Below are 57,135 nucleotides of genomic sequence, written 5' to 3'. Positions count from 1 at the left end.
TTGTCCTTTTCTTGTGATAAGAAGCGTCGGTCTCTTGCTCGCCGAGGCAACGAGATCGTGGGTAAGCGGCAGCGAGAGCGAGCCGTCCATGACGACCCGCAGCGGCGTCCGCTGCTCCAATCCCGGCAGACGGCAATCGAGCCGCGGGTTGTCCGACCGAGCGGTGCCGCCCCCCACCATCACGGCGTCGTGGGTGGCGCGCAGTCTGTGCCCGGCGGCCCGGGCCAGCTCGCCGGTGATCCAGCGGCTCTCCCCGCTGTCGGTCGCGATGCGGCCATCCAACGTCGTGGCCAGCTTGAGCGAAACCAGAGGCCGTCCGTCCCGCCGGTGCAGCAGGTACCCCTCGTTCAGGCGGGCCGCCTCCTCGGTCATGAGCCCGGTCACCACTTCGATCCCGGCGTCGCGCAGCTTGGCGGCCCCGCCGCCCTTGACGCGGGGGTCGGGGTCCTCAAGCGCGATGAAGCAGCGCGCGACCTGCGCACGGATCAGCGCCTCGGCGCAGGGCGGGGTTTCGCCTTGGTGGGAACAGGGCTCCAGCGTGACGTAGACGTTGGCGCCGCGCGCCTCCTCGCCCGCTTCCTCCAGGGCGACGGCCTCCGCGTGCGGACGGCCGCCGGGCTGGGTCCAGCCGCGGCCGAGGATGCGCCCGCCCTTTGCGATGACGCAGCCGACCGCCGGGTTCGGGGCCACCTGCCCCAGCCCCCGCCGGGCCAGCGCCAGCGCGGCGCGCATGAAGGCAAGGTCGTCCGGCCCCCCCGTCATGCGGCAGTACCGGTCATGGCTCTACTCCGGATCGACGGTGAGCTTACCGACGAACTCCTCGAAGTCGCGGGCCTCGTGGAAGTTTCTGTAGACCGAGGCGAAGCGGACGTAAGCGACCTGGTCCAACTGGGACAGCGCATCCATGACGAGCTGCCCGATGGTCTTGGTCTCGATCTCGGTCTCGCCGGAGGTCTCAAGACGCCGCTGGATGGAATTGGCGACACGCTCCACCCGGTCCAGTTCGACCGGGCGCTTCTGGAGCGCGATGCGCATGGACCGCAGCAGCTTTTCCCGGTCGAAGGGCTCGCGCTTGCCGGAGCCCTTGACCACGGTCAATTCGCGCAACTGCACCCGTTCGAAGGTTGTGAAGCGGGCGCCGCAGTCGGCGCACTGGCGGCGGCGGCGGATGGTCGAGTGGTCTTCGGTGGGACGCGAATCCTTCACCTGCGTGTCGTCGTTGCCGCAGAAAGGACACCGCATGTCAAAAACCCTCCCCCTCTAGACTACCGGTCGTGGATCGGCTCCGCCGCCGATTCGTTCTACCTTCTTACCTCAGATCGCAAGATCTTGGTAGATGGGGAAACGATCACACAAGGCCTTGACCTCCTTGCGGACTTCCTGCTCGACGGCCGAGTTGTCTTCCCGGTTGGCCGCGAGGCCGTCCAGAACCCGCGTGATCAGCTCCCCGACCAGGCGGAACTCCGCCTTGCCGAAGCCGCGCGTCGTGGCCGCCGGAGTGCCCAGGCGGATGCCCGAGGTCACCATCGGCTTTTCCGGATCGAAGGGCACGCCGTTCTTGTTGCAGGTGATGCAGGCGCGATCGAGGCTCTTCTCCGAGATGTCGCCGGTCAGCCCCTTGGGCCGCAGGTCGACCAGCATCAGGTGCGTGTCGGTGCCGCCGGTGACGATGTCGAAGCCGCCGTCCAGCATGGCGCTCGCCAGTTCCTTGGCGTTGTCCACCACCTGTTGGGAGTAGGCCTTGAACTCCGGCTTCAGGCATTCGCCAAGGCCCGCCGCCTTACCGGCGATGACGTGCATCAGCGGGCCGCCCTGCAGCCCGGGGAAGGCCGCCGAGTTGATCTTCTTGCCCAGGTCTTCGTCCATGGACAGGACCATGCCGCCGCGCCCGCAGCGCAGGGTCTTGTGGGTGGTGGTGGTGACCACGTGGGCGTGGGGCAGCGGGCTCGGGTGCAGCCCTGCTGCGACCAGACCCGCGAAGTGGGCCATATCGACGTGCAGGTAAGCGCCGACCGAATCGGCGATCTCCCGGAAGCGCTGGAAGTCCAGGATGCGCGGATAGGCCGAGCCGCCCGCGATGATCATCTTGGGCTGGTGCTGCTTGGCGAGCGCGGCCAGCTCGTCATAGTCGATCAGGCCGGTTTCCTTGCTGACGCCGTACTGGACGGCGTTGAACCACTTGCCGGAGAGGTTCGGCGGCGCGCCGTGAGTCAGGTGCCCGCCCGCGGAGAGAGACAGGCCCATGATGGTGTCGCCGGGCTTCAGCAACGCCAGGGTCACGCACTGGTTCGCCTGCGCGCCGGAGTGCGGCTGCACGTTGACGAAGTTGCAGTTGAAGAGCTTCTTGGCGCGGTCGATGGCCAGCTGCTCGGCGATATCGACGTACTCGCAGCCGCCGTAGTAGCGCCGCCCGGGATAGCCCTCGGCATACTTGTTGGTCAGGACCGAGCCCTGGGCCTCCAGCACCGCGCGGGAGACGATGTTCTCCGAGGCGATCAGCTCGATGTTGTCCTGCTGGCGGCCGAGTTCGTGGCGAATGGCGTCGGCCAACTCCGGGTCGGTCTCCGTCAGATGGGCGGAGAAGAATCCCTGATGGTGCGTTGCGTCGGGCATGGTCCTGAGATCCTCAAAAGAAAACGAACGGGGTCATTCGGGGGTGGGGCGGCTTTCCGGCCTGCCCCTTGGGTCTAACGTCGTCAAGCGCCCAGCTTGTCCACCCGGCGCTGATGGCGGCCGCCCTCGAAGGGGGTCTCCAGGAAGGCGTCCAGGCATTGAACGGCGGTTTCCGGGCCGATCAGGCGCGCGCCCAGGGCGATCACGTTGGCGTCGTTGTGCTGGCGCGACAGCCGGGCGCTGGTCACGTCGGAACAGAGCGCGGCGCGCACCGCCGGGTTGCGGTTGGCGGCGATGGAAATGCCGATGCCGGTGCCGCAGACCAGAACGCCGCGCGGCGCCTTGCCGGCGGCGACGGCCTCTGCCAGGGCGATCCCGAAGTCGGGATAGTCCACCGATTCGGTCCCCTCCGTACCCAGGTCTTCGACCTGAAAGCCCTTGGCGCGAAGATGCGCGGCCAGATGCTGCTTCATCTCGTAGCCGGCGTGGTCGGATGCGATGAGTATTGTCTCGGCGCTCATGGCGGTCGGGAGCCTCTTCTCGGGTGACGGGTCGGCTGTCTGGTTTCGGGTCAAACTATCATGCGGCCCGGCGCAGGCAAAGGAGCCACAGCGCAAGGCCGAAAGCCGCTTTGCAAGCGGCGAATATGCGCCTAACAGCGCCCCCAGCGAAGCTCAAGAGGCGCTTTGTCGCAAGCCCTCGACTGCGCCGCCGCCATGACTATGATGTGGGACAAGCAAGCAATCGATGGAAAGACCCGCCGGGAGAACGTGACATGAGCCCAGCCGAGCCTGCATTGAAGGCCGACAACGCCGCAAAACCCACATCCGGTAAGCCGCAGTTCCAGTGGGACGACCCACTGAACCTGGAGGGCCGCCTCAGCGAAGAGGAGCGGATGATCCGCGATGCGGCCCACGCCTACTGCCAGGAAAAGCTGCTGCCGCGCGTGCTGAGCGCCAACCGCGAGGAGCGCTTCGACCGGGAGATCATGACCGAGATGGGCGAGCTCGGCTTCCTCGGCCCGACGCTGCCGGAGGAATACGGCTGCGCGGGCGTGAACCATGTGGCCTACGGGCTCATCGCGCGGGAGGTGGAACGGGTCGACAGCGGTTACCGCTCCGCCATGTCGGTGCAGTCCAGCCTGGTCATGCATCCGATCCACGCCTATGGCTCGGAAGAACAGCGCCAGAAGTACCTGCCGCGCCTTGCGAGCGGCGAGCTCGTCGGCTGCTTCGGTCTGACGGAACCGGACGCAGGCTCGGACCCCGGCGGCATGAAGACGCGCGCCAAGAAGGTCGATGGCGGCTACAGCCTGTCGGGCGCCAAGATGTGGATCACCAATTCCCCCATCGCCGACGTCTGCGTCGTCTGGGCCAAGACCGAGCCGGACGACACGATCCGCGGCTTCATCCTGGAGCGCGGGATGGAGGGGCTCTCGACCCCGAAGATCGAGGGCAAGTTCTCCCTGCGGGCCTCGGTCACCGGCGAGATCGTGATGGACGGCGTGTTCGTTCCGGAAGAGAAGCTGCTGCCCAACGTCTCCGGCCTGAAGGGTCCCTTCGGCTGCCTCAACAAGGCGCGTTTCGGTATCGCCTGGGGCGCCTTGGGCGCGGCGGAGTTCTGCTGGCACGCGGCGCGCAGCTACACCCTCGACCGCAAGCAGTTCGGGCGGCCCCTGGCGCAGACCCAGCTGGTACAGAAGAAACTCTCCGACATGATGACTGAAATCACGCTCGGCCTGCACACCACGCTTCAGGTGGGCCGCCTGCTCGACGAGGGACAGGCGACGCCGGAGATGATCTCCCTGGTCAAGCGCAACTCCTGCGGCAAGGCGCTCGACATCGCCCGCACGGCGCGTGACATGCACGGCGGCAACGGCGTTTCCGATGAGTATCACGTGATCCGCCACGTCATGAACCTGGAGGCCGTCAACACCTACGAGGGCACCCACGACGTACACGCCCTGATCCTCGGACGGGCGCAGACGGGCCTCAACGCCTTTTTCTAGAGGCGGATCACAGCTCGTAGGGAAAGCTGTCGGGTGTCGGCCCGACCTTCTGCGCCAATAGGGAGACACAGAGGTAGCTGCGGCCAAGGGCCTGTTGCGGGTCTTCCCCCGCGACGATCAGACAGGGCCTTGTGTAAAGGCATTGCAGCACGGTTACTCCCATGCTCTCGGGGAAGAGCGCGCGAAAGCCGTTGGCCGAGAACCGCCAGTAGTCGTGCGGCGCGCCGTGCAATGCGAAGCTCTGATGGGAACTGACGTAGATCAGGCCCCCTTGCTTGGTGACCTTCGCCATCTCATGGGCCGCCAGCCAGGGGTACTTGATGTGCTCGAAGGTTGAGAGCGCCAGCGTCGCATCGAAGCTCTCCGGCTCAACAGCTTTGCTGAGGCTATGGGCGTCAGCCACGATGTCCACGCCCTCGCCCGCCTCCTGATCGACTCCCACGTAGCGCACGGCCTTCGGGAAGACGGCATCCCGGCGCAACAAGGGTTGCCCTTCCTGACAGCGTGTACCCAACTCGAGAATCGACAGCCCGTCGCGGTTGGTCAGGCGGCGAACGAGGGCCAGCCAGGCATGATCCAGATCTTCCGTCCGCGGATTCGGCTTTGGAGCGAGAACAGGCGCGAGCCAAGCGGCAGCGCGACGGCGCAGGTCGCTTATCTTGTAGGGGCCGCTCACTGGATCGGATGGGGGTCGAGAAGCTCGCCGATGATGGCGCGCAGTTCCGGCTCGTCGTAGAGGCGGCAGTTGACCTCTCGCATCGGCTGGTTTTCAGGCTTCAGGGACTCGCTAACAAGCAGGTCCAGTTTGCTTGGATTGAGGCCGCTGTCGGAAAGATCAATCTCCAGCCCCACCTCCCGCAGGAAGCGGTCGTAGCCGGCGGCCAGCGCCGCCACATCGCTCAGGCCCAGGGCGCGCGCCACCGCGAGGTGGCGCTCGGGCGCGGCCTCGGCGTTGCTTTTGAGCGCGGCGCGCAGCGCCAGCCCGACGGCGCGTCCGTGATGCACGCCGCCGAGGGCGCCCAGGGCATGGCCGATGCCGTGCGCGATGGCGCAGCCGGTCTCGTCGATCGCGACGCCCGCCAGATAGGCGGCGCGTTGCAGGGCGGCGCGGGCCGTCAGGTCGCCCGGGTCCTCCAATACCTTGGGGAGTTCTTCTCTGACCAGGGCGATGGCCGCCAAGGCGGGACCGTCGCTCTTGGCGTTGGCTTTCCGGTTGGTGGCCGATTCGATGGCATGGACCATGGCGTCCACCGCCGTGGCGACCGTGAGACCGCGCGGCAGCCCGACGGTGAGCTGCGGGTCGAGCAGCACAAGCTTCGCGCGCAAGCCCTCTCCCCAGGTCCAGACCTTGGACCCGTCGCTCAAGGTGTAGACCGCCGTGCGGGTCGCCTCGGAGCCGGTGCCGGAGGTGGTGGGAATGCAGGCGAGCGGCAGGGCCTCCCTGGGTTCCTTGGCCATGAGGGAATAGGCGGCCGCGTTCGCGCCTTCCGCCAGTCCAGCGGCGGCGACCTTCGCCACGTCCAGCGCCGAGCCGCCGCCCAGCCCGACCACGCCGGCCACCTGCGCGGCGCGCCCGGCCTCCATGGCGGCGTCGATCTGGGCTTCCTTGGGATCGCTGGTGAAGTCGCAGAAGGTGACGGGCAGCAGGCCCGCGGCGCTCAGCGCCGCCTGCGCCTGCCCAACGAAGCCCAGCGGCTTCAGCCCCGGGTCGGCGACCAGCAGCACCGAAGAGCCGGGTGGAACGAAGGCCGTAAGGGCCACCCCCAACTGGGCCAGGCAGCCCGCGCCTTCCACAACCTTGCTCGCGGTCGCCGCTACGATCTCGTCGCTCATGCTCGGCCATCCCCCTGAAATCTTGGCCCGGCCGTTATCGGCCCCCTTGGCTGATGAGCTAAGCGTAGCTCCGAGAGGCGGGTCAATCGAAACCCGCAAAAAACCGGACGCACCGCGTCTTGTCTTTGATGTGGAACATCGACTTGAAGGCCGCTTTTGCTCGATGATCCAAGAGCGCGCTTTTTCGCAGGTCACAGAGCTGGAGACGTCTGATGCTCAATTTCCTGGCCTTGTTGCTGGTCTGCCAGTTGGCTGGCGAGGTTCTCCAAAAGCTGAGCGGTCTGCCCCTTCCCGGCCCGGTCATCGGCATGGTCCTGCTTTTCGTGGGCCTGGTTCTGCACGGGGACATACCGGAGGACCTTGGAAAGATCACCAAGGGCCTGCTGGACCATCTGGCCCTCCTGTTCGTTCCCGCCGGCGTCGGGGTCGTGGTGCACCTTTCCCTGATCAAGGACGAGTGGCTGCCCATCACCCTGGCCCTCGTCGTCTCCACCGTGGTGACGATCGCCGTGACGTCCCTGCTGCTGTCCTGGCTGCTGCGGCTCACGGGCAAGGGTCCGCGTGGCCAGGAAAGCAAGGAGTGACGGCAATGGAAGAGCCGCTTTTCTTCGAGCTTTGGGTCTATCTCTCCGAAGAGCCGCTTCTGGGCCTGACCGTCACGCTCCTGGCCTACCTCGCCGGTGACTGGGCCCACCGCAGGTCGGGGCTGAGCCCGATCGTGAACCCGGTGCTCATCGCCGTGCTGCTGCTGGTCGGTTTGCTCTGGGTGACCGGCACCGAATACGCCAAGTACTTCGACGGCGCCCAGTTCGTGCACTTTCTCCTCGGTCCCGCGACCGTGGCGCTCGCGGTGCCGCTCTACCGCAACGTCAAGCGTCTGAAGGAGGCCGCCCTGCCCCTGGGTGTGGCGCTGATCCTGGGGTCCTTGACCGCCAGCCTGACGGCGGTGGGGGCCGCTTGGCTTCTGGGCGCCACGCGCGAAACCCTGCTCTCCATCGCGCCCAAGTCGGTCACCACGCCGGTCGCCATGGGCGTGGCGGAGCAGATCGGGGGCCTGCCGTCCCTGACCGCCGTCCTGGTGATCCTGACCGGCATCATCGGCGCGACGCTCGGGACCTGGACCCTCAATCTCCTGCGCATCAAGGACTGGCGCGCACGCGGCTTTGCCGTGGGAATCGCCTCCCACGGCATCGGCACGGCGCGTGCATTTCAATTGAACGAGGTGGCGGGCGCGTTCGCCAGCTTGGCCCTGGGCCTCAACGGCCTGGCGACCGCGATCCTGGTGCCCTTGATCTTCAGGCTGCTGTAGAGACCTGCTTGGGCAGGGCCATCACGCCCTGGGTGCCGTCGGAGGCCCAGAAGCGCTGCAAGCGGAAGAGGCCTTCGTGCGCCTGCTCGATGGCGTCCACTGCCCGCGGGTCGCGGCTCAGAAGATCGGCCTGCTGCTGGAACAGGGCGGCGAGGCGTTCGGAAATCTCCAGGCCCTTCTCCGTCGCGCGGACATAGATGGAGCGGCGGTCATGCGGGCAGCGGCGCTGCTCCAGATAGCCGTTCTCCACCAGCTTGCGCACGTTGTAGGAAACGTTGGAGCCCTGGTAGTAGCCGCGCTGCATGAGTTCACCGACGCTCAGTTCGGAATCGCCCAGGTTGAAGAGGATCAAGGCCTGAACGTTGTTGAGGTCGCGGACATTGCCACGCTCAAGCTCGGCCTTGACGACCTCGAGCGCAAGACGGTGCAGGCGCTCGATCAACGAGATTGTCTCTACATAGGTTTTGTTCACGTCCCGTCCTCTTTCATCAGGTCCAGGTTCTGATTAGCGCTGCATCAGCGCGACTTGCGATAAATTTTAGGCACCCCCTCTTAACGGCGGCTTAACAGCGCGGATTTTTCCCGCGGACCGGGGCGGATCCCGCTGGATCCCCCTGCAAATCCCTGATTCTGCTATGCTTGCCGGGAGGCTACGACTGCGGGAGAAAGCCATGAAGATCGACGGCGGATGCCACTGTGGCGCCATAAGCTACGAAGCGGAAATCGATCCGGAGAAGGTCGGGATCTGCAACTGCCAGGACTGTCAGCAGCTCTCGGCTTCGGCGTTCAGGACCATCGTCCTGGTGGAGAGCGAGAACTTCCATATCCTGAGCGGAAGGCCGAAGGTCTACGTGAAGACCGCCGACAGTGGGAACGAACGAGAGCAGACCTTCTGCGAGACCTGCGGCTCGGCGCTCTACTCCACCTCCGTCGGAGAGGATCCGAAGATCTACAGCATCCGGGTCGGCACGGCGCGCCAGCGCGCCGAGATGACGCCCAGGTTCCAGATCTGGACGCGCTCCGCCCTGCCCTGGCTCAAGGACATCGCGGGCATCCCGGCAAAGGAAAAGCAGTAGCTACTTCTCGCCCTGGATCAACTTGATGATGGCGGAATAGTCGAGACCGGCATTGCCCGCGTTGCAGAAGATCGTGTAGAGCGCCGCGGCCTCGGCCCCCAAGGGCGTTGCCGCCCCGGCCTGCGCGGCGGCCTGCTGGGAAAGCCGCAGGTCCTTCAACATCATGCCGGCCGCAAAGCCCGGCTTGTAATCGCGGTTGGCCGCCGCCGTCTCCACGATTCCAGGCAGCGGAAGATGGTTCAACATCGCCCAGCAAGACCCTGATGATTTTGAAGAAATAGCAAACAGTTTCTCCGGGTCGAGACCCAGGGACTGACCAAGATTGAAGGCCTCGGAGATGCCCAGCATGGTGATGCCGAGGATCATGTTGTTGCAGACCTTGGCGACCTGGCCGTTGCCGGCCCCGCCCGCGTGCACCACCGCCTTGCCCATGATGTCGAGCAGCGGTTCGGCGCGCTTGAAGGCCTCCTCGCTGCCGCCGACCATGAAGGTCAGGGCGCCCGCTTCCGCGCCCGCAACCCCGCCGGAGACCGGCGCATCGACCATGGCGTGGCCCGCCGCCTCCGCCGCTTCGTGCGCCGCCCTGGCCGAGGCGACGTCGATGGTCGAGGAATCGATCAGGAGGCACCCCGGTTCAGCGGCCTCGATAACGCCGCCTTCGCCCATGTAGACCTCACGCACATGCTGGCCGGCCGGCAGCATCGTGATGACCGCCTCGGCGCCTGCGACCGCCTCCGCGGCGGAAGCGGCCGCCGATACGCCCTTCTCGCCCGCGGCCTCCAAGTTGTCCGCCATGACGTCGAAGCCCGCGACCTGATGGCCCGCCTTGACGAGGTTCGCGGCCATGGGCCCGCCCATGTTGCCGAGTCCGATGAAAGCAATGCGCATGGCGATCTCCTCCGCTCGTCTTTTGGATTTGTTTCAGGTCTCAGCCTAGAAGGTGAGGTCGCCCTCTCCAAGCGGTTCGAAGCAGGCCGCGACCTTCGCAGGGTCGACCTGCTCGATGCTGGCGGGATTCCACTTGGGCGCGTGGTCCTTCTCCACCAGCACGGCCCGGATGCCCTCATAGAAATCGCCGCCCGCCATCAGGGCCTGACTGACCCGGAACTCCATGGTCATGCAATCGTCGAAACTGAGTTCGGCGCCGCGGTGAATAAGCTCGAAGGCCAGCACCACGGAGAAGGGCGAGCGCTTGCGCAGCGTCTCCAGAGTGGCCGCCGCCCAGGGCGTGCCTTCTTTCTCCAGGCCCTCAAGGATCTCCCCAACCGAGGGCGCGGCGAAGATCCGGTCGATGGCCGCGCTGTTCTCCGCCAGCGGCGGGCGGCCCGGCTCGACCTCCAGGGCGTTCAGAACCTCGGTCACCTTGGAGTCCGCATGGCCGGAAAGGTCGGCCGAGGCGAGAGCCTCCAGCACCTCGGCCTTGTCGCGTTCGCCGACATGGTGATTGGCCACCCCCACCAGACAGCAGTCGGCCGCCTTCAGGCGGTCACCGGTCATTGCCAGATAGAGCCCCGTCTTGCCCGGAAAGCGCGGCAGGAAATAGGACCCGCCCACATCGGGGAAGAAGCCGATGGCCGTCTCCGGCATGGCGAACAGGGTGCGCGATCCAGCGACCCGGTGGCTGCAATGGATGGAAACGCCGACGCCGCCGCCCATGGTGATGCCGTCGATCAAGGCGACGATCGGCTTGGAAAAGTGGTGCAGGTCGTGGTTGAGGCTGTACTCTTCCCAGAAGAAGTCCCTGGTGAGAGAATCGCCGTCCTTGCCCGCCTGCCAGACGGCGCGTACGTCCCCGCCCGCGCAATAGGACTTCTCGCCCGCGCCCTGGATGGCCACGGCGGCGACGGAGTCGTCTTCGGCCCACGCGTGCAGGACCTTGTCCATCTCTTCGATCATCGTGAGGGTCAGGGCATTGAGCGCCTTGGGGCGGTTCAGCGTGATCACGCCGAGCGCACCGCGACGCTCCAGAAGGATTTCGGGTTCTTGGCCGTCGGTGTCAGTCATGGAGGGGCTTCGCCTTTTTGTCTTCGGGAGAGCGGTTCAGTCTTCGCTCAAGAGCTTCCGCGCGATGATCAGGCGCATGATCTCGTTCGTGCCTTCCAGGATCTGGTGGACCCGGACATCGCGCAGATAGCGCTCGATTGGATATTCCTTGATGTAGCCGTAGCCGCCATGAAGCTGCAAGGCCTCGTTGCAGACCTTGAAGCCGATGTCGGTGGCGAAGCGCTTGGCCATGGCGCAAAGCTTGGTGGCCTCCGGCGCGCCCGCGTCCAGGGCCGAGGCCGCGCGGTAAAGCAACAGCCGGGCGGCTTCCAGCTCGGTGGCCATGTCGGCGAGCTTGAACTGCAAGGCCTGGAACTCCGCCAGGGCCTTGCCGAACTGCTTGCGCTCCTTGACGTAGGCGAGCGCGGCGTCGAGACAGGCGCCCGCTGCGCCCAGGGAACAGGCGCCGATGTTCACGCGACCGCCGTCCAGCCCCATCATGGCGATCTTGAAGCCGTCCCCCTCGGACCCGAGTCGGTGACTTTGGGGAACCAAAGCGTCTTCGAAGATGACCTGGCGGGTCGGCTGACTGTTCCAGCCGAGCTTCTTCTCTTTCTTCCCGAAGCTGAGGCCCTCGGTGCCCTTCTCCACCACCAGGGTCGAGATGCCCTTCGGTCCCTCCCCGCCCGTGCGGCACATGACCAGGTAGATGTCGCTCGACCCGCCGCCGGAGATGAAGGCCTTCTGGCCGTTGAGCCGGTAACTCTCTCCGTCCGCTTCGGCGCGGGTGCGCAGTGAAGCGGCGTCGGAGCCCGACCCCGGTTCGGTCAGGCAATAACTGGCGAAGTGCTCCATGGACGTCAGCTTGGGAAGAAAGCGCTCGCGCTGCTCGTCGTTCCCGAAACGGTCGATCATCCAGGCGGCCATGTTGTGGATCGAGATGTAGGCGGCGGTTGATGGACAGGCTCTTGCTAGCTGCTCGAAAATGATGGCGGCGTCCAGACGCTTTAGACCCGACCCGCCCACGTCATCCCGGACGTAGATTCCGGCGAATCCCAACTCTGCGGCGCGACGAAGTGTTGCAACCGGAAAGATTTCCTCTTCATCCCAACGCGCGGCCTCTGCTAGCATCTCATTGTATGCGAAGTCGCGGGCCATCTCCTGAAAAGCGCGCTGTTCTTCGTTGAAGGTGAAGTCCATGGAAAGGTGCCCTCCTGCCGCGTTCCACCGCCCTACAAGGTGATCGATTGATAAACTGCGCAGATGTGCTGTCAATCGCTCGCGGCTAAAGCAGTGCCTGACCTGAAAAAAATTGTAACCGCAAAGGGTTAGTGATACAATTATGTGTTGCATCACAGGGGTTGAAAACGCGAAAAAGTTTCTCTTTTGCGCGTTGCAACGGGGAGGTAACTGAATGGCCGATAAATTCGATGCCGCAATCGGCAAGCGGCTGCGGCAGCTTCGCACGGAGCGCGGCCTAACGCAGACGCAGCTTGGTGATATGCTGGAGGTCAGCTTTCAGCAAATACAGAAGTATGAGAAAGGGACCAACCGGATCGGCAGTGGCCGTCTCTGGGTCATCAGCCGGCTTTTGAATGCCCCGATCACCTATTTCTTCGAAGAGTTGGAAGAGGTAAGCAACACTGCCGAGCCGGAACCGGTCGGCGATGGCCGCCTGTCCCGCGATTCCGTTCAACTTGCACGGGCTCTGAACGAACTGGCCGACAGCGATGTAAAGAGCCAAGTGGCGAAGCTGATCAAAGCGATCGCCAAGTCCGAACACGGCTGACAGCAAGTTTTTCCCGTCTCTCTAGAGGCAATCGGCGCTTGACAGGCCCGGTCGCCTGACCCTTTACTTTTTGTCGCGCCGATTTGAACCACAGCTTGCGGGCGCGTTATAAGTACGGCTAAAGCGAGGGCTCTCGCTCCTATACTTCAGGAGCCGCAGGAAAACCGCCCCAACGCTTTGGTCGTGGCGGTTTTTTTATGGCCCGAAGTGAGAAGGAGCCGACCCATGACCGACCCGACCCATGACTGCGACAGCCAGTCCTTCCCTCCCCGGTGTTCCGCCGGAGCGCAGCAGAGCGCACGGCGAGCCTCTCGGTATGAAGTCCAGCGTTCTGTGACCAGCCTCACAGAACACCCGAGGCTCTTCCGACTATAAGGCCGCCTTCAGTCGCCCGCTGGCCCAGCGATGGCGGACGGCGGATAGGCACCTCAAAAGGGAAAGTCGGAAAATGGTTCAAGAAGTCTCATCCGTGGAAGCACCCAAGGCCGCACAGGCAGGATTGTCCGTCGGACTCGCCGTGCATTGTTCCGGGGGGCGCGCCGCCCACTGGTCGTCCCTGAAGTCCGCTTTGACAGCCAACTGGATCCTGCTGACGCCCGAGCTCTACAACTGCGGGGCGCGGGGCGCATGGGACGGCTACGGACCCTACAGCCTGGACCGGGAAGCCGATCTGATCGTCGCGCTCCTGGATCAGGAATCGCAGCCGGTGCATCTGGTCGGTCACTCCTTCGGCGGCAGTGTCGCCCTGCAGGCCGCGCTCAGGCGCAAGGAGAAGGTCGCGAGCCTGACGCTCTACGAGCCCACCGTCTTCCAACTGCTCGCCCATGGCGGGCACGAGGGACGCTCGGCCCATGCCGAGATCGGCGAGTTCGCCTGGGCCTTCGAGGGCCGCATCGCCGAAGGCGACTATCATGGCGGCGCGGAGATCTTCGTCGACTACTGGAACGGCAGCGGCGCCTGGAAGCGTCTGCCGCTGGAGACACGCCGCTCCCTGGCGCTTTGGGCGTCCAAGGGGCCGCTGGACTTCAGGGCGATCTTCTCCTGCAAGACCGGCCCCGAGGAATTGGCCGGCCTGCCGATGGAAACGCTGGTGATCCAGGGCGGACGCAGCCCGAAGCCCGCGCAGGTCGCCTCGAAGCTGCTGACCCGCTTCCTGCCCCATGGGCGTCTGCATCGCGTGGTGAAGGCAGGTCACATGGGCCCGCTCAGCCATGGAGAGGAAGTCGCCAGGACCATGGCGCAGCAGATGCAGCGCCAAGAGGTCAAACGCAAACACGGCAAGAAGACCGGCCGGGAGGACCTTCCGGCGAGACAAGGTCAAAGACCCATTCATGCCGCCGCTTGAGGCCGCAACCTCTGCCGGCGGAACCCTGAACCAACTGAAGACAGACTGTTGAATAGGAGGACCAAAGAGATGACAGACACGACGAAAAACCCGGAAACCCTCGTACTCCACGAAGGCTACCGCGCGGACCCGGCGACCGGATCGGTCGCCGTGCCGATCTACCAGACCACGTCCTATCAGTTCGATCATGCGGAGCATGCCGCGAACCTCTTCGCGCTGAAGGAGCTGGGCAACATCTACACGCGCATCATGAACCCGACGGTAGACGTGCTCGAAAAGCGCCTTGCCGCGCTGGAGGGTGGCGTTGCGGCTCTCGGCGTCTCCTCCGGACAGGCGGCCACCGCCATCGCGGTCCAGAACATCGCCAAGGCGGGGGACAACATCGTCTCCTCCACCGATCTTTACGGCGGCACCTGGAACCTCTTCGCCAACACCCTGTCGCAGCAGGGCATCGAGGTGCGTTTCGTGGATCCGGCGGATCCGGAGGGCTTCCGCAAGGCGACGGACGAGAAGACCCGCGCCTACTACGCCGAGACCCTGCCGAACCCGAAGCTGAACGTCTTCCCCATCGCGGAAGTGGCGGCCATCGGCAAGGAGCTTGGCGTGCCCTTGATCATGGACAACACGGCCTGCCCCATTCTCTGCAAGCCGATCGAGCACGGCGCGTCGATCGTCGTCTACTCGACCACGAAGTACATTGGGGGCCACGGCACCTCGATCGGCGGCGTGATCGTCGACAGCGGCGCCTTCGACTGGGAGGCGAACGCCGAGCGCTTCCCGCTCCTGAACCAGCCGGACCCCAGCTACCACGGCGCGGTCTGGACCGAGGCGGTGAAGCCGCTGGGGCCGATCGCCTACATCATCAAGGCGCGCGTGACCCTGCAGCGCGACCTGGGCGCGGCCATGAGCCCCTTCAACGCCTTCCAGTTCCTGCAAGGGCTTGAGACCCTGCCGCTGCGCATCCGGGAGCACTGCCGCAACGCCGCGGCGGTGGCGGAGTTCCTGGCGGGGCACGAGGAGGTGTCCCGCGTGATCTTCGCCGGCGCCCATGAAGACGCCGAGCAGAAGCGCCGGGCCGAAACCTATCTGAAGGGCGGCTTCGGGGGCCTGGTCGGCTTCGAGCTGAAGGGCGGCGCGGAGGCCGGGCAGCGCTTCATCAACGCGCTGGAACTCTTCTATCACGTGGCCAACATCGGCGACGCGCGTTCGCTCGCCATCCACCCGGCGACCACGACGCACTCCCAGCTGACGCCGGAAGAACAGGCGCAGAGCGGCGTGACGCCCGGCTACGTCCGCCTGTCGGTCGGCATCGAGCACATCGACGACATCCTGGCCGATCTGAAGCAGGCCCTGGATGCCGCCGGCCGCGCCACCCAGGCGGCCTGAGGCACTCCCAGACCCCAGCCACGAGGGAGCCGCGGTTCAGCGCCGCGGCTCCCTTTTTTTGTGCCCCGCCCTCACCCGCTTCCTTCTTGTTGAGGTCCGCGCGAGCGCCTAGACTTCGGCTCAACCGACGATCAGCAGGGACTTGAACGAGGCGCATGAGCAACGGAACGGTATTTCCTGGCGCGAGCTTTCCGGCCACCCGCATGCGGCGCACACGCAGCGCGCCCTGGATCCGCCGCATGGTGGCGGAAAACACGCTCACCAGCGATCAGCTTATCTGGACCGTCTTCCTGCGCGAAGGCGATGGGCAAGCAACGCCCGTCGAGTCCATGCCGGGCGTCGTCCGGCATTCGGTGGAGGGGCTGGTCGAAGCCGCCCGCGAAGCCCGCGACCTGGGCATCCCGGCGCTGGCGCTCTTCCCCTATGTCGAGGCGGACAAGAAGACCCCGACGGCGGACGAGGCGACCAATCCGGACAACCTGATCTGCCGTGCGGTGCGCCGCCTGAAGGAGGAGCTTCCCGACCTCGGCCTGATCTGCGATGTGGCCTTGGACCCTTACAACTCGCTGGGCCACGACGGGCTGGTGGAGGGCGAGCGGATTCTCAATGACGAGACCAACGCCGTGCTCTGCCGTCAGGCGGTGGTGCAGGCCAGCGCCGGCTGCGACGTGATCGCTCCTTCGGACATGATGGACGGGCGCATCGGCGTCATCCGGCAGGCGCTGGACGAGGCCGGGCATCAGGACGTGAAGATCATGAGCTACGCCGCCAAGTACGCCTCGGCCTTCTACGGGCCCTTCCGCGACGCCATCGGGTCGGGCGGCTTTCTGACCGGCGACAAGAAGACCTACCAGATGGACCCGGCCAACTCCGACGAAGCCTTGCGGGAAGTAGCCCTCGACCTCAGCGAGGGCGCGGACATGGTGATGGTCAAGCCGGGCATGCCCTATCTCGACATCATCCGGCGGGTGAAGGAAACCTTCGCGGTGCCGGTCTTCGCCTACCAGGTGAGCGGCGAGTACGCGATGCTGAAAGCCGCCGCCCAGAACGGCTGGCTGGACAACGACCGCGCCGTTCTCGAATCGCTGCTGGCCTTCAAGCGGGCGGGCTGCTCGGGCGTGCTGACCTATGCCGCCGTGGAGGCCGCCCGGCTGCTGCGCGGCTGAACGCTCTCGAAGAACTCCAGGATCCGCCGCTCGTGCCAGGGCACGGGATGGTCGGCGGCGTGGAACCCCACATGACCACCGCCCGAAGGCATGAGCAGCCTGAGATTGGGCTTTTCCTCCCAGACCGGCAGGCGGTAGCTGTCTGCGGGAATCCAGGGGTCGTCCTCGGCGTGAACCACCAGGACCGGCTGATCGATCGCCGGCAGGAACGCCTTCGCCGAACAGCGGCGGTAATAGTCGTCCGCCCCGGCGAAGCCGTTACGCGGTCCGACGATGGCGTCGTCGTAGTCGAAGAGCGTGGTGAGGCCGGGGACCCGCGAGGCGTAGGGCTCCTCCAACCCTCCGGGCGTGGCCAGGGCCTCCGCCTTCATGCGCCTTAGCAGGTAGTTGTGATAGAGCCGGTTGCGCGGCGCCATGATGCGTTCTTGCGCCGCCTTCAGGTCGACCGGGGCGGAGACGCTGGCCGCCGCCGTGACCGGCAGGTCTTGGCCTTCCTCAGCCAGGAACTTCAAGAGCAGGTTACCGCCGAGAGAATAGCCGGTCAGGAAAAGTCCGCCTTCGAAGGCCGAGGGAACCTGCTCGCTGAGCGCCCTCAGCGCGTCCGCGAGATCGCCGCTGCGCCCGGCGTGATAGTGCGCCCGCGCTAGCTTGCGGCCCGGCGCCGCGCCCCGCAGGTTGAGCCTCAGCACCGCGTAGCCCTGCGACAGGGCATGGGCGGCGGCGGTCCGCACGTGCTTAGAGTCCTCGCAGCCCGTCAGGCCGTGGATCAGCACGAGGAGCGGCCTGTCCGGCCCCGGCTCGCCATGCAGCTTCGCCGCCAGGGCGTCGCCGCTGCCGTCCTTCATGCCCAGCGTCAGGGGCCGACCGGGCCAGGCGGAGAGATCGGCTGGCTTTCCGGTCAGGAAGTTCCGCAGGGTCTGGAGGTCGCCGCCGATCCAGGGGCTTCGGGCGCGGAAGCTCTGCGCTGTCGATGTCTTGGCGTCGATCGCGGTCATGCAGAAGAGATAGGCGCTGGGACAGCACAAGGCCAGAGCCCCCTATCGCGCAGGCCGCAGATAGCAAAGCCAGTAGACCAGAGCCACGAAAAGCGAGCCGCCCACGATGTTGCCGAGGGTAACGGGCAGGAGGTTCCCGAAGAGACCCGCTAGGTCGAAGCTCCCGCCCGCCAGCATGCCCATGGGGATCAGGTAGAAGTTCGCCACCGAGTGCTCGAAACCCAGGGCTACGAAGGCGCTGATGGGAAAGAGGATCGCGAAGATCTTACCCGTCACGTCCCGCGCGGCCATGCAAAGCCAGACCGCGAGGCAGACCAGCGCGTTGCAGAGGAGCCCCCGGAAGAACGCCTCGGGGAAGGACAGCGCCAGCTTGGCCTCGGCAATGCGCGCCGCGGTCTCGCCAACCGCGCCGCCGCCGAGCGAGAGCGTGCCGGACAGCTGGACCATCAGGACGCAAGCCAGCGCACCGGCGGCATTGGCGAGGTAGACGGCCAGCCAGTTGCGCAGCAGCTTGGCGCTGGAAACCTTGCGGTCGGCCCAGGCCATGACGATCAGGTTGTTTCCGGTGAAGAGCTCCGCGCCCGCCACCACGACCAGAATCAGCCCCAGCGAGAAGGCGACGCCGCCCAGAAGCCGCGTGGGCCCGAACCCCAGTTCGGAGCCGGTCACGCTCATGGTGTAGAACATGGCGCCAAAGGCGATGAAGGCCCCGGCGAGCAGGCCCAGGAGGATGAGCTGCAGGAGCGGCGCGTTGGCCTTCTTCACTCCCACCGCCTCGACCATCGCGGCCACCTGGGCGGGCGGATAGGCATCGAGCGGCGCGGGACTGACGCTGGTGATCGGCTTTTCCTGATCGGCCACGCAGACGGCCCTCCCCTCGGTTCAGCATGAAGAGAGCGCAGAGTGGCGTTTCGGAATGGCGGAGGTCTTTGACCTGGGTCAAGCGGCGTTCAGGAAACGCACCACCGGCGCAATCTGCGAAGCTTCCATCAAGGGGGGCGCATGGCCGCAGCCCTGGAACTCCTGGAGCCCGCAACCCGGCCCGCGTTTGGTCATCTCCTCGGCCGTCTCGGACAACAGGAGGTCGGACTGCGCCCCGCGCAGCAGCAGGACCTCGGCGGAGACCGCGTCCCAGACGTCCCAGAGCGAGACGTCTTCAAGGTGCGCGTCCTTGAAGGGGGCTGCGATGGCCGGATCGTAGTTCGGCAGGTACCCGCCCTCGCCGTCCGGCGCGACGCTGATTTCGATAAAGCGCCGCCAATGCTCCGCATCGGTGATGCCGAAAGGCAGATAGACCTTCTGAAGGTGCGCATCGGCGTGGGCCAGGCTCTCGAAACGCCAGTCGTAGGACAGGTATTGGGCGATGCGCTCCAAGGCGGCCTTGGGGATGAAGGGCCCGACGTCGTTCACCACCATGCGGCGGATCAGCTCCGGCTGCTGCGCCGCCAGCATCATGCCGATAAGGCCGCCCATGGAGGTTCCCACCCAATCGACTTGAACGGCATCCAGATGCCGCGCCAAGGCGAGCGAGTCGTCCAGATACTGCGGATAGCCGTAAGCCGAGGGGTCGTCCAGACGGCCGCTCTCACCGCGCCCCACCACGTCGAGAGACACGACATGGCGTCCGCTTTCGGCCAACGCGCCGCCCAACTTCTCGAAGTCGAGAGCATTGCGGGTCAGGCCGTGGACGCAGACGATGGGCGGCCCCGCGCCCTCCCGGTTCCATTCAAGATAAGAGAGCGCCGGGCCCGCCGGGCTTTCGAAGCTTCCTCGCCGCATCAAGCCGCCACGACGGAAGGCGCGCAGGGCCCCTTCAGGCCCGCAGCCACCGGATCGTCGTTCACGGTCACGAAGGTCTCGGGGAAGAAGCCGTTGAAGCGCGAGGCCATGGCGTTCGAGTAGGCGCCGAGCTGGTCGATCTCGATCCAGTCGCCTTCCTGAACGTCCACCGGCAGGGTAAAGGCGCCCTCGACCACGTCCACGGAGTCGCAGGTCGGACCCATCATGGCGTAGCTTTGGAACTCGTTGGAGGACGGCGGGCCTTCCAGGCGCACCAGACGGGTCGGCGGTCGCATCTCGCTGGAGGTCAGCTCGTTCAAGGAGCCGTAGATGCCGTCGTTGATGTAGAGCTTGTCGTCCTTGCGAAGCTGGACCTGCACCAGAAGGGAGACGCCGGTCGCGACCAGGGCCCGCCCCGGCTCGCACCAGATGTCGACGGTCGGCGGCAGCTTGATGCGCTTCAGCCCTTCGCGGACCGCCTCGAAGTACTTGTGGATCGGCGGCGGCTCCATGTTGGCGTAGCGCGCGGGGAAACCGCCGCCCACGTCGACGGCCACCGGCTCCACGCCCGACAGCGCCAGCATCCTGCCGACCGCTTCCAGGGCGGCGATGTAAGCCCCGGGGTCCATGCACTGGGATCCGACGTGGAAGGCGACGCCCGCCTCCATGCCGAGCGCCTTGGCGCGCTTCATCATCTCAGCACCCTCCTCCACCGTGGCCCCGAACTTTCCGGCCAGATGGAACAGCGTGCCCTCCGCCTTGGGCGTGGTGATGCGCACCATGATCACGACGTCGTCGCCGCCGGTCTCCTCGTAGACCTTTTCCAGCTCGGCGGGGTGATCGACCACGTAGTGGCGGATGCCATAGACCTTGTAGGCCATCTCCAGCGCCGCGCGGGTCTTGACCGGATGCATGAAGTAGGCGCCGGCCTCCTCATAGCTCTCGCAGATCTGAGCGATCTCGGCGAGGGACGCCGTATCGAAATGACGGATGCCGCCCGCGTAGAGCGCATCCAGCACCATCGGGTGCGGGTTGCTCTTGACCGCGTAGAGCACCTTCCCCGGAAAGCCGGTCAGGAAGCGCTTCGCGTTGCGGGTCAGAACCTCGGGCCTGACGCAGTAGACGGGATAGCTGGGGCGCAGCTCCCGCACCACGGAGGCGACATCGGGAAATACTTTGGCTGCCTTGGACAAAGCCTGGCTCCTAAGCCTTGGGAGAGGAAAGAGACGATCCTTCCAAGGATAAGGCTTAGACGCGGGCGGCGAAACCCCGTGCGAACGCCGTCAGGCAGTCTTTTTCGACGGCTTGCGGCTGAAGTATCCATCGCTGTCCGAGGCGCGGGCCGCGCGTAGCTGCTTGGCGACCTCGCCGCTCAAGGCCACCTCCCCATCCTTCACGTAGGCTTCGTGGTTGGCCTCGATGGAATCCGGATCGTAGCGGTAGTTGACCATCAGGCCCGCGGCCTGCTGCATCCCCTTGGCCGAACGGTCGCCCATCCAGTTGATGCGCTCCAGCCGCGCGCCGTTGCGCAGGTGGAAGCGCCCGACGGGGTCGATGGGCTGCCGGTCGCTCCGCCGCTGATCGAAATAGATCGACACCAGGCGCAGCAGCGCCTCCTTCATGGCGCGGCGCGTGGTCTCGTCGTCCTCCCAGCCGGGGCGCGCCAGGATGCTGCGGAAGGCCTCCGCCGCCTTGTCGCTGCCCGCAAGGGCGCGCAGGCCGCCCTGCTCCTCCTCGGTCAAGACCGACAGAAGGGCCGCGTCTTCAAGGCCCTTCAGCCAGGACATGAAGCCCGGCACGGGCGAGAGGGTCGCAAAGGTCCTGAGATTGGGGTGTTCCGACTTCAGGCGCTGGACCGCGCCCTTGATGAGGTATTCGCCAAAGGAGATGCCGGTGAGGCCCTTTTGCGTGTTGGAGATGGAATAGAAGATGGCCGTGTCGGCGCTCGCCGGATCAGAGAGCGGCGCCTCCTCATCCAGCAGCGCCTGCACCGAGCCGGCCAGGCCCTTGACCAGGGCCACCTCGACGAAGGCCAGCGGCTCCTCGGGCATGCGCGGGTGGAAGAGCGCATAGCAGCGCCGGTCCGAATCCAGACGGTTGCGCAGGTCGTGCCAGGAACGGATCTCGTGCACGGCCTCGTAGTCGATCAGCTTTTCCAGAAGCGAGGCAGGCGAATCCCAGGTGATGGGCCGCAGGTCCAGGAAACCGAAGTCGAACCAATGCTCAAGTAAATCCTTAAGGTCTTCGTCTAACGATTTGAGCGAAGAGGATTCTTTCGTCATTGGAAGAAGCTCCGCGCGCAGGTCGACGAGGAACTTGACGCCTTCCTTCAGCGCGGTGAACTTGGTGATCAGCCGGCGCCGCTGCGGCACCAGCGCGCGGCGCAGGCTCTGCTCCGCCTCTAGCCTTTCCGCCTTGGTCGAGGCCCGCGCGAATCCCTCGACAGCCTCCTCCACCAGCGCCTGATCGACCGCGAAGTCCTCGGCCAGGATCGTCAGGAAGCGGCGGCGGCCCTCGCTGTCCGCCTTCAGGTAAAGCTGTCCCAGTTCGGCGGCCTGGAGCCGCGCCGAAACCTCCCCGCCCCGCGCGTCCAGACACTCCTGCATGAAACGCTTGAGCGCGCGGCGGTCGGTCGGGGGCAGGTGCGGCTCTGGCAGGCCGATGGTGCGGGCCGCGGAGTTCGCGGCCTCGCGCCAGGCCGAGCTGAGGTTGCGCAGGGTGCGTCCGACCAGCCCGGCCCGCGGTTCGGATGCTTCAGTCTGGTTGGCGGCTTGGGCCATAGGCAAATCTCTCAACTGGTCAGCGGTCGCCACCCCCTAGAAGATAGGGATCGGACGGCGGGCATGACAGCCCTCTTTCTCTATATTGCCGGCCCCATCAAGGCCTCCGGCAGCCACAAGGCGATCTCCGGGAAGATGCAGAGCAGCACGATGGCGACCACCATGCAAAGCATGAAGGGCAAGGCCCCCAACAGGATCGTCTGCAACTTAACGTCCGGCGCAATGCCGTTGATGACGTAGAGGTTCAGTCCCACCGGCGGGGTGATCAGCCCGATCTCCATGTTGATGGTCAGGACCACGGCGAACCAGATGGCGTCGAAACCGATGGTCTCGATGATCGGCAAGAGCGTCGGGGCCGCCATCAGGATGACCGCGACCGGCGGCAGGAAGAAACCCGCGACCAGCAGGAACAGGTTGATGCAGCCCATCAGGACCCAGCGGTTGACCTCCAGGTCCGCGATCCACATGGCCAGCGACTGGGTGATGAAGAGGCTGGACATCATGTAGCTGAACAGGTCGGCGGCGGCGATGATCATCAGGATCATCACCGACTCCCGCATGGAATCGCGGAAGATGGAGAAGAGCTCGCCCTTGCGGTGAACCTTGTAGATCACGATCACCAGCAGCAGGCAGAACATCGCGCCCACGCCCGCCGCTTCCGAAGGCGTGGCAACGCCGCCGTAGAGCACGTAGAGGATACCGGCGATGATGAGCAGGAAGGGACCGACCTTCGGCAGCATCTCGATCTTCTGCATCAGACTGTAGCGCAGGCCGGGTTCGACGAACTCGTAGCCCTTTCGCCAGGCCGAAAAGAGTCCCCAGGCGATGAACAGCCCCGTCAGCAGCAGGCCGGGCACCAGCCCCGCCAGGAAGAGCCGCCCGATCGAGGTCTCGGTCGCGATGCCGTAGACGATCATGGTGATCGACGGCGGGATCAGGATGCCGAGCGTGCCGCCCGCGGCGATGGAACCGGTCGCGACGGAGGCGGGATAGCCGCGCTTGCGCATCTCCGGGATGCCCATCTTGCCGATCGCCGCACAGGTCGCGGGCGAAGAGCCCGATAGCGCGGCGAAGATCGCGCAGGCGCCGATGTTGGAGGCCATGAGCCCGCCCGGCACGCGGTAGAGCCAGCGGTCCAGGGCCTCGTAGAGGTCGGCGCCGGCGCGCGAGGAGGCGATGGCCGCCCCCATCAGGATGAACATGGGGATCGAGAGCAGCGCGAAGCTGTCCAAGCCGCCATAGAAGATATCGGCGACGAAGGAGAGCGCGCCGAAGCCGTCGAAGACCACCAGGAAGCCGACGGCGACGATGCCGAGGCTGAAGGCGACCGGCGCGCCCGACAGCAGAATGACGATCGTGACGATGGCGACCAAGAGGCCGATTTGAAGCTCACTCATGGCCCCTACTCCCCACCCTTGGGTGGCAACCCGAAGGGCATGTCACGCCCGGTTAAAAGCGCAAGCACGTCGGCCAGGTATTGCAGGCAGACGAGCCCCAGGCCAAGCGGGATCGCCATGTAGGGGATCCACAAGGGCGGCGCCCAAACCGTCTCGTTGCGCCAACCGTTGGTCAGGGCCTCCAGCCAAACCTCGAACCCGGCGAAGCCGACCACCGCGCAGAAAACGAAGGAGAGGCCCGAGGCGACAAGCGCCAGCAGCAGACGCCCCTTCTGCCCCAGGTACTGCGGCAGCAGGTCCACGTTCACATGGCCGCGCGTCAGCAGCACGTAGGGGCTGCCCAGCAGCGTCGAGCCGATGATCGAAAAGGTCACGAACTCGTGCTGCCAGATGGCGGAACTGTTGAGGATGTAGCGAACGATGACCAGATGGCAGACCGCCAAGACGGCCGCCAGCAGCAGAAGCACCGCTATGACGCCGAAGAAGCGGGAGGTCCAGCGGACAGCGGAAATGAAGGCGTCCATTCTTCTCGATCCCCTGCGGAACTTTGGTGGGTCCTTAGCAGACCGCAAAAACCTCCGAAAAGAAACGGGGGCCGCAGCTCAGCGGCCCCCGCCCCCTCGTTGGATCACTCGACGGCCAAGGCCTTCTCGATGATCTCGGCCCCGCCGGGGACGTTCTCGGCGAAGATCTTGTAAGAGGACTTTTTCGCCACGGCGACCCAGGCGTCGTAATCCTCCTTGGTCATCGGATTGATCTGGACGCCGGCCTTCTCGTAGACCTCGACCAGTTCCTTATCCAGGCCCTTGGCTTCCTCGAAGAAGTAGTCCTCGGCGACCTGGCCCGCGTCCATCAGCGCCTTCTGCTGTTCAGGCGTCAGGGAATCGAAGGACGACTTGGACATCAGGATCGGCTCGTACATGAACCAGAGGGCGAAATCCCCCGGAGGCGTCAGGCACTTGACCTGCTCGTAGATCCGGTAGGAAACGAAGGAGCCCGAGCTGGTGTTCGCGCCATCGAGCACGCCGGTCTGAAGACCGGTGTAGAGCTCGGAAGACGGCATGGAGTTGATCGAGGCGCCGGCCTCGACCAGCATCTGCTCGAAGGCCGGACCGGCCGCGCGCATGACCTGGCCCTGCGCATCGGCGGGGCTGGTGATGCACTTGTCCTTGCCGACAAAGCCACCGGCCAGCCAGGCGTCGGACAGCACGATGATGCCCGCGTCATTGATGATCTTCTTGATCTCATCCATGTAGGGCGAATCGTTCAGACGCTTTGCGTGATCGTGGTTCTTGACCAGACCCGGCATCAGCGTGGCGCTGAACTGCGGGTGACGGCCGCTCGCGTAGTCCAGCGGGAATGCCGAGATGTCGAGCTGGTTCTTGGTCATGGCGTCCCACTGCTGCTTCGCCTTGAAGAGCGAGCCGCCGGGATAGACCTGCACCTTCAGATCGACGCCCGCCTTTTCGACTTCCTTGGCGATGATCTGCACCATCTCGTCGCGCACGTCGCCCTTGCCGCCGGGCCACTGGTGAGAGGCCTTGAGCGTGGTTTCCGCGAGTGCCGGCGTGGCCAGCATGAGAGCAGCGGCGGCGACGCCGGCTACCTTCAGATGGAATGACTTGCTAGTGAACATTTCTTGGTTCTCCTCCCATTAGAAACGTCGGCTGAGACGGGCCATTACAGTCGCCCCTCCCTCACCGAACCCCCCGCTTCAGCGCGGGGGCATTTTTTCCTCTAACTCCCGATGCGGCTTAGCTCGCGTCATAGCGGAAGACGAAGCCGCACTATCGAAAGGTTACGGTCAAAGTAGCGCGCTGTCCAGTCTTGTATACAAAAACCACTTCTGTGCATAATGTTTACGAATTCAGAGCAACCGGACTATCGAGCAGTGGGGCCGCGATGTCAGGCGAACAGGCCATAAGCGCCAAGAATATGAGCGCCAAGAATGCGAGCGCCAAGAAGCGGATGAGGACAGCCGACCACCTGCGCCGTCAGTTGGAGGCGGAGATCCTGTCCGGCGCGCTGGCCCCGGGCGCGCGGCTCGACGAAACCCTGCTGGCCAAACGCTTCGGCGTGTCCCGAACCCCGGTCCGCGAAGCGCTCCTGCAGCTCTCCTCTTCCGGCCTGATCGAGATGCGCCCGCGCCAGGGAGCGCTGGTCTCCAAGGTCTCGGCAAAGACACTCTTTGAAATGTTCGAGGTGATGTCGGAGCTGGAAGGTCAGTGCGCGCGACTTGCCGCCCAGCGCATGACGCCGGAGGAGCGCTACAAGCTTCAGGCGGCCTTCGAGTCCTGCCGCCGCGCCGCCGAGGCGGGCAGCGCCGACGACTACTACGACGCCAACCAGCAGTTCCACGAGGCCATCTATGAGGGCAGCCACAATGCCTTTCTGGAGCAACAGACCCTGAACCTGCGCAACCGCCTGGCCGCCTACCGCCGCATCCAGTTGCGGCGAACGCGGCGCATCCCCGCCTCCCTGGACGAGCACGAAGAGGTGATGCGGGCGATTCTGGAGGACCGCGAAGAGGACGCCGAAGCGGCCATGCGCGGCCATGTCGCGATCCAGGGGGACAGCTTTGTTGACCTGCTCTCCACTCTGGAAGACGACCAGGAAGTTCCAACACCCAAACAAGCACGAGGCCTTTGAAGCGATGAACGAGAATCTCTACGCCCTGATGGAAGCGCATTTCCCCGAGGACCGGTCCGAGACGGTCATGGAGGTGGCCGGCGGCAAGCTCTACAGCTTCGAGGACCTGGACCGCATTTCCGGGCGCATCGGACAACTGCTGAAGGACAAGGGCGTCAAGAAGGGCGACCGCGTCGCCGTCCAGGTCGATAAGTCGCCTGAGAACCTCTTCCTCTATCTCGGCTGCATCCGGATCGGCGGCGTCTACCTGCCGCTCAACACGGCCTACACCGCCTCCGAAGTCTCCTACTTCCTGGGCGATGCCGAGCCGACCGTGGCCGTCTGCCGCCCCAAGGTCGAGGCCGAGTTCAAGGGCCTGGCCGAAAAGCTCGGCGTGCCCCATGTCCTGACCCTGGGGGCCGAGGGCGGCGGCAGTCTGATGGAAGAAGCCGAAGGACTGGACCCGGCGGTGGGCTGCGTTGAGTCCGCCGGGGACGAACTGGCGGCGATCCTCTACACCAGCGGCACCACGGGCCGGTCGAAGGGCGCCATGCTGTCGCACCGCAATCTGGGGGCCAATACCCTCACCTTGCGCGACTACTGGGGCTTCACGAAGGATGACGTGCTGTTCCACGCGCTGCCGATCTTCCACACCCACGGCCTCTTCGTGGCGACGCACTGCGTCTTGCTGTCGGGCGCGAAGATGATCTTCCTGCCCAAGTTCGACGCCGATCAGGCGCTCGAGATGCTGCCGCGCTGCACCGCCATGATGGGCGTGCCGACCTTCTACACCCGCCTGCTCGCCCACCCGGATTTCGGGCCGGAGACCTGCAAGAACATGCGGCTCTTCATCTCCGGGTCGGCTCCGCTGCTGGAGGAGACCTTCCGCGAGTTCGAGGAGCGCTCCGGCGGCTTCGCCATCCTGGAGCGCTACGGCATGACCGAGACCTGCATGAACACCTCCAACCCCTTGGATGGCGAACGCCGCGCCGGCACGGTCGGCTTCCCGCTGCCCGGCGTCGAGGTGCGGATCGCCGATGAAGAGGGCAAGGTTCTGGGCACCAACGAGATCGGCGTCCTGGAAGTGAAGGGCCCGAACGTCTTTTCGGGTTACTGGCGCATGCCGGAGAAGACGGCCGAGGAGTTCCGCCCCGACGGCTTCTTCATCACCGGCGACGTGGCGAAGATCGACGAGCGCGGCTACATCCACATCGTCGGGCGCGCCAAGGACCTGGTGATCTGCGGCGGCTACAACGTCTACCCCAAGGAGATAGAGCTGGTGGTGGACGAGCTGCCGGGCATCGGCGAAAGCGCGGTGATCGGCGTGCCGCACCCGGACTTCGGGGAAGCCGTGGCCGCCGTTGCGACCCGCGACGGCTCGGCTGACATCACCGAGGAACAGGTGATCGAAGCCTGCAAGGGCAAGCTCGCCAACTTCAAGGTGCCCAAGTGCGTCTACTTCGTGGAGGAGCTTCCCCGCAACACCATGGGCAAGGTCCAGAAGAACCAGCTCCGCGAAACCTATAAGGACAGCTTCGCCGCCTGACCCTCACCGGACCGCTTGGAGCGCGCCCCTCCCTGCCCTACCTTCAAGAGAGGCGGCGGAAGAAGGGCGAGCCATGGCGAAAGGCAAAGTCGCTTGGAAGGTGATCCGTTGGGGCCTCTACGGCCTCAGCGCTCTTCTCGTCTGCGCCCTCGCCGCCCTCGCCGCCTACGGCTGGGTCGTCAGTCCGCAGACGCGGGGAAGCGCCGCCCTGCCGGGACTGGACGCTGCGGTCGAAATCTGGCGGGACGACGACGACATCGCCACGATCCGCGCCGCGAGCGAGATGGACGCCTATCGTGCGCTCGGTTTCCTGCACGCACAGGAACGGCTCTGGCAGATGGACATGACGCGGCGGGCGGGCGCCGGCCGCCTTTCCGAGCTGATCGGCGAGGCGACGCTGGAACTGGACCGTCTGATGCGCACGCTCCAGCTCTACGCCGAGGCCGAAAAGCAACTGCCGCGCCTCTCGCCCGAGCTCCGCGCCGCCCTCGACGCCTATGCCGAGGGCGTCAATGGCTTCATGGCGCAACAGACGCTGCCCACGCCGGAATTCCTGGCCCTGGGCTATGAGCCGGAGCCCTGGACGCCCACCGACTCGCTTGTCTGGGGCAACCTCATGGCGCTCCAGCTTTCCGGCGACTGGACCGACGAACTGCTCAGGGTCCGCCTTGCCGAGCGGCTCTCCCCGGAGCAGATCGATTTCCTCTGGCCGCGCGACCGCGAGGGCGCGCCGGTCACCCTGCCCGCCTCCGCCCATCCAGTGTCGGAGCAGCCCGAAAGCCGGGAGGCGCGGGCCGAGGGAGAAAGGGCGCTCGCCAAGGTGCCCGGCGAGGCCCTGGCGCGCCTCGGGAAGATCCTCCCCTGGCCGCTGGAGCCCAAGTCCGCTTCCAACTGGTGGGTCGTGGCTGGCGCGCGCAGCATCACCGGCCTGCCGATCCTCGCCAACGATCCGCACCTGGGGCTGGACGCGCCGGGCACCTGGATGCTGACGCGGCTGGAATGGCCGGATGGCGAGGGCGGACGCGAGGTGCGCGCCGGGGTCACCGCGCCAGGGGTGCCCTTCCTGGTGCTCGGCCACAACGGACATCTGGCCTGGGGCTTCACCACGACCCACGGCGATACCCAGGACCTCTATGTCGAACAGCTCTCGGAAGACGGTCTGCGGGTCGAGACCCCGGACGGCTGGACGGACCTGGAGAAACAGCGGGTGACGATCGCGGTCAAGGACGGCGAAGACGTCGTCATGACCCTGCGCAGGACGCCGAGGGGACCGATCATCTCGGACGTGCTGGAGGACGAGGAGCGCGCGCTCTTCCCCGCCGATACCGCGCTCTCCCTCTCCTGGCCGCTGTACGACCGGCAGAACCGCACGCCCGAGGCCTTCTACCGGATGGGAAAGGCGCGCAACGCGCTGGAGTTCATGAACGCGCTGGCGCTGTTTTACGCCCCGCAGCAGAACGTCGCCTTCGCCGACCGTCTCGGCAACATAGGCTTTGCCCTCGCCGGCGTGCTGCCCAAGCGGCCGCTCGGCGACGGCAGCAGCCCGCTCGCCGCCTGGGTCGCCCCCTTCGCGTGGGAGGGCCGGGTTCCCTTCGAGGAGCTGCCGCAGGTTCTGAACCCGCCGGAGGGAAAGCTGGTCAACGCCAACAACCGCATCGCACCGCCGGATTATCCGAACCTGATCAACCGGAGCTTCCCGGATCCCGCCCGAGCGATCCGTATCGAGGAGATGCTGGGCAGGAACGGCAAGCTGGGTCCGACCGAAGCCGGCGCCATGCAGCTGGACGTGGTCTCCGTGACCGCGCGCGATCTCTTGCCCCTTCTGCTGCCGATGCTGTCGGAGAGCCAACGCCGGAGCGAGACGGTGCAGGCGCTGGAGGACTGGGACCGGCGCATGACACGGCGGCGGGCGGAACCCACGATCTTCGCCGCCTGGATGCGCTCGCTGCAAAGCCGTCTGCTGGCCGACGAGACGGGCCCGGTCTTCGAAGACCTGGCCCGGCCCGACCGCCGCGTCCTTCTCAGGATCCTCACCGAACAGCCGGTCTGGTGCGACGACGTCACCAGCCCGGAACCGGTCGAAAGCTGCGAGGCACAGGTGCGCCTTGCCTATCAGGACGCCCTGGACCTGCTGGAAGCGCGGCTCGGTCCGGATTGGCGGCAGTGGCGCTGGGAGCGGCTGCACCGCGCTCCCTTCGGCCATCCGCTCTACAAGTTCGTCCCGGTGTTGAACGACCTCGTGTCTCTTGAGGTCGGGACGCCGGGCTGGGACGACACGGTGAACCGCGGCGGCGCCTCCATGGGCTACGAACGGCCCGAGAGCCTCTTCCAGCACCGTCACGGTCCGGGATTGCGCGCGGTCTACGACCTCTCCGATCTGGAGAACTCCCGCTTCATGATCGCGCCGGGACAGTCCGGAAATCTCTTCTCCGGCGGCTACGGCAACCTGGTCACGCGCTGGCGCGACGGGCGCGCCCTAAAACTGGTCGGCGCGGCGACAGATCGCGATCGTCTTCTGCTGCTCAATCCTGCGCAGTAGGCTAAGGGGCTTTTCCCCTTCTCCCGCCCATTCAAGGACGCTACCGCCATGACCGTGAGCCTGGAAGACATCAAGGACGCCGCGAAAGTCATCGAAGGTCAGGTTCTGCGCACGCCCTCCATCCAAGCCGCGCGCCTGAGCGAAGACCTGGGTTTCGATCTGGTTCTGAAGCTGGAGAACCTTCAGACCACCGGCTCCTTCAAAGAGCGGGGCGCGGTCAATAAGCTCTCCAGCCTGACCGACGAGCAGCGCAAGACAGGTGTGATCGCCATGTCGGCGGGCAATCACGCGCAGGGCGTCGCCTATCACGCCATGCGCATGGGCATCCCCGCCACCATCGTGATGCCGGACTTCGCGCCGATCACCAAGGTGGAGCGGACCCGCTCCTTCGGCGCGCAGGTGGTCCTGACCGGCGAAACGCTGGACGCATCGGCCGTGGCCGCACGGGAAATCGCCAAGGAAAAGAACCTCACCTTCGTCCATCCCTATGACGACGAGTTGATCGTCGCCGGCCAGGGCACCATTGGAATGGAGATGCTGGAAGACCACCCGGACCTGGAAGTGATCGTGGTGCCCATCGGCGGGGGCGGCATCATCTCGGGCATCGCAACGGCCGTGAAGGCCATCAAACCGGACATCAAGGTCTATGGCGTGGAGACCGAGTTTTATCCCTCCATGTATCAGGCCCTCCACAACCTCACGCCGAACAGCGGCGGCCAGACGCTGGCGGACGGCATCGCGGTGAAGAACCCCGGCCAAATCACCCGCGCCATCATCAAGGAACTGGTCGAGGAGATCATCCTGGTGGACGAGACCGCGATCGAGACCGCCATCGCAGCACTCGCCGAAAAGCAGAAGCTGGTCGCCGAGGGCGCCGGCGCCGCCGGACTCGCCGCCCTGCTCGCCCACCCGCAACGCTTCAAGGGCAAGAAGGTCGGCACGGTGATCTGCGGCGGCAACATCGACGTGCGCATTCTGGCCGGTGTGCTGACCCGCGGCCTGGTGCGCGACGGCCGCATGGTGCGCCTGCGCATCGACATCTCCGACCGGCCCGGCGTGCTGGGCAAGCTGGCCGACATCATCGGGCGCAGCGGCGGCAACATCATCGAGGTCTTCCACCAGAGGCTCTTCCAGGACGTGCCCGTGCGCAACGCGGAGATCGACATCATCGTCGAGACCCGGAACGCAGATCACGTGAAGGAGATCGTGGACGGTCTTCAGGCACAGGGCTTTCGCACCCGCGTGCTCTCCAGCCGCTCCATCGACTCCCAGGTCTTTTAAGCCCGGCTTCAAGTCACACATGGCGGCTCTGTGAATAGGGATCTTTTCACCCGATAACCGGATATTTACCGGCGGGGGGCTTGCGCTCCCCCGCCGCGACCACGATACCTATGGGGCGCGCTCATCGACCGACGACAATCCCGCCTCATAGGAGGAGGCCGCCCGCATGCCTGAAGATCAGCTCCCCAAGCCCCCCGTCTACGACAACGTCCTGGAGGCCATCGGCAACACGCCGTTGATCCGGGTTCATCACATCGATACAGGGCCTTGTGAGCTTTACCTGAAGTTGGAAAGCCAGAACCCCGGCGGTTCCATCAAGGACCGGATCGGCAAGACCATGATCGAAGCCGCGGAAGTCGACGGCAGCCTCCAGCCCGGCGGGACAATCATCGAGGCGACGGCCGGGAACACGGGCCTGGGGCTGGCGCTGGTCGCCGCCCAGAAGGGCTATCGCCTGGTGATCGTGGTGCCGGACAAGATGGCACAGGAGAAGATCTTTCACCTGAAGGCCTTGGGCGCCGATGTCATCCTGACCCGCTCCGACGTCGGCAAGGGCCACCCGGAATACTATCAGGACATGGCCGAGCGCCTCGCCTCCGAGAAGGGCTGGTTCTACGTCAACCAGTTCGGCAATCCCGCCAACCCCATGGCGCATGAGCTGACGACAGGGCCGGAAATCTGGGCACAGATGGAAGGGCGCATGGACGCCATGGTCTGCGGCGTGGGCTCCGCGGGCACCATCACCGGCCTCTCGCGTTTCTTCGCCAAGGAAGCGCCCGAGGTCGAAATGGTGCTGGCTGATCCGGAAGGGTCGATCCTCGCCCACTACGTCGAGACCGGTGAAATCTCCAAGGACGTCGGATCCTGGCTGGTGGAGGGGATCGGTGAGGACTTCCTGCCCGACATCGCAGACTTCAGCCGGGTCAAGAAGGCCTATAGCGTCAGCGACGAGGAAGCCTTCAAGGTCGCCCGCGAGCTGCTCTCGAAGGAAGGCATTCTGGCCGGCTCCTCCTCCGGCACCCTGATCGCAGCCGCCTTGAAATACTGCCGCGAACAGAGCGAGCCCAAGCGCGTCGTGACCTTCGTCTGCGACAGCGGCAACAAATACCTGTCCAAGATGTACAACGACTACTGGATGCTGGACCAAGGCTTCCTGAAGCGGCCCAAGACGGGCGACCTGCGGGACCTGATCAGCCGCCTGCATACCGACAGCGCGACCGTCACACTCGGCCCGAACGACACACTGCTCACGGCCTATGGCCGCATGAAGCTCTACGACGTCTCGCAGCTCCCCGTCCTGGAGGATAGCGGCCAGGTCTGCGGCATCCTGGACGAGGAGGACCTGCTCATGCGCGTGTTCCGCGACGAGGCGCGCTTCAAGGACCCGGTCCATCAGGCCATGACCAGCCAACTGGAGACGATTCAGGTGGACCGGCCCATCGAGGACCTGCTGCCGATCTTCGACCAGGGCCGCGTCGCCATCGTGGTCGAGGGCACCACCTTCCTGGGCCTGATCACCAGGATCGACCTGCTGAACCATCTGAGACAGAAAGTGCGCTGACATGAGCGACAGCAAAACAGGGCGCAACCGCGCCGCCTTCCAGACCCGCGCCATCCATGCCGGTCAGACGCCCGACCCCACCACCGGCGCGATCATGCCGCCGATCTCCCTCTCCTCGACCTATGTTCAGGAGAGCCCGGGGGTCCACAAGGGCTACGAATACAGCCGGTCCCACAACCCGACGCGCTACGCCTACGAGCGCTGCATCGCGGATCTGGAGAACGGCAGCCGCGCCTTCGCCTTCGCGTCCGGCCTGGCCGCCACGGCGACGGCCCTGGACCTGCTGGAAAGCGGCGATCACATCATCGCCATGGACGATCTCTACGGCGGCACCTACCGCCTGTTCGACGGCGTCCGAAAGAAGTCCGCCGGCCTTCAGTTCTCCTTCGTCGACCTCAGCGATCTGAGCGCGGTCGAAGCGGCTATCCGTCCGGAAACCAAGATGATCTGGATCGAAACGCCGACCAATCCGCTCTTGAAGCTGGTGGACCTGGAAGCGGTCGCCCTGCTGGCCAAGAAGCACGGCCTCATCAGCGTCGCCGACAATACCTTCGCCTCGCCCTTCGTGCAGCGTCCGCTGGATTTTGGCGTGGACATGGTGATGCACTCCGCGACCAAGTACCTGGGCGGCCATTCCGACGTGGTCGGCGGGCTGCTGGTGGTCGGCGGGCGCGACGATCTGGCCGAGCGCCTCGCCTACCTGCAGAACGCGGTCGGCGCGGTTCAGGGGCCCTTCGACTCCTTCATGGTGCTGCGCGGGCTGAAGACCCTGGCGCTGCGCATGGAGCGTCACTGCCATAACGCCGGGCGCGTGGCTGAATGGCTGGCAGCGCAGCCGAACGTCGCCAAGGTCTACTACCCCGGCCTCGACAGCCACCCGCAGAAGGCGCTCGCCGAGCGGCAGATGACCGGTGGCTATGGCGGCATGGTAACGGCAATCCTGGACGGTGGACTGCCCGCCGCCAGGCGCTTCTTGGAGCGGGTCGAACTCTTCGCGCTGGCCGAATCCCTGGGCGGGGTGGAAAGCCTGATCGAGCATCCGGGCATCATGACCCACGCCTCCATCCCCGCCGAGCGCCGGGCGGAACTGGGGATCGACGATGGCTTGGTGCGCCTTTCCGTGGGTGTCGAGGATGCGGACGACCTGATCGCCGACTTGGAGCAAGCCTTGGCCTAGGGCCGGGGCGCGCTTATCTTATTAGCCATGACGAAGAACGAAAAAGGCGGCCTGCCAATGCGCCTGCGTCTGCCGGAGCGCGCCTCGGGCCGTGCCTGGGAGGGCGGGGCCGCCCCCGACCCCCTGGAAGATCCGCAGCTTTATGATGGCGTGCCCTCGCGGCGCGTCTTCGCCTGGCTCATCGACGCCATGATCATGTTCTTCCTGATCGTCGCGGTCTGGGCGGTCGCGGGGCTGGTGAGCGTGGCCTCTTTCTTCACGCTTGGCCCCTTGAGCATCCTCTTGGCCATCCTGACGGTCGCCTTCCTGCCGGTGCTCTATCACGGCTACTTCATCGGCGCGCACGGCGCCTCGCCGGGCATGGCGCTCCTGGATCTGGAGGTGCGCAGCTGGACCGGCGACCGGCCCGAGATGCTCCAAGGCTACCTGCACGCCGCGCTCTTCGTGGTGACCGTCGCGCCCAGCACCTGGATCGTGCTGGTGGTCGCCCTGATGAACGAGCGCCGGCGCTGCCTGCACGACTATCTGGCCGGCACCGTCGTGGTGCGGGCCAGCCGCCTCGCAGAACGCGCCTCTGCCGGCCTGGCGGCGGAATAGGGCGGAGAGTGCGATGGACGGCACGCTTCCCCCGGTCCGAGACCTGCAGCCGATCCTGGTTCTGAACGAGGTCCCCTGCCCCTACCTGGAGGGTTATTGGGAGCGAAAGCTGCTGCTGGTGCTGGACGGGCCGGAGGCCCAGCGCCGGCATGACGAGCTCACGCGTGGCGGCTTCCGCCGCAGCCAGCGCTACATCTACCGGCCCGCCTGCCGCCGCTGCGACGCCTGCGTGCCAGCGCGCGTGCCGGTCCGGGAATTCTCTCTTTCACGCGGCCAGCGCCGGACCTGGAAGCGCAACGAGGACCTGCGCGGCGTGCCGAGGGCGCCCCTAGTGACGCAGGAGCAATTTGATCTCTTCCAGCACTACCTGCAGGCCCGCCACGGCGACGGCGAAATGGCCAACATGAACGAACGCGACTTCGCGGAGATGGTCGGCGCCTCGCCGGTCGACACCTGTCTGGTGGAGTTCCGTGATGAAAAGGGCCGGATGGTCGCGGGCCTGCTTTGCGACCGCATGACCGACGGCCTGAGCCTGGTCTATTCCTTCTTCGATCCGCGCGAAGAAAAACGCGGCCTCGGCAACTACATGATCCTCTGGGCAATCGAAGAGGCGGCCCGGCTTGGCCTCCCCTTCGTCTACCTCGGCTACTGGATCGAGGGGTCGCCGAAGATGGCCTACAAGTCCGCCTTCAAGCCGCTCGAAGTGCTCCGCAAACGGAGCTGGCAGCGCCTCTAGAACTCCAAAGAGATATCCCGGTGCACCGACTGGCAAGCCGCCACGTCGAGCGCGATGTCGCGCGGCAGGCGTGACTGCTTGCGAAGGCCGATCGAGTTGCGGATCGTCTCTTCATAGGCCACCAGGTCGGCGTAGACGCCGTCCTTTGCCTGCTGACGCCAGGAAAGCTCCATGGCGAAGAGATCCAGCGCCTCGGCCAGCTTTACTCCAGCCTCCTCGATATCGTTGTCCTCCAAGGCGCGGCGCGCCCGTGACAGAGGCTTGCGGATATCGTTGGTGCCTTCGATGTCGCGCAGCGTCCGCTCGACATCCTGGATCGTCTCTTCGGCTTCTGCGGGCGGCTGCTGTTGCAGCGCCTGCGGCAAGGCCTCGATCTGCGGGCGCACCGCGGCGAGACCGTCGGCCGAACCGATGGAGGCGATCACCTCGACCAACTCGTCGTAGGACTGGTCCACCAAGCGCCGGTAGGTGCCGCGCGCCTTATTCTTCTCAGCCAGAAGACCCTTGTAGGTTTCATGCGCGCTCTCCCACTCATCGGGGATGGCGGCCTTGTCTTCCTCCTGAAGCGCCATGAGTTCGTCGATCTCTTCTTCGACCTTGGCGATATCGCTCTCTCCGAAGCGCTCGTCGCGCCGGTAGCGGTTGATGCGCTGCTTTTCCTGATCGATCCGGGCTTGGAGCTTGCGGACATCCGCCTGAAGCGCACGCACCTCTCTGTGGAGAGGTCTGTAATCGGGCTCATAGGCTCTCAGTTCGGCCTCCGCCGCCTTGACCTCGTCCAGCGTGGAAAGCGCGGTCTCGGCGCTGTCGAAGGACTCCTGCAGGGTCTCGCGCACCTCCGCCGGCAGCCCGGCGTAGTCGAGCTGGCGCACCGAAGAGATGGCCGAGCGCAGCTGGTCGCCGTTCTCGTCGTAGTAGACCGCAAGGTAATCCTCGATGCAGGCCTGCAAACGCGGATTCAGCGGCGGCGGCGCCACTTCCGAGGTCAGGTAGGTGCGCTGCGGCAGATAGTTCACCAGCGGCGGCGCGAAGGCGACGATCACCAGCGCGATCAGCTGCAGCGAGATGAAGGCCACCACGCCACGGTACATCTCCAGCGTCTTGACCGCTGCCGGGGCGACCCCGCGCAGGTAGAAGAGCGCGAAGCCAAAGGGCGGCGTCAGGAACGAGGTCTGGATGTTGAGGCCGATCATCACGCCCAGCCAGACGGCCGTGACGTTGGCCGAGGGATCGGCCAACAGGATCGGCGCGACGATGGGAACCACCACCACCGCGATCTCGATGAAGTCCAGGAAGAAGCCCAGGATGAAGATCACGGCCATGACCACGAAGAACTGCGCCCAGAAGCCGCCCGGCAGGCCGGTCAGGAACTCGCGCACCAACTCCTCGCCGCCAAAGGCGCGGAAGGCCGCCGTCAGCATGGCTGCGCCCAGCAGGATGATGAATACCATGGAGGTGGTCTTCGCGGTGTCGATCATGACCCCGCGCAGCGTGTCTTCCAGCTTGAAGGTCCGCCAGCCCGACCACACGATGGAGGTCAGGAAGGCTGCGACGGCGACGATGGCCAGGGCGATCCCCACCATATCGCGGCTATTGTCGATGCTCTTGATGTTCAGATCGAAGAACTGCAGCAGCACCATGATCGCGGCCAGGGAGATCACGGCCAGGATCGCCGGGTAGTAAGCGCCCTTCCTGCCGTCCATCAGGCGGTAGCCCGCCATGATGGTGGCGCCCGCCGCGCCGATGGCGCCCGCCTGGTTGACCGTGGCGATGCCCAGCAGGATCGAGCCCAGGACCGCGAAGATCAGCGCCAGGGGCGGCACGAGAGACAGCAGGACGGAAATCCAGAACTGTCCGTCGAACTTTCCGTCGTAGTGCACCGCGGGCGCCTGCTTGGGCCGCAGGAAGGCAAAGCCGAGAATGAAGACCATGTAGAGCCCGACCAGCACCAGCCCGGGCAGGAAGGCGCCCAGGAACATATCGCCGGCCGAGGTGGAGCCGACATCGAACTCGCTGGGGATGTTGAAGGCCCCGGTCGCCTCCTTGTACTCCTGCTGACGCAGGGTCGATGCCTGATCCGCGGCGCTCGCCAACTGGTCGGCCAGGATGATCAGCACGATCGAGGGCGGAATGATCTGACCCAGCGTTCCGGAGGCCGCGATGGTGCCGGTCGCCAGGGGCTTGGAGTAGTTGTTGCGCAGCATGGCCGGCAGGGAGATCAAGCCCATGGCCACCACGGTGGCGCCGACGATGCCCGTGGTCGCGGCCAGAAGCGCGCCCACGAAGACGACGGAGATGCCGAGACCGCCTGGGATCGGCCCGAAGAGCTGGGCCATCTTGACCAGCAGGTCCTCGGCGATCTTGGAGCGCTGAAGCATGATCCCCATGAAGACGAACAGGGGAATTGCTATCAGCGTGTCGCGTTCAACCTCCCAATAGATGCCGCGGAAGTTGGTGACGCCCGCGGTCAACCACTCGATCGGTCCGTCCTGCGCGAAGTAGGCGCCGGAATCGCCCGCCACCAGCCAGCCCACGACGCCGGCGATGGTGATGGCCAGGATCGCCGAGCCCGGCAGGGAGAAGGCCACGGGAAAACCCGAAGCCAGAGCCGTGGCCATCAGCAGGACCAGGAGGAGGAGGAAGAAGAGCTCCATTATTTTTCTACCACGCTTTCATGCCAGCTTATCTGCGGGGCCTAGTGGACGATCTCGCCGTCGCTCGGCTCGTCCCCACCCGGTTCTTCCTTGTAGTCGGCGATCCCTTTGAGGAAGTAGCTCGCGAACTGGATCATCATGGTGAGCGCGAAGACCACCAGGAAACCGGCCATGATGTACTTCGTGTACATGCCGAAACCGGACTGGGAGACCTCGAAGCTCAAAAGCGGCGAGTTGATGATGTTGGACTTGCCCCACATGCCCCGGGTCAGCACCACAACGCAAAGCGGGATACCGAGGACCCCCGCGCCGATGGCGTTGACGATACCCTTGGTCGGCATGCGGAAGCGCGCGAACAGCACGTCCACGCGAACGTGTCCGTCCGCGACCAGCGTATGCGCGCTGGCGAACAGGAACAGCCCCGCGTACCAGAAGCGCACCAGATCGCCCATGAAGGCCTGCTCGTAGGAAAAGATGAAGCGCAGGACCACGATCTGAAGCTCCGCCAGCACCACCAGCGTTCCCAGCCACATGAACGACAGGCCGCGCGTGAAGAAGGCGATCACCATGGCCACGCCGATCAGCGGGTAGTGAATGTAGGTGCCCCGCCATTGGGAGCGGCCCATCTCGGTCGTGAGGTCGGGGCCGATCAAGGCCTCCATCAGACCTTCGACCCGGAGGAAGGAGATCACCATGTCGGCGAGGCCGACCAGCAGCACGGCCCAGAAAGCCGCGCGCGCGAAATAGGCCGACAGGGCCGAGAGGCGGTTACTATCGGGCCGCAGCCCTTCGTGCGAGCGGCGCAGAACCATGACGCAGGCGATGAGGAACACCGCCAGGTAGGAGAAGGTCTGCAGCCAGCCGTAAAGCGCCAGACTGGGGTCCATGGGCGTGCTGTTCTCCCCCAACCATCCCTGGTAGGAGAAAAAGGTCGCAAGGCCCGGCCAGCCGCGCCAGAAAATCAGATAGTTGTTCAGAAGGAACATCAGCGTCGCGCCGGCCACGTACCAGCAGGCGATGCGCAACACCAAGTCGAGCGTCGAGGAGCCTCCAGCGCCCCTCGTGGGCGTCGAGAATTCGGCTTCCGCGGAAGATGCCATGTTCGCTTAATCCTAAAGCTGCGGGACGGGGTCCCGTACCGAGGAACCCCGCCCACACAGTTCTCAAGAACCTGTCTTCGCCTTTCTCAGGCTTCGATCAGGATCAGACGCCCAGCACGCGGTTACGCTGGCGAAGGTAGGCCACCTCGGCGAGGTTGCCCCAGGCACCCACATCGGCCCGCGCGGCGGCGAAGCTCTCGTGGATGCGGTTCGCCAGATCGCTGTGCGCACGCGCTTCACCGAAGACCTCCTCGGCGGCGGCGCCGAAGGAATCGTAGATGTCATCGTTGAACTCGCGCAGCTCGACGCCCTGCTCGTTGATCAGGCGCGTCAGCGCCTCACCGTTCTTGGCGTTGAACTCGGACATCATCACGTCGTTCTCCATGGAAGAAGCGGCCTCGATGATGAGCTGATCGGAGGGCGACAGGCTCTCCCACCAGGACTTGTTCATGCCGACGGCCAGCATGGAGCCGGGCTCGTGGAAGCCGGGGTAGTAGTAGTACTTGGCGGCTTCGTAGAACTTCATGACCTCATCGTTCCAGGGGCCGACCCACTCGGTGGCGTCGATCGCGCCGGACACGAGGTTTTCGTAGATCTGACCGCCCGGCAGGGATACCGGAGAGGCGCCCAGCTTGGCCATGACGTCGCCGCCGAGGCCAGGAATACGCATCTTCAGGCCTTTGAGGTCGTCGGCCTCTTCGATTTCCTTGTTGAACCAGCCGCCCATCTGCACGCCGGTCGAGCCGCACATCAGGCACTTGAGGCCGAACTCGGAAGCGAGCTCGTCCCAGAGCTGCTGGCCGCCCATGAAGCGGATCCAGGCGTTCATTTCGGTGTAGGTGAGACCGAAGGGAACGGAGGTGAAGTAGGCCCAGCCGGGATGCTTGCCCTTCCAGTAGTAGTCGGCTGCGTGATAGGCCTGGGCGTTACCGGACGCCACTTCGTCGAAGGAGTCGAACGCGCCGACGCGCTCGCCAGCGGCGAAGTACTGCACCTGGATGCGGCCGTCGGTCATGTCGGACACGCGCTGCGCGAAGCGCTGCGCGCCGGTGCCAAGACCGGGGAAATCGCGGGGCCAGGTGGAGACGACCGCCATTTCGATGCGGTCCTGTGCGACCGCCGGAGCCGCCAGAGCCGAAGCAGCGGCCACGCCGCCGACGCCAGCCACGCCCGCCGTTTTGATGAAGTCACGCCTTTTCATTAAAGAAACCTCCCTTGGGTTCTGATCGGTTATCGCGTGTTCCGCGCGAAAGTAAGCGTCTTTGCCAGAGAACAGCCAACGGTTTGCGACGTCCTCCACCCTCACGCCAAACGAAAGCGCGAAGCGAAGGCGATCCTATAAGAGCTAGAACGAAAACGCAAAGCAGTTTCAATCATTTCGCATGGCTTCGTCGCCATCAATTCAAGAGCGGGCGGATTGCCTCGACTTTCACGTTAGACGGCCACGCCGGGCCCATGCTCTACTGCCGCGCGGCCTTGGTTCGCCGCTGCATCACGGGCAGGAAAGGACGCCCTACAAGAATGATCTACGCAAGACAGGGACGGCGCGGAATGGTCAGCGCGCCGCATCATCTGGCCGCCGAAGCAGGCGTCGACATCCTGCGCGCGGGCGGGAACGCCGTCGAGGCCATGGTCGCAGCGGCCGCCGCCATCGCCGTCGTCTATCCGCACATGAACGCCATCGGCGGCGACGGCTTCTGGCTGATCGCCGAACCCGGTAAGGACCCGGTCGGAATCGACGCGAGCGGCGGCGCGGCCGGACTCGCCAGCATTGATTTCTACAGAGAACAGGGGCTGGAGCAGATACCGGCGCGCGGCCCGCTGGCCGCCCTCACCTGCGCTGGGACCGTCGCCGGCTGGGGCGCGGCGCTGAGGCACGCCTCGACCTGGGGCAAGGCGCTTCCCCGCGAGGAGCTGATGGCCGCGGCCGTCCGCCACGGCAAGGAAGGCGTCTGCGTCACCCGCGGTCAGGAGGGGCTGACCCGCGAGAAGCTGCCGGAACTGCTCGATTCACCGGGCTTTGCCGCGACCTATCTGGATGCCGGCGGCGAGGTGCTGCCGGAGGGCGCGCTGCTGAAGCAGCCGGCGCTGGCCGCCAGCCTGGAACAGTTGGGCCGCGCCGGGTTCGACGACTTCTACCGGGGCGATCTGGCCCGCAGCCTCGCCAAAGGTCTGGAGTCCGTCGGCAGCCCCTTGCGCCTCTCCGACCTGGAGGCCTACCTGGCGCGCCCGGTCGAACCTCTGTCGGTCGAGATCGGCAGCGGCAAGCTCTACAACATGCCGCCCCCGACACAGGGCGTATCCTCGCTGATGATCCTGGCGCTTTTCGACCGCCTTGGGGTGCGCGAGGCCGAAAGCTTCGACCATATCCACGGTCTGGTCGAAGCGACAAAGCAGGCCTTCATCCTGCGCAACGCCTCGCTCGCCGACCCCAAGATCATGACCACGGACCCCAAGGCCTGGCTGCAATCCGCCTTTCTGGATGAGCTCGCCTCGGGCATAGACCGCAAGCGCGCCCTGCCCTGGCCCCACCAACCCAAACCGGGCGACACCATCTGGATGGGAGCCGCCGACGCCGAGGGGCGCGTGGTTTCCTTCATCCAGTCGGTCTATTGGGAGTACGGCAGCGGCCTGGTGGTGCCGGATACCGGCATCCTCTGGCAGAACCGGGGTACGGCCTTCTCGCTCGACCCGGCGCACCACAACCACCTGCAGCCGGGCCTGCGGCCCTTCCACACGCTGAACCCGGCGCTTGCGCGCCTCAAGGACGGGCGCACCCTCGCCTACGGCAACATGGGGGGCGAAGGCCAGCCGCAGAGCCAATCGGCGGTCTACAGCCGCCATGTCCTCTTCGGCCAGGATCTGCAGCAGGCGGTCACCGCGCCGCGCTGGCTGTTGGGCCGCACCTGGGGGGAGAACACCACGACCCTGAAGCTGGAGAGCCGCTTCGACCCGGCCCTGGTGGAGGCGCTCAGGAACGCCGGTCACGAGGTCGAAGTGCTGGAGCCCTTCACCAGCACCATGGGTCATGCCGGCGCGGTCGCGGTATCGCCCGAGGGCCGCTACGAAGGCGCCAGCGATCCGCGCAGCGACGGCGATGCCGTGGCGCTCTGAGGGAACTTAAGGGAGAGGGAAAGACAAGATGGAGAACCGCACGCCGCGCGAGGTCGCCAAGCTGCAGCTACAGGCCTACAACGCCCATGATTTGGAAGGCTACATGGCGCTCTTCCACGCTGACGCCGTCATCTACGACCTGCCATCGGGCGATGTCATCGCCGAGGGGCACGAGGAAATCCGGAGCCTCTATGAGAACCGCTTCTCTCACGAGGAGCTCTACTGCGCGGTCACCAACCAGATGGAGATCGGCGACTACGCCATCGACCGGGAGGTGCTGACCGGCTTGCCCGGCGGTCAGGTGCAGGTGCTGGCGATGTACGAGGTGATCCAGGGCCTCATCAAGCGCATCTTCTTCGTGCGCGCCTGAGCCGCCTCAATCGAAGTCAATCGAACTCAATCGAAGCGGTTGTTCTTCGGGAAGCCGCGCGGCGGCAAGCGGCCTGCCGAGGCGCGCTTGCCCAGCCAGTCGGTCAGTTCGGTCTCCGTACGCGTACGATCCCCCGCACCGCCCATGGTCCAGCTCAGGCCCTCGGCCAGCGTGAAGCACTTGGCGTCGGCCAGGCCGCCGTCCTTGTAGCGCTGTAGCCGTACGCCCTTGCCCCGGGTCATCTCCGGCAGCTCTTCCAGCGGGAAGATCAGGAGCTTGTGGTTGTCCCCCACCACCGCGACAGAATCCGCGCCTTCGGGCAGCGGGCGGCAGACCTGGGCCTCGGCCCCATCGGAGACGTTCAGGACCTGCTTGCCGTTCTTGGTCTGCGCGATCACCTCTTCCTCGGGAACCAGGAAGCCCTGCCCCTCGCTGGAAGCGACGAGCAGCTTGCCGCCCGGCCTGTGCAGCATCATGGCGATCACGTCCTGATCGTTGGGAAGGTCGATCATGAGGCGCAGCGGCTCCCCGAAACCCCGCCCGCCGGGCAGCTTGTCGGCACCCAGCGTGTAGAGCCGCCCGTTGGTCGCGAAGACCAGCAGCTTGTCGGTGGTCTGGGCGCGCTGAACGAAGCGCTCCCGGTCGCCTTCCTTGTACTTGGCGGTGGTCACATCCTCGACGTGCCCTTTCATCGCCCGTATCCAGCCCTTCTGGGAAAGCAGGACGGTGATGGGCTCGCGTTCGATCACCGCTTCCAGCGGCACCACGATGTCATCCGGCACGTCGCCGAGGTCGGTCATGCGCCGCCCCAGGTCGGTCTTCTTGCCGAAGGCCTCCCGCGTTGCGCGGATCTGATCGGCGATCGTGGACCAGCGCCTCTCCTCGTTCTCCAACAGGTCTTCGAGGTCCGCGCGTTCCGCCGTCAGGGCGTCGTGCTCCTTGCGGATCTCCATTTCCTCAAGCTTGCGCAAATGGCGCAGGCGCATGTTCAGGATGGCGTCCGCCTGATTCTCGGTCAGATCGAAGGCCGCGATCAGTTCGGCCTTGGGCTCGTCCTCCTCCCGGATGATCCGGATCACCTCGTCGAGGTTGAGGTAAGCCACCAGATAGCCGCTCAGGACCTCCAGGCGCTTGATGATCTCGTCCAGGCGATGATGCGAACGCCGCACCAGCACCTCGTGCCGGTGGTCAAGGAAAGCCTGCAGGACGTCGCGCAGCGGCATGACCCGCGGGGTGTGGTCCGCCCCCAGCACGTTCATGTTGAGGCTGACCCGCGTCTCCAGCTCTGTCTGCTTGAAGAGGTGCTCCATCAGCACCTCCGGCGCGACGTTGCGGCTCTTGGGCTCCAGCACCACGCGCACATCAGCGGCGGACTCGTCCAGGACGTCGGCCAGCAGCGGCAGCTTCTTCTGGTGCAGCAGGTCGGCGATGCGTTCGATCAGCTTGGATTTCTGAACCTGATAGGGAATCTCGGTGACGATGATCCGGTAGGTGCCGCCGGGCATCTTCTCCGCCTCCCAGCGCGCCCTCAGACGGAAGGAACCGCGCCCCGTGGCATAGGCCTCCCGAATCGCCTCGCGGGATTCCACCAGGATGCCGCCGGTCGGGAAGTCGGGTCCGGGCACCAGTTCCACCAGCTTGTCGGCGGTGACGTTGGGGTGCTTGATGATGTGCAGCAGCGCGTTGCAGAGCTCTTCGGCATTGTGCGGCGGGATCGAGGTGGCCATGCCGACCGCGATGCCCTGGGAGCCATTGGCCAGCAGGTTCGGAAAGGCCGACGGCAGCACCACCGGCTCCTTGCCCTCCCCGTCATAGGTCGGGCGGAAATCGACCGTGTCCTCGTCGATGCCGTCGAGCAGCGCCTCGGCCACGGCCGTCAACCGGGCCTCGGTGTATCGCATGGCCGCCGCGTTATCGCCGTCGATATTGCCGAAGTTGCCCTGCCCGTCGATCAGCGGATACCGCAGCGCGAAGTTCTGGGCCAGGCGCACCAGCGCATCGTAGATCGCCTGATCCCCGTGCGGGTGGAACTTACCGATCACGTCGCCGACCACGCGGGCCGACTTCTTATAGGGCGAATCGGGGTTCAATCGCAGTTGGCGCATGGCGTAGAGCAGGCGCCGGTGAACGGGCTTCAAGCCGTCGCGCACGTCGGGCAGCGAGCGAGCCATGATGGTGGAAAGGGCGTAGCTCAAGTAACGCTCGGCCAGCGCGTCGGCCAGGCGCACCGGCTGGATGTTGCCCTCGTCTTCCGAGCGAACGGCGGACATGGAGTCTCCCTGATAAGAATCGCGAGATATGGTAGCCCCAAGGCCACAGCGCTACAAGATCGCGTAGCCTGCTGGCCTGGGGAAAAGTCGGTTGGTCAGGAGGGCGGCTCAGGCTGTCGGGCGCTGCTCGAAGCCTTCCGGCACCTCTCCGCCCCAAGGCTCCTTCTCACTCCCGCCCCTCTTACCCTCGCCCGGCGCGCCGCCGGGGCGAGGCCGTGCCGTGGACGCTTGCGAAGGCGACCCTGACCGCGCGCTTGGCGTGACGCCGCCAGAGGTCGCGCTGGGTCCAGTGATCCTCGACGGTCAGGGCAGGCTTGGAGCGGTTCTCGTGCAGCAGGCCATTGCGCAGCTGCCGTAACCAGCTCCGCTCCTCAGTGAGTTCATCGGCCGGGAAGCCGCTGTAAAGCGCCTGGGCGTCGACCACGGCGGCGGCCAGCAGGACGCTGGCCACCCAGGCCCCGGCGCAAAAGCAGCACTGCAACTCGACCATCAGCGCCGCACCCTGCTCCGACAAGCGGCCGACGCCGCCTGCGGTGGCGCGCGCCTGCTCCTCCTCGAACCAGAGACGGCGTTCGTCCCAATCTTCCTCGGAGGGTCTGTCGAGATGTTCCATGTCCGGCTATTCGCCCACCCGGGCCTTATTCGAACTCCAGGATCGCCTGATCGACCGCCAGGCTCGCCCCCGGCTCGGCGCAGACCTTGGAGACCTTGCCGTCGCTGGTGGCGCGCAGGATGTTCTCCATCTTCATCGCCTCCACGACCGCGAGCTCCTCGCCTGCCTTGACCTCCTGCCCCTCCTCCACGGCCAGCGAGACCAGCAGCCCCGGCATTGGGGAGAGCAGGAACTTGGAGAGGTCGGGCGGCTGTTTGATCGGCATCAGCGCGGCAAGTTCCGCGATACGCGGGCGCAGCACCATGATCTCCTGAGCGACACCGCCCATGGTAAGCCGGTCGGCCGGTCCGCGCCTGTCGATCTGGATCGATACGCCCTTGCCCTCGACCTTGCCGAGGAAGACCAGATCGCCCAGCTTCCAGGCGCTGGAGACGGTCATGGAATGGCCGCCCAACTCCACCAGGAAGTCCTCTCCCCGGCGTTCCACCGAGACCGGGTGATTCTCCGTCTGCTCCACCCGCGCGACCCAATCGTTGGGCGCCTCCTGACCGGAGACCTCGGCATCCCGTTCCGCGCGGATGAAGCGCAGGACGGCGGCGGTCGCGATCAACTGGCGCGTCACCTCCTCGCTCGCCTCCAGCCCTTCGAAGCCGTCCGGGAACTCCTCGGCGATGTAGTTGGTGGAAAGCCGCCCTTCCTTGAAACGCGGCTGCGCCAGTACGGCGGCGAGGAAGTCCATGTTGTGGTTGATACCGCGGATGTAGAAGGAATCCAGCGCGGTCTGCATACGGGCGATCGCCTTGTTCCGGTCGGCGCCATAGGTCACCAGCTTGGCGATCATGGGATCGTAGAACATGGTGATCTCCGAGCCTTCGATCACGCCGCTGTCCACGCGCACGCCCTCGCCCTGAGGTTCCCTGTAGCGGGCCAGACGGCCGATGGAAGGCAGGAAGTTGCGGCGGGGATCCTCGGCGTAGACGCGCGATTCGATGGCCCAACCCTTCCAGCCAATGTCCTCCTGGGCGAGCGTCAGCTTCTCGCCCGCGGCGATCCGGATCATCCATTCGACGATATCGATCCCGGTCACCATCTCGGTCACGGGATGCTCGACCTGAAGGCGCGTGTTCATCTCCAGGAAGTAGAAATTGCGGTTCTTGTCGACGATGAACTCGACCGTGCCGGCGGAGCAGTAATCGACCGCGCGCGCCAGCGCCTTGGCCTGCTCGCCCATGGCCTCACGCGTCTCGGCGTCGAGGAAGGGCGATGGAGCCTCTTCGATGACTTTCTGATGGCGGCGCTGGATGGAGCACTCACGCTCGCCCAGGTGCAGCGTCGTCCCGTGCTTATCCGCCAGGACCTGAATCTCGATGTGGCGCGGCTCTTCGATGAACTTCTCGATGAAGACCCGGTCGTCGCCGAAGGAGGAGCGCGCCTCGTTCGTGGCGGAGCGGAAGCCGTCCTTCGCCTCGGCCTCGTCGTAGGCCACGCGCATGCCCTTGCCGCCGCCCCCGGCTGAGGCCTTGATCATGACCGGAAAGCCGATCTCCTTGGCGATCTTCACCGCCTCCTCGGCGTCGGCGATGACGCCCATGTAGCCGGGAACGGTGGAAACCCCCGCTTCCGCCGCCAGCTTCTTCGATTCGATCTTGTCGCCCATGGCGGCGATGGCGCCCGGCGGCGGACCGATGAAGGCGATGCCGGCCTTGTCCAGCGCCTTGGCGAAGGCGGTGTTCTCCGAGACGAAGCCATAGCCGGGGTGAACGGCCTCAGCCCCGGTCTTCTTGCAGGCCTCGATCAGCTTATCGGCGACCAGGTAGCTCTCCGAGGCGGGGGCGGGCCCAATCGCGACGGACTCGTCGGCCAAGTCGACATGCAGCGCTCCGGCGTCCGCCTCCGAATAAACGGCGACGGTCTTGATGCCCATGCGCTTGGCCGAGCGGATCACGCGGCAGGCGATCTCGCCACGGTTGGCGATCAGTATCTTGTCAAAGGGTCGTTTCTTATCAGCCATCTTGGTGCTTCCTGTCCCCGTCTTGCGCGTTACAGCGGCAGATTATCGTGCTTCTTGGGCGGGTTTTCCTGCTCCTTGTCCCGCAACATCTCCAGCGCCCGGCAGATCCGGCGCCGCGTGTTGTGCGGCATGATCACGTCATCGATGAAGCCGCGCGAAGCCGCTACGAAGGGGTTCGCGAACTTCTGGCGGTATTCCTCGGTGCGCTGCTCGATCTTCTCAGGGTCGTCCATGTCCTGACGGAAGATGATCTCCACCGCGCCCTTCGGCCCCATGACGGCGATCTCAGCGGTCGGCCAGGCATAGTTCACATCGCCGCGCAGATGCTTGGAGCTCATCACGTCGTAAGCACCGCCATAGGCCTTGCGGGTGATGACCGTCACCTTGGGCACCGTCGCTTCGGCGTAGGCGAAGAGCAGCTTTGCCCCATGCTTGATGATGCCGTTGTATTCCTGAGAGGTTCCCGGCAGGAACCCCGGCACGTCGACGAAGGTGACGATCGGAATGTTGAAGGCGTCGCAGAAGCGCACGAAGCGCGCGCCCTTGATGGCGGAAGAGATATCCAGACAGCCGGCGAGCACCATGGGCTGATTGGCGACGATCCCGACCGGCGATCCGTTGAAGCGCGCGAACCCGATCACGATGTTCCCGGCATAGGCGGGCTGAAGCTCGAAGAACTCGCCCTCGTCCACCACCTTCTCGATCAGCTCCTTCATGTCGTAGGGCTTGTTCGGGTTGGGCGGGATCAGGCTGTCCAGGGAATAGTCGGGACGGTCACGCGGGTCGCCTGTCGGACGCTCAGGCGGGCCCTCACGATTTGACGAGGGCAAGAACCCGAGGAAGCGGCGCAGCTCCAGCAGGGCCTCGACATCGTTCTCGAACGCCAGGTCGGCGACGCCGGAGCGGGTGGTGTGGGTCAAGGCCCCGCCCAGCTCCTCATGCGTCACGGTTTCATGGGTCACGGTCTTCACCACGTCGGGGCCGGTCACGAACATGTAGGAGGAGTCCTTCACCATGAAGATGAAGTCGGTCATGGCCGGCGAGTAGACCGCCCCGCCCGCGCAGGGACCCATGATCATGGAAATTTGGGGCACCACGCCCGAGGCGAGCACGTTGCGCTGAAACACCTCGGCGTAGCCGGCAAGTGAGGCCACGCCTTCCTGAATGCGCGCGCCGCCGGAATCGTTGAGGCCCACGACCGGCACGCCCACCCGCATGGCCTGATCCATGATCTTGCAGATCTTCTCGGCGTGGGTTTCCGAGAGCGATCCTCCGAAGACCGTGAAATCCTGGCTGAAGACGAAGATCGGGCGTCCGCCCACCGTCCCGAAGCCCGTGACCACGCCATCGCCGGGAACGGTCTGGTCGGCCATGCCGAAATCGACGCAGCGGTGCTCCTTGAACATGTCCCATTCTTCGAAGGAACCCTCGTCCAGCAGCACCTCTATCCGCTCGCGCGCGGTCAGTTTTCCCTTCCCGTGCTGCGCCTCGGTACGGCGCTCGCCACCCCCGGCGCGCGCGGCCTCACGCTTTTCTTCCAACAATCGGATGATGTCCTGCATGTCCCTTCCCCTAATCGCGGACTTATTGCTTTTCTGTTAGCGCAATGCTGATAGCACGCGAGGCAGCCCCCGCCAAGCTTGTGCGGAGACCGGCGACCCGGCGGCGTATCTCCACGCGCAATTCCACGGCGCAAATCCACGAGACCTGATTGAGACAGGACCTGGTTTGAATAAGGAATGAAAGCTGGGTCTGGAACTAAATTGGCCGGCGACGCGGTGGGGGTTGCGTCGCCGGCCGTATTAGAGGACACCCACCAAGGCGCCTCGAAGCGCGGACCCTTCTACCGAAGGGGACGACCAGAGAGGTCCGCGTTTCAAACCAGCGAACAAGCCACCCCTCTCCCAAAGCGTGACTCTGCCGATCTGAAAACCAGACGTGAGACCTACGTCTAGCCTTGTCACAAATCGTAATATCAAGAGAAAACGCTTGGCAAGTCCTAGTTTTCGCAGGTCACGGCCAAATTGGGCTAAGTCACCGCCAAGTCAGGTTATTTAAGCAAATGAAGAAATTGCGCCACCGCCCGTAAGTCGCGCATGACCGCCTCTCGACGGACCGATGCCTCGAAATCCTCGCCCCAAAGCTCTATCTGATGGCTGGCGTCCAGTTCGGCTGCCTCGAAGGCGGCTTCGGCGTCCAGATGGCCCTCCACAAGAGCGAGAGCGATCAACAAGGAGCCGCTGACGCCGACTGCGGTCGACAAGGCCGCCAGGCGGAAGGCGTCCAAGTCCGCTACCGCCCGGGCCAACGCCTCGCGGCTCTCGGGCGGCTGCTCACAGGGCAGGATGCCCGCGACCACGTTCATCTCTGCGCCATAGCGGTCCTTGCACCAATCGAGCACGGGTTGCCAGACGGCCCGCTGGCGCTCGATCAGGTTCTCCGGGTGCTCCGCCCAGTAGCAGAGCAGGTCGTTGCCGCCATAGGCCAGAAGCTGGGCTTCGAGATCCCTGCGCTGGGGCCCCGCCCTGTCCAGGGCCGTGCAGGCGAGGGCCGTCAGCGGCATGGCCGCAGCGTCGATCTCCTCGGATTGCGCGTCCCACTCTTCCGCCAAAGCCTCAGCCAAGGCCGCGCTGGGCAGGATTACCGGCTGCTTCATGGGACTGCGCAGGGCGCGCCCGTCCAGCAGCACGACCCAGCCGTCCGGCGTTTCCCCGGCGGTGGCTGTTTTATAGAAACGCTTGGGCTTCCGGCGGGCTTCGCGCAGCTTCTTTTCGAGCGTCTCGTCGGTCATCAGTTCCCGAAGAGCCCCTTCAGCTTCTTGGTCGCGTCTTCCACCGGGTTGCTGGAACCGCCGTCGCCGCTCCCGCCATCGGTCGCGCCGCCGGTTGCGCCAGCGTCGCCGCTGCCGCCGCCCAGGACGCTGTCGATGGCGGATTTCGGGTCGGAGAGGATCTGCTCGACGCCACCGCCGCCGCCGTCCGACTGAACCTGCTCGACCGCAGCGCTACAGGCGGTGCCACCGTCGCTGCTTTCGACCGCCTTCGCGCCCAACAGCGCCGAGACCCCTGCGACGGGATTGACCACCACGCCCGCGGTCTTGGCGATGCCCAGCGCGGTGCCCGCCAGATCGGGCGCGACACGCGGGTTCTTCATGGTGCCGCCGACCCGGAAGGGCACGGCAAGGCTGGCGAGAGACGCATTGCGGGTCGAGGTATCGAACACCAGGTTCAGCTCCTCCGTACGCAGATCGATGGTCCCGCCGCCGGAGACCGTCAGCACCTCGCTGTCCATGACAATGGCCTTGGAGGTGGCGAGGCCGTTCTTGACCTCGAACTCAACCAGGATGCAGTTCAGCTTATTGCCCTGCTCCTTGGAGAAGAGGGTCCCCAGTTGATCGACGCCCGCTGTCAGGATCTTCAACAGGCGGTCGTCGAGCTGTCCTTCGCCACCCTCGATCTTGATGGTGCCGTTGAGGGTGGAGGCGATGGCCCGCGGAGAGGCGCCGCTGCCCGCAACCGCGATGTCCGCGCCGATGGTGCCGCGCATCTTGTCGAAGTTGCCCTGCTCACGCAGCAGCTTGCCATAGTCGACGCCAGCGGCGGTGAAACCGAAGTCCAGCGCCGGCGTTTGCTGGGCAGAGTTGAGCGTGCTGTCGACCTGCAGGCGACCGTCGGAAAGCAGGGTCTTCAGGGGCGTCAGCGTCAGGACGCCGTCCTTCAGGCCGATTTTACCCTGGGTCTGCTCCAGGGTCAGGCTGTCGTTCAGGACAAGCGCGCCCACCGAGAGGTTCACATCCACCATCGCCGCGCGCAGCAGATCGAGCGGCAGCGGCGTTTCCGGAATCACATAGGGCGAATCACCGCCACCTGACGCCGGGGCTTCCGTTGCCTGACCGCCGCCTTCAGCACCTTCGGCCGCAAAATCACGCAGGTCGATGGTCTCCGACTGGATAGTTCCCGTGACCGAAGGCGTGGCGCCCGCCACCAGAGTGAGCTGACCCTCCAAATCGCTGTTCGCCACCACGGCCTTGATGTCGCTCAGCTTCAGTGTCTGGCCGCTCAGCGCCACCTGCGTCGAGACGTCGATGCCGGTCAGCGGCGGAACGCCGGCGCCGGAAATCTTCTCGATGGCTGAAAGATCGTCGGCCTTGAAGGTGAGCGCGATGTCGGCGGAAGGCTGACCGCCGCTCAGCAGCGCCGTGCCAAGCGCCGTGAACTCCATGCCGCCCAAACCGCCGCTGAGGTCGATGGACTTCTTCTGATCCGGGTCGGTCAGGACCGCAAGGCTGCTAAGGGAGCCCGCCAGATTGACCGGCACATCCTGATAGCTGCCCGTGAAGTCCAGAACCAGCGGGGAGGAGGTGCCGCTGGCCTCCGCCGTCAGGCTGTCGATGGTCAGCGCCAGGGTCTCCCCCGTCGCGCCGTTGCGGTAGGTGACGCGCCCGCCTTCGATGACGACCTCGTCGAAGCTGGTGCTCAACTTCCCGCCACCGCTTTCGGAGGGTTCGGACGGCTCAGCGCCCGGCTCGCCAACCTCCAGCGCCCAGTTCGCGGTCCCATCGGGCTGGGTCTCCAGCTCGATGACCGGGTCGATGATCACCAGACGCTTGATCTGAAGTTCGTTCGAAAGGAGCGGCAGGATCGCGACTTCCAGCTCGAAGCGGTTCACCGAGACCATCTCGTCGGTCGCGGCCCACTCGGCGTTGGAAAGGCCGACGTCGTTCAGCACGACCGCAGGCGAAAGCGATATCTTGAGGTCCATCTCCCCGTCGATACGCAGCGTGCGTCCCGTCGCCTTCTCAGCTTCCGCGATGATCTGATCGCGGTACTGGTTGATATCCAGGCTGCTGAGGACGGCGTAACCGGCAACGATCACCGCCACGATCAGAACGAATAGGCCTATCAGGACATGCTTCAGTCGCATTCTTCGCTTCTCCTAAAAACGCGCCAGCAGCCCGGGTATCTCCCCAAAGCGCTCCGCCAGATGTTCTGCTCCCGCCGCGTGCAATTCATCGCGCGGATGATAACCCCAGGCGACGCCCAGTGCACGGCAACGGGCCGCGCGCGCCATCAACATGTCGTAGGAGGTATCGCCGATCATGACCGTTTCCTCGGGCTCGGCGCCCACCTCGGCCATGGCACGCTGCAGCATCTCAGGGTGCGGCTTCCCGGCGTTGTTGTCCACTGTCTGAATTGTGACAAAATGGTGGGAAAGGCCATGCAGATCGAGGCTGAAATCTACGCCCCGCCGCGCCCTTCCGGTTGCGATCCCCAGGCAGACCTCCGGCCCGTCGAGCTCGGCGATGACCTCCTTGACGCTTTCGTAGAGAGGCTCGGAGTAATCGGGCCTGCGGCGCAGCGCGAAGGCCGTTTCCTTGAAGTGACCGATCAGGCGCAGGAGTTGGGCCTCGCTCTCCGGCTCTGGGTGCAGGCGCGCAAAGGCGTCCTCCAGGGTAAGTCCGACGATGGAGCGCACCTTCTCGGCATCCGGCTCCGGCAGGCCCAGCGCGGTGAAGCTCTCGCGCATCGCGTATTGGATGTGGTGCTGACCGTCGATCAGCGTGCCGTCCATGTCGAAGACGATGAGCTTGAAGCCGTGCATGGCGGCCCCCGTCAGAGCTCAGGATCGAGGTCGCTGGGCTCCAGGCCCAAGAGCTCGAAGGTCTCGAGCAGGTGGCGCGGCGGCGGCGCCTTCACCTCCAGCAGCTTCCCGCTGCCCGAAGGGTGCGGCAGGCGGATGCGCCGCGCGTGCAGGTGCAGCTTCTTGGGCAGGTCCAGCCCCTCCAGGAAAGCATCCGCGCCCCCATACTTGCCGTCGCCCAGGATCGGCGTGCCCAGCTCCCGGCAATGGGCGCGGAGCTGGTGGGTGCGTCCCGTCAACGGCCGCAGTTCCAGCAGCGTCGCCTTGCCGCCCAGCCGGTCCAGCGCACGGAAGTCGGTCACGGCGCGCCGTCCCTCCTCTTCGTCCACATCAACCCGTTCGCCACGCGGAGAAGGCTTCTTCGACAGCGCCAGATCAAGACGGCCTTCAAGCGGCTTTGGCTCGCCCACCACCACGGCCCAATAGACCTTCTCGGTCTCCTTGTCCTTGAAGGCCTCGGCCAGACGCCGTGCGGCTTCAGCGCTGCGCGCCAGCAGCAGCACGCCGCTGGTATCCTTGTCCAGTCGGTGGACCAGGCGCGGACGCTCATCCGCGCCCAGCCTCAGCCCGTCCAGAAGCCCGTCCAGGTGCTGTTCCTGCTTGCTGCCGCCCTGGACGGCCAACCCCGCCGGCTTGTTGATCGCGAGCACCCAGTCGTCCTTGTAGAGGATCGCCTGCTTCAACTGCTCGACCAGCTTGGGATCGGCCTTCACCGTGCGCTTGGGACGCTCGCCGGGCGGCTGCTGGGCGCTGTCGTCCATGGGCGGGACCCGGATCGCCTGGCCGGGCTCCAGCCGAGTCGAGGACTTGGCGCGCTTGCCATCCACGCGTATCTGTCCGGTCCGAAGCAGCTTGTTGAGCCGTCCCAGGCCCAGCGAGGGATAGTGCTGCTTGAACCAGCGGTCGAGCCGCTGGCCGCCTTCGCCCGCCCCGACCTGACGCGTCACCACCCCGCTCATGACAGGAGACTGCGCATCAGGGAGAGAGCCAGTAGGAAAGCGCCCAGCGAAAGCCCGACGCTGAGACCCACGTAGAGGGCAGCCGCGAGCCCCTGCCCCCTCTCGTACAGCAGCACCGCTTCCATCGAGAAGGTCGAAAAGGTCGTGAAGGCGCCGAGGAAGCCGACGGCGATGAAGGCGCGCAGTTCCGGAGAGGGCGACCAGACCAGGGCCGAAGCCTCCACCAGGACGCCCATCAGGAAGGAACCGATGATATTGACCGCCAGAATCCCGACGGGGAAATCCAGGCCCAGCAGGCGGCCGATGTATCCGGCGCCGAAATAGCGGGCGACAGCGCCCAGCGCACCCCCGGCGGCCACGGCCAGTACCATGTTCATGATGCCTCTCCGGTCATGGGATCAAGCGGCGCTTAGACTGCCGGGCTTCGCCCCGGCGATCAAGACGACAAGGCAGCGCTCAGGCTTTGCTGGCGCCCGCTCTTGAGCCAGTTTTGCGTGGCGGTCTCGCTCATCAGATAGACGCCGAGCCGGCCGAGTTCGTTCAGCGCTTCTTCCGGCTCGTCGTTGCCGGCGGCCTCCGGGATCACCACCACGCGGTAGTCGCGCGCGCAGGCCTCATAGACGGTCGCCTGGACCCCTCTCTGGAAGTCGCTGCCGACCAGGACCAGGGTGTTGACGCCCCATTGCTGGAGCATGGCGTCCAGCGGCGTGCGGTAGAACGCGCCCCAGCGGGGCTTGTAGAAGGCGTATTCTGAGCGCGAGAGCTCCTGAATCTCACCGTCCAGGAGGGTGTGGACCGCAAGCCGCCGCTCTCCGGGCAACTGGATATCTTCGAGAAGATCAGCGCCCCGGGTACCCGGCATCAGGACGCGCATGCCCTCCTCCACCGCCTGACGGCGGCAGGGCTCCACATTGGAGCCATCGGGCAGGAAAAAGCGCACGCCGTGAAGGATCGGCAGGCCCTGCTCGCGAAAGGCGCGCACGATCCCGGCGGCCTGACGGGCGGACTGGCGCGTCGACTGGGAGGAGATGGGCGAGCCCTCCTCGATGTAGTCGCGCTGCAATTCGTTGGTGATCAAGGCGACCCGGTCACGCTGCGGCAGCGTATAGTCGGACATTAGGTTGAATGGCCTCCGTTGAAGTTCGTTCTCCCTCGAAACAGGACCAGCGGGCGAAGGGGCCCCTGCCCCGGTCTCTCATTTCGCGAAACTACGCCTTAACCATCTAAGAACAAGGGCGAATCCAGCATAGCTGCCGTCAGTCACCTGCATGCAGCGCATGGATCGGGCTCTAGGTCTTGCCGGAGCGCGCGTCCCGCAGCTTCCGCCAGTAGGCGAGACGCTTGTTGATCTCCCGCTCGAAGCCGCGTTCGGGCGGGTCGTAGAACTGCCGCCGCTCCATCTCCTCGGGGAAGTAATCCTGGCCGGAGAAGCCCTCGGCGGTGTCATGGTCGTAGGCATAGTCCTTGCCGTAACCCAGGTCCTTCATCATCGAGGTCGGCGCGTTCAGGATGTGCTTGGGCGGCATGAGCGAGCCGGTGTCGCGCGCCGCGGAGAGGGAGGTCTTATAGGCCGCATAGGCCGCATTCGACTTGGGCGCGGTGGCCAGATAGAGGACCACCTGGGCGACCGCCAGATCGCCCTCCGGCGAGCCCAGGCGTTCATAGGCTTCCCACCCCGCCAGCGACTGTTGCAGGGCGGCGGGGTCGGCCAAACCGATATCCTCGACGGCGAAGCGCGCCAGGCGGCGCAGGATGTAGCGGGGATCCTCTCCGCCGACCAGCATGCGCGCCAGCCAGTAGAGCGCCGCGTCGGCGTCCGAGCCGCGCAGCGACTTGTGCAGAGCCGAGATGAGGTTGTAGTGCTCCTCCCGGCTCTTGTCGTAGACCGGCGCGCGCTTCTGGACCAGCGTCAGCAAGGCATCGCGGTCCAGGTCGCTCTCGGGCGCTGCCGCCTCGATCGCTTCCACCAGATTCAAGAGGTAACGCCCATCCCCGTCGGCGAGCGCCCGCAGCGTGTCGCGCGCCTCCGCGTCGAGCGGCAGGGCGTGGCCGAGGTCGGTCTCGGCGCGGGCCAGCAGCTTCTCCAGCGCCTCGTCGTCCAGGCGGCGCAGCACGAAGACCTGACAGCGCGACAGCAAGGCGGCGTTGAGCTCGAACGACGGGTTCTCGGTGGTCGCCCCCACCAGCACCACCGTGCCGTCCTCCACGTAGGGCAGGAAGCCGTCCTGCTGCGCGCGGTTGAAGCGGTGGATCTCATCCACGAAGAGCAGCGTGCCTTGCCCGCCTTCCCGGCGCTGACGGGCGCGCTCGAACACCTTCTTCAGGTCGGCGACGCCCGAGAAGACGGCGGAGAGCGGCTCGAAGGCCAGTTCGCCGCTGTCGGCGATCAGGCGGGCGATGGTGGTCTTGCCGCAGCCGGGCGGCCCCCAGAGGATCATGGAGGTCAGGCGGCCGCTGCGCTTCATGCGGCCAATCGCGCCCTCCGGTCCCAGCAGATGGTCCTGACCGATCACCTCCTCCAGCCCCTTGGGGCGCAGGCGGTCGGCGAGCGGCCTGGGCGCGTCCTTTTCGAAGAGCGTGGCCATGGGCGCCGGTATCAGCCCCCGTTCCAGGTGAGCGACTTGCCGTCCCTCTCGATGGTCATGGACCAGGGCGCGCTGCCCTTGGCCACGAGTTCCTCAAGCGCCGCCGTGCTGCCGGGTTCTTCGTCGTTGAGCTCGCGGATGATATCGCCGCTGCGCAGGCCGAGGCGCGCCGCCGGACTGCCCCGATAGACGCCCAGCACCACTACGCCTTCCCACTCTCCGCTCATCTCCAGGTTCTCCGAAAGCCAGGGCGAGAGATTGGCAACCTTGGCCCCGGCAAGGGGGCTGCTGCCTT

The 57,135-nt window shown here is 65.6% G+C and carries 51 protein-coding genes (1 of these 51 only partly in view); 18 read left to right on the top strand and 33 right to left on the bottom strand.

Annotated elements, in window-relative coordinates; genetic code table 11:
* From ribD to rpiB, 4 genes are all read right to left on the bottom strand, one after another.
* Positions 1-762 carry the 5' portion of a bifunctional diaminohydroxyphosphoribosylaminopyrimidine deaminase/5-amino-6-(5-phosphoribosylamino)uracil reductase RibD gene (gene ribD, locus P8X75_03465; protein MEJ1994260.1) on the bottom strand. 348 nt of this gene lie to the left of the window's left edge, so only the first 762 of its 1,110 coding nucleotides appear in the window; the start codon lies at positions 760-762; its stop codon lies off the left edge, out of view.
* A 21-nt stretch (positions 763-783) separates the two neighbouring features.
* Positions 784-1,242, bottom strand: a complete 459-nt coding sequence (gene nrdR, locus P8X75_03460; protein MEJ1994259.1) for a transcriptional regulator NrdR — start codon at positions 1,240-1,242, stop codon at positions 784-786.
* 72 nt (positions 1,243-1,314) lie between these two features.
* Positions 1,315-2,613, bottom strand: coding sequence for a serine hydroxymethyltransferase (glyA, locus tag P8X75_03455; protein MEJ1994258.1), 1,299 nt, complete (start codon positions 2,611-2,613; stop codon positions 1,315-1,317).
* Between the two features lie 83 nt (positions 2,614-2,696).
* The gene (rpiB, locus tag P8X75_03450) at positions 2,697-3,134 is read right to left on the bottom strand and encodes a ribose 5-phosphate isomerase B (protein ID MEJ1994257.1); all 438 of its coding nucleotides are present in this window, start codon (positions 3,132-3,134) and stop codon (positions 2,697-2,699) included.
* Positions 3,135-3,388: 254 nt separating this feature from the next.
* Here rpiB and P8X75_03445 point away from each other — a divergent pair, with 254 nt between their 5' ends.
* A complete protein-coding gene (locus tag P8X75_03445; protein MEJ1994256.1) occupies positions 3,389-4,621 on the top strand; it encodes an acyl-CoA dehydrogenase in 1,233 nt (410 codons plus the stop codon).
* A gap of 7 nt (positions 4,622-4,628) precedes the next feature.
* Here P8X75_03445 and P8X75_03440 read toward each other — a convergent pair whose 3' ends face one another.
* Positions 4,629-5,105: a methyltransferase domain-containing protein gene (locus P8X75_03440; GenBank protein ID MEJ1994255.1), complete on the bottom strand. Its 477-nt coding sequence runs from the start codon at positions 5,103-5,105 to the stop codon at positions 4,629-4,631.
* 188 nt (positions 5,106-5,293) lie between these two features.
* Positions 5,294-6,454, bottom strand: coding sequence for an iron-containing alcohol dehydrogenase (locus P8X75_03435; GenBank protein ID MEJ1994254.1), 1,161 nt, complete (start codon positions 6,452-6,454; stop codon positions 5,294-5,296).
* 212 nt (positions 6,455-6,666) lie between these two features.
* On the opposite strand from P8X75_03435, the gene P8X75_03430 reads away from it, so the two are divergent.
* Positions 6,667-7,038 carry a CidA/LrgA family protein gene (locus P8X75_03430; GenBank protein MEJ1994253.1) on the top strand — a complete coding sequence of 124 codons (372 nt, stop codon included), beginning with the start codon at positions 6,667-6,669 and terminating at the stop codon, positions 7,036-7,038.
* A 5-nt stretch (positions 7,039-7,043) separates the two neighbouring features.
* The gene (locus P8X75_03425; GenBank protein ID MEJ1994252.1) at positions 7,044-7,763 is read left to right on the top strand and encodes an LrgB family protein; all 720 of its coding nucleotides are present in this window, start codon (positions 7,044-7,046) and stop codon (positions 7,761-7,763) included.
* Here P8X75_03425 and P8X75_03420 read toward each other — a convergent pair.
* Positions 7,750-8,235 (bottom strand): MarR family transcriptional regulator, encoded by a 486-nt coding sequence (locus P8X75_03420; GenBank protein ID MEJ1994251.1) that lies wholly within the window; start codon positions 8,233-8,235, stop codon positions 7,750-7,752. The genes P8X75_03425 and P8X75_03420 overlap by 14 nt on opposite strands.
* Before the next feature lie 199 nt (positions 8,236-8,434).
* Here P8X75_03420 and P8X75_03415 point away from each other — a divergent pair, with 199 nt between their 5' ends.
* Positions 8,435-8,839 carry a GFA family protein gene (locus tag P8X75_03415; protein MEJ1994250.1) on the top strand — a complete coding sequence of 135 codons (405 nt, stop codon included), beginning with the start codon at positions 8,435-8,437 and terminating at the stop codon, positions 8,837-8,839.
* Here P8X75_03415 and mmsB read toward each other — a convergent pair whose 3' ends face one another.
* The 3 genes from mmsB to P8X75_03400 are packed head-to-tail and all read right to left on the bottom strand — an operon-like array spanning position 8,840 to position 12,022.
* The gene (gene mmsB / locus P8X75_03410) at positions 8,840-9,733 is read right to left on the bottom strand and encodes a 3-hydroxyisobutyrate dehydrogenase (GenBank protein ID MEJ1994249.1); all 894 of its coding nucleotides are present in this window, start codon (positions 9,731-9,733) and stop codon (positions 8,840-8,842) included. It lies immediately after the preceding gene.
* A gap of 39 nt (positions 9,734-9,772) precedes the next feature.
* Positions 9,773-10,843: an enoyl-CoA hydratase/isomerase family protein gene (locus tag P8X75_03405; GenBank protein MEJ1994248.1), complete on the bottom strand. Its 1,071-nt coding sequence runs from the start codon at positions 10,841-10,843 to the stop codon at positions 9,773-9,775.
* A gap of 36 nt (positions 10,844-10,879) precedes the next feature.
* Positions 10,880-12,022, bottom strand: a complete 1,143-nt coding sequence (locus P8X75_03400; protein MEJ1994247.1) for an isobutyryl-CoA dehydrogenase — start codon at positions 12,020-12,022, stop codon at positions 10,880-10,882.
* A gap of 214 nt (positions 12,023-12,236) precedes the next feature.
* Here P8X75_03400 and P8X75_03395 point away from each other — a divergent pair, with 214 nt between their 5' ends.
* From P8X75_03395 to hemB, 4 genes are all read left to right on the top strand, one after another.
* Positions 12,237-12,611 (top strand): helix-turn-helix transcriptional regulator, encoded by a 375-nt coding sequence (locus tag P8X75_03395; GenBank protein MEJ1994246.1) that lies wholly within the window; start codon positions 12,237-12,239, stop codon positions 12,609-12,611.
* 448 nt (positions 12,612-13,059) lie between these two features.
* Positions 13,060-13,956, top strand: coding sequence for an alpha/beta hydrolase (locus tag P8X75_03390; protein ID MEJ1994245.1), 897 nt, complete (start codon positions 13,060-13,062; stop codon positions 13,954-13,956).
* Positions 13,957-14,025: 69 nt separating this feature from the next.
* Positions 14,026-15,342 carry a PLP-dependent transferase gene (locus tag P8X75_03385; protein ID MEJ1994244.1) on the top strand — a complete coding sequence of 439 codons (1,317 nt, stop codon included), beginning with the start codon at positions 14,026-14,028 and terminating at the stop codon, positions 15,340-15,342.
* Positions 15,343-15,497: 155 nt separating this feature from the next.
* A complete protein-coding gene (gene hemB / locus P8X75_03380) occupies positions 15,498-16,508 on the top strand; it encodes a porphobilinogen synthase (protein ID MEJ1994243.1) in 1,011 nt (336 codons plus the stop codon).
* On the opposite strand, the gene P8X75_03375 is transcribed toward hemB, so the two are convergent.
* The 8 genes from P8X75_03375 to dctP all read right to left on the bottom strand — a co-directional run bounded on the left by P8X75_03375 (position 16,469) and on the right by dctP (position 25,095).
* Positions 16,469-17,533 carry an alpha/beta fold hydrolase gene (locus P8X75_03375; protein ID MEJ1994242.1) on the bottom strand — a complete coding sequence of 355 codons (1,065 nt, stop codon included), beginning with the start codon at positions 17,531-17,533 and terminating at the stop codon, positions 16,469-16,471. The genes hemB and P8X75_03375 overlap by 40 nt on opposite strands.
* Positions 17,534-17,545: 12 nt before the next feature.
* Positions 17,546-18,364, bottom strand: a complete 819-nt coding sequence (locus P8X75_03370) for a formate/nitrite transporter family protein (protein MEJ1994241.1) — start codon at positions 18,362-18,364, stop codon at positions 17,546-17,548.
* A gap of 78 nt (positions 18,365-18,442) precedes the next feature.
* The gene (locus tag P8X75_03365) at positions 18,443-19,282 is read right to left on the bottom strand and encodes an alpha/beta hydrolase (GenBank protein ID MEJ1994240.1); all 840 of its coding nucleotides are present in this window, start codon (positions 19,280-19,282) and stop codon (positions 18,443-18,445) included.
* On the bottom strand, positions 19,282-20,475 hold the full coding sequence (locus P8X75_03360) for a type III PLP-dependent enzyme (protein ID MEJ1994239.1): 1,194 nt from the start codon (positions 20,473-20,475) through the stop codon (positions 19,282-19,284). Before P8X75_03360 ends, P8X75_03365 begins: the two co-directional genes overlap by 1 nt.
* 90 nt (positions 20,476-20,565) lie before the next feature.
* A complete protein-coding gene (locus P8X75_03355) occupies positions 20,566-22,062 on the bottom strand; it encodes a malonyl-CoA decarboxylase (GenBank protein ID MEJ1994238.1) in 1,497 nt (498 codons plus the stop codon).
* Between the two features lie 80 nt (positions 22,063-22,142).
* Positions 22,143-23,459, bottom strand: coding sequence for a TRAP transporter large permease (locus P8X75_03350; protein ID MEJ1994237.1), 1,317 nt, complete (start codon positions 23,457-23,459; stop codon positions 22,143-22,145).
* A gap of 5 nt (positions 23,460-23,464) precedes the next feature.
* Entirely contained in the window at positions 23,465-23,983 is a 519-nt protein-coding gene (locus P8X75_03345) for a TRAP transporter small permease (protein ID MEJ1994236.1), read from the bottom strand.
* Between the two features lie 104 nt (positions 23,984-24,087).
* On the bottom strand, positions 24,088-25,095 hold the full coding sequence (dctP, locus tag P8X75_03340; GenBank protein MEJ1994235.1) for a TRAP transporter substrate-binding protein DctP: 1,008 nt from the start codon (positions 25,093-25,095) through the stop codon (positions 24,088-24,090).
* A 299-nt stretch (positions 25,096-25,394) separates the two neighbouring features.
* Here dctP and P8X75_03335 point away from each other — a divergent pair, with 299 nt between their 5' ends.
* The 8 genes from P8X75_03335 to P8X75_03300 all read left to right on the top strand — a co-directional run bounded on the left by P8X75_03335 (position 25,395) and on the right by P8X75_03300 (position 35,524).
* A complete protein-coding gene (locus P8X75_03335; GenBank protein ID MEJ1994234.1) occupies positions 25,395-26,108 on the top strand; it encodes a GntR family transcriptional regulator in 714 nt (237 codons plus the stop codon).
* 4 nt (positions 26,109-26,112) lie between these two features.
* Positions 26,113-27,633: a malonyl-CoA synthase gene (locus tag P8X75_03330; protein MEJ1994233.1), complete on the top strand. Its 1,521-nt coding sequence runs from the start codon at positions 26,113-26,115 to the stop codon at positions 27,631-27,633.
* Positions 27,634-27,706: 73 nt separating this feature from the next.
* Positions 27,707-30,172, top strand: a complete 2,466-nt coding sequence (locus P8X75_03325; GenBank protein ID MEJ1994232.1) for a penicillin acylase family protein — start codon at positions 27,707-27,709, stop codon at positions 30,170-30,172.
* A 48-nt stretch (positions 30,173-30,220) separates the two neighbouring features.
* On the top strand, positions 30,221-31,453 hold the full coding sequence (locus P8X75_03320; GenBank protein MEJ1994231.1) for a threonine ammonia-lyase: 1,233 nt from the start codon (positions 30,221-30,223) through the stop codon (positions 31,451-31,453).
* A 166-nt stretch (positions 31,454-31,619) separates the two neighbouring features.
* Positions 31,620-33,014 (top strand): pyridoxal-phosphate dependent enzyme, encoded by a 1,395-nt coding sequence (locus tag P8X75_03315; GenBank protein ID MEJ1994230.1) that lies wholly within the window; start codon positions 31,620-31,622, stop codon positions 33,012-33,014.
* Position 33,015: 1 nt separating this feature from the next.
* On the top strand, positions 33,016-34,191 hold the full coding sequence (locus tag P8X75_03310) for a cystathionine gamma-synthase (GenBank protein MEJ1994229.1): 1,176 nt from the start codon (positions 33,016-33,018) through the stop codon (positions 34,189-34,191).
* Positions 34,192-34,218: 27 nt separating this feature from the next.
* Entirely contained in the window at positions 34,219-34,788 is a 570-nt protein-coding gene (locus P8X75_03305; protein MEJ1994228.1) for an RDD family protein, read from the top strand.
* Between the two features lie 13 nt (positions 34,789-34,801).
* Positions 34,802-35,524, top strand: a complete 723-nt coding sequence (locus tag P8X75_03300; GenBank protein MEJ1994227.1) for an arginyltransferase — start codon at positions 34,802-34,804, stop codon at positions 35,522-35,524.
* On the opposite strand, the gene P8X75_03295 is transcribed toward P8X75_03300, so the two are convergent.
* The 3 genes from P8X75_03295 to P8X75_03285 form a co-directional block, all read right to left on the bottom strand.
* Complete coding sequence (locus P8X75_03295; GenBank protein ID MEJ1994226.1) at positions 35,521-38,178, bottom strand: TRAP transporter large permease subunit; 2,658 nt, start codon at positions 38,176-38,178, stop codon at positions 35,521-35,523. The genes P8X75_03300 and P8X75_03295 overlap by 4 nt on opposite strands.
* A 41-nt stretch (positions 38,179-38,219) precedes the next feature.
* Positions 38,220-39,278, bottom strand: a complete 1,059-nt coding sequence (locus P8X75_03290; protein MEJ1994225.1) for a TRAP transporter small permease subunit — start codon at positions 39,276-39,278, stop codon at positions 38,220-38,222.
* 103 nt (positions 39,279-39,381) lie between these two features.
* Positions 39,382-40,479, bottom strand: coding sequence for a TRAP transporter substrate-binding protein (locus tag P8X75_03285; protein MEJ1994224.1), 1,098 nt, complete (start codon positions 40,477-40,479; stop codon positions 39,382-39,384).
* Positions 40,480-40,799: 320 nt separating this feature from the next.
* Here P8X75_03285 and P8X75_03280 point away from each other — a divergent pair, with 320 nt between their 5' ends.
* Both P8X75_03280 and P8X75_03275 read left to right on the top strand, forming a co-directional pair.
* The gene (locus tag P8X75_03280; protein ID MEJ1994223.1) at positions 40,800-42,392 is read left to right on the top strand and encodes a gamma-glutamyltransferase family protein; all 1,593 of its coding nucleotides are present in this window, start codon (positions 40,800-40,802) and stop codon (positions 42,390-42,392) included.
* Positions 42,393-42,420: 28 nt separating this feature from the next.
* The gene (locus P8X75_03275) at positions 42,421-42,762 is read left to right on the top strand and encodes a nuclear transport factor 2 family protein (protein MEJ1994222.1); all 342 of its coding nucleotides are present in this window, start codon (positions 42,421-42,423) and stop codon (positions 42,760-42,762) included.
* Between the two features lie 26 nt (positions 42,763-42,788).
* On the opposite strand, the gene parC is transcribed toward P8X75_03275, so the two are convergent.
* From parC to P8X75_03215, 12 genes are all read right to left on the bottom strand, one after another.
* The gene (gene parC, locus P8X75_03270) at positions 42,789-45,032 is read right to left on the bottom strand and encodes a DNA topoisomerase IV subunit A (protein MEJ1994221.1); all 2,244 of its coding nucleotides are present in this window, start codon (positions 45,030-45,032) and stop codon (positions 42,789-42,791) included.
* Positions 45,033-45,213: 181 nt separating this feature from the next.
* The gene (locus P8X75_03265; GenBank protein ID MEJ1994220.1) at positions 45,214-45,645 is read right to left on the bottom strand and encodes a hypothetical protein; all 432 of its coding nucleotides are present in this window, start codon (positions 45,643-45,645) and stop codon (positions 45,214-45,216) included.
* A 25-nt stretch (positions 45,646-45,670) separates the two neighbouring features.
* The gene (locus tag P8X75_03260) at positions 45,671-47,656 is read right to left on the bottom strand and encodes an acetyl/propionyl/methylcrotonyl-CoA carboxylase subunit alpha (GenBank protein ID MEJ1994219.1); all 1,986 of its coding nucleotides are present in this window, start codon (positions 47,654-47,656) and stop codon (positions 45,671-45,673) included.
* 29 nt (positions 47,657-47,685) lie between these two features.
* A complete protein-coding gene (locus tag P8X75_03255) occupies positions 47,686-49,218 on the bottom strand; it encodes an acyl-CoA carboxylase subunit beta (GenBank protein ID MEJ1994218.1) in 1,533 nt (510 codons plus the stop codon).
* Between the two features lie 488 nt (positions 49,219-49,706).
* Positions 49,707-50,447, bottom strand: coding sequence for an ATP12 family protein (locus P8X75_03250; GenBank protein MEJ1994217.1), 741 nt, complete (start codon positions 50,445-50,447; stop codon positions 49,707-49,709).
* A complete protein-coding gene (locus P8X75_03245; protein ID MEJ1994216.1) occupies positions 50,447-52,579 on the bottom strand; it encodes an AsmA family protein in 2,133 nt (710 codons plus the stop codon). Before P8X75_03245 ends, P8X75_03250 begins: the two co-directional genes overlap by 1 nt.
* 12 nt (positions 52,580-52,591) lie before the next feature.
* A complete protein-coding gene (locus P8X75_03240; GenBank protein MEJ1994215.1) occupies positions 52,592-53,257 on the bottom strand; it encodes an HAD-IA family hydrolase in 666 nt (221 codons plus the stop codon).
* Positions 53,258-53,268: 11 nt separating this feature from the next.
* Complete coding sequence (locus P8X75_03235) at positions 53,269-54,255, bottom strand: RluA family pseudouridine synthase (protein MEJ1994214.1); 987 nt, start codon at positions 54,253-54,255, stop codon at positions 53,269-53,271.
* Positions 54,252-54,632 (bottom strand): fluoride efflux transporter CrcB, encoded by a 381-nt coding sequence (crcB, locus tag P8X75_03230; GenBank protein ID MEJ1994213.1) that lies wholly within the window; start codon positions 54,630-54,632, stop codon positions 54,252-54,254. Before crcB ends, P8X75_03235 begins: the two co-directional genes overlap by 4 nt.
* Positions 54,633-54,691: 59 nt before the next feature.
* Positions 54,692-55,372, bottom strand: a complete 681-nt coding sequence (locus tag P8X75_03225) for an isochorismatase family protein (GenBank protein ID MEJ1994212.1) — start codon at positions 55,370-55,372, stop codon at positions 54,692-54,694.
* 172 nt (positions 55,373-55,544) lie between these two features.
* The gene (locus tag P8X75_03220; GenBank protein MEJ1994211.1) at positions 55,545-56,840 is read right to left on the bottom strand and encodes a replication-associated recombination protein A; all 1,296 of its coding nucleotides are present in this window, start codon (positions 56,838-56,840) and stop codon (positions 55,545-55,547) included.
* A gap of 11 nt (positions 56,841-56,851) precedes the next feature.
* Positions 56,852-57,135, bottom strand: a 284-nt coding sequence (locus P8X75_03215; GenBank protein MEJ1994210.1) for a PDZ domain-containing protein, incomplete at its 5' end; no start/stop codon positions are given.

The sequence above is a fragment of the Limibacillus sp. genome, from assembly GCA_037379885.1.
GTDB lineage: Bacteria > Pseudomonadota > Alphaproteobacteria > Kiloniellales > CECT-8803 > JARRJC01.
This window is presented reverse-complemented; position numbering and strand designations above follow the sequence as displayed.

Coding starts and splice junctions, on each gene's coding strand:
- nrdR (MEJ1994259.1), bottom strand. CDS start 1,242: ATGCGGTGTCCTTTCTGCGGCAACGACGACACGCAGGTGAAGGATTCG.
- glyA (MEJ1994258.1), bottom strand. CDS start 2,613: ATGCCCGACGCAACGCACCATCAGGGATTCTTCTCCGCCCATCTGACG.
- rpiB (MEJ1994257.1), bottom strand. CDS start 3,134: ATGAGCGCCGAGACAATACTCATCGCATCCGACCACGCCGGCTACGAG.
- P8X75_03445 (MEJ1994256.1), top strand. CDS start 3,389: ATGAGCCCAGCCGAGCCTGCATTGAAGGCCGACAACGCCGCAAAACCC.
- P8X75_03435 (MEJ1994254.1), bottom strand. CDS start 6,454: ATGAGCGACGAGATCGTAGCGGCGACCGCGAGCAAGGTTGTGGAAGGC.
- P8X75_03430 (MEJ1994253.1), top strand. CDS start 6,667: ATGCTCAATTTCCTGGCCTTGTTGCTGGTCTGCCAGTTGGCTGGCGAG.
- P8X75_03425 (MEJ1994252.1), top strand. CDS start 7,044: ATGGAAGAGCCGCTTTTCTTCGAGCTTTGGGTCTATCTCTCCGAAGAG.
- P8X75_03415 (MEJ1994250.1), top strand. CDS start 8,435: ATGAAGATCGACGGCGGATGCCACTGTGGCGCCATAAGCTACGAAGCG.
- P8X75_03405 (MEJ1994248.1), bottom strand. CDS start 10,843: ATGACTGACACCGACGGCCAAGAACCCGAAATCCTTCTGGAGCGTCGC.
- P8X75_03400 (MEJ1994247.1), bottom strand. CDS start 12,022: ATGGACTTCACCTTCAACGAAGAACAGCGCGCTTTTCAGGAGATGGCC.
- P8X75_03395 (MEJ1994246.1), top strand. CDS start 12,237: ATGGCCGATAAATTCGATGCCGCAATCGGCAAGCGGCTGCGGCAGCTT.
- P8X75_03390 (MEJ1994245.1), top strand. CDS start 13,060: ATGGTTCAAGAAGTCTCATCCGTGGAAGCACCCAAGGCCGCACAGGCA.
- P8X75_03385 (MEJ1994244.1), top strand. CDS start 14,026: ATGACAGACACGACGAAAAACCCGGAAACCCTCGTACTCCACGAAGGC.
- hemB (MEJ1994243.1), top strand. CDS start 15,498: ATGAGCAACGGAACGGTATTTCCTGGCGCGAGCTTTCCGGCCACCCGC.
- P8X75_03365 (MEJ1994240.1), bottom strand. CDS start 19,282: ATGCGGCGAGGAAGCTTCGAAAGCCCGGCGGGCCCGGCGCTCTCTTAT.
- P8X75_03355 (MEJ1994238.1), bottom strand. CDS start 22,062: ATGGCCCAAGCCGCCAACCAGACTGAAGCATCCGAACCGCGGGCCGGG.
- P8X75_03350 (MEJ1994237.1), bottom strand. CDS start 23,459: ATGAGTGAGCTTCAAATCGGCCTCTTGGTCGCCATCGTCACGATCGTC.
- P8X75_03345 (MEJ1994236.1), bottom strand. CDS start 23,983: ATGGACGCCTTCATTTCCGCTGTCCGCTGGACCTCCCGCTTCTTCGGC.
- dctP (MEJ1994235.1), bottom strand. CDS start 25,095: ATGTTCACTAGCAAGTCATTCCATCTGAAGGTAGCCGGCGTCGCCGCC.
- P8X75_03335 (MEJ1994234.1), top strand. CDS start 25,395: ATGAGCGCCAAGAATGCGAGCGCCAAGAAGCGGATGAGGACAGCCGAC.
- P8X75_03330 (MEJ1994233.1), top strand. CDS start 26,113: ATGAACGAGAATCTCTACGCCCTGATGGAAGCGCATTTCCCCGAGGAC.
- P8X75_03325 (MEJ1994232.1), top strand. CDS start 27,707: ATGGCGAAAGGCAAAGTCGCTTGGAAGGTGATCCGTTGGGGCCTCTAC.
- P8X75_03320 (MEJ1994231.1), top strand. CDS start 30,221: ATGACCGTGAGCCTGGAAGACATCAAGGACGCCGCGAAAGTCATCGAA.
- P8X75_03315 (MEJ1994230.1), top strand. CDS start 31,620: ATGCCTGAAGATCAGCTCCCCAAGCCCCCCGTCTACGACAACGTCCTG.
- P8X75_03310 (MEJ1994229.1), top strand. CDS start 33,016: ATGAGCGACAGCAAAACAGGGCGCAACCGCGCCGCCTTCCAGACCCGC.
- P8X75_03305 (MEJ1994228.1), top strand. CDS start 34,219: ATGACGAAGAACGAAAAAGGCGGCCTGCCAATGCGCCTGCGTCTGCCG.
- P8X75_03300 (MEJ1994227.1), top strand. CDS start 34,802: ATGGACGGCACGCTTCCCCCGGTCCGAGACCTGCAGCCGATCCTGGTT.
- P8X75_03295 (MEJ1994226.1), bottom strand. CDS start 38,178: ATGGAGCTCTTCTTCCTCCTCCTCCTGGTCCTGCTGATGGCCACGGCT.
- P8X75_03290 (MEJ1994225.1), bottom strand. CDS start 39,278: ATGGCATCTTCCGCGGAAGCCGAATTCTCGACGCCCACGAGGGGCGCT.
- P8X75_03285 (MEJ1994224.1), bottom strand. CDS start 40,479: ATGAAAAGGCGTGACTTCATCAAAACGGCGGGCGTGGCTGGCGTCGGC.
- P8X75_03280 (MEJ1994223.1), top strand. CDS start 40,800: ATGATCTACGCAAGACAGGGACGGCGCGGAATGGTCAGCGCGCCGCAT.
- P8X75_03275 (MEJ1994222.1), top strand. CDS start 42,421: ATGGAGAACCGCACGCCGCGCGAGGTCGCCAAGCTGCAGCTACAGGCC.
- parC (MEJ1994221.1), bottom strand. CDS start 45,032: ATGTCCGCCGTTCGCTCGGAAGACGAGGGCAACATCCAGCCGGTGCGC.
- P8X75_03265 (MEJ1994220.1), bottom strand. CDS start 45,645: ATGGAACATCTCGACAGACCCTCCGAGGAAGATTGGGACGAACGCCGT.
- P8X75_03260 (MEJ1994219.1), bottom strand. CDS start 47,656: ATGGCTGATAAGAAACGACCCTTTGACAAGATACTGATCGCCAACCGT.
- P8X75_03255 (MEJ1994218.1), bottom strand. CDS start 49,218: ATGCAGGACATCATCCGATTGTTGGAAGAAAAGCGTGAGGCCGCGCGC.
- P8X75_03250 (MEJ1994217.1), bottom strand. CDS start 50,447: ATGACCGACGAGACGCTCGAAAAGAAGCTGCGCGAAGCCCGCCGGAAG.
- P8X75_03245 (MEJ1994216.1), bottom strand. CDS start 52,579: ATGCGACTGAAGCATGTCCTGATAGGCCTATTCGTTCTGATCGTGGCG.
- P8X75_03240 (MEJ1994215.1), bottom strand. CDS start 53,257: ATGCACGGCTTCAAGCTCATCGTCTTCGACATGGACGGCACGCTGATC.
- P8X75_03235 (MEJ1994214.1), bottom strand. CDS start 54,255: ATGAGCGGGGTGGTGACGCGTCAGGTCGGGGCGGGCGAAGGCGGCCAG.
- crcB (MEJ1994213.1), bottom strand. CDS start 54,632: ATGAACATGGTACTGGCCGTGGCCGCCGGGGGTGCGCTGGGCGCTGTC.
- P8X75_03225 (MEJ1994212.1), bottom strand. CDS start 55,372: ATGTCCGACTATACGCTGCCGCAGCGTGACCGGGTCGCCTTGATCACC.
- P8X75_03220 (MEJ1994211.1), bottom strand. CDS start 56,840: ATGGCCACGCTCTTCGAAAAGGACGCGCCCAGGCCGCTCGCCGACCGC.